Origin of the sequence: Halorubrum sp. Ea1, from assembly GCF_002252965.1 — an archaeon.
Taxonomy (GTDB): Archaea; Halobacteriota; Halobacteria; order Halobacteriales; family Haloferacaceae; genus Halorubrum.
On the sequence record NZ_NHPG01000138.1, the window covers coordinates 1 to 55,913 of the forward strand.

53 protein-coding genes and 1 pseudogene are annotated in these 55,913 nt (G+C 68.8%); 28 read left to right on the forward strand and 26 right to left on the reverse strand.

From position 1 onward, the window contains the following. The first annotated feature begins 220 nt into the window (after positions 1-220). From DJ73_RS17100 to DJ73_RS17110, 3 genes are all read left to right on the forward strand, one after another. Positions 221-409, forward strand: coding sequence for a hypothetical protein (locus tag DJ73_RS17100; protein WP_004050211.1), 189 nt, complete (start codon positions 221-223; stop codon positions 407-409). Positions 410-431: 22 nt separating this feature from the next. Next, complete coding sequence (locus DJ73_RS17105; protein ID WP_094523374.1) at positions 432-872, forward strand: RNA-binding protein; 441 nt, start codon at positions 432-434, stop codon at positions 870-872. A 119-nt stretch (positions 873-991) separates the two neighbouring features. Next, on the forward strand, positions 992-2,422 hold the full coding sequence (locus DJ73_RS17110) for an FAD-dependent oxidoreductase (protein WP_094558563.1): 1,431 nt from the start codon (positions 992-994) through the stop codon (positions 2,420-2,422). A gap of 33 nt (positions 2,423-2,455) precedes the next feature. Here the strand turns inward: DJ73_RS17110 and DJ73_RS17115 are convergent, their stop codons facing one another. The 6 genes from DJ73_RS17115 to nth all read right to left on the reverse strand — a co-directional run bounded on the left by DJ73_RS17115 (position 2,456) and on the right by nth (position 6,987). Then, positions 2,456-2,989: a hypothetical protein gene (locus DJ73_RS17115; protein ID WP_094523378.1), complete on the reverse strand. Its 534-nt coding sequence runs from the start codon at positions 2,987-2,989 to the stop codon at positions 2,456-2,458. After that, on the reverse strand, positions 2,986-3,480 hold the full coding sequence (locus tag DJ73_RS17120) for a phosphopantetheine adenylyltransferase (protein WP_094558564.1): 495 nt from the start codon (positions 3,478-3,480) through the stop codon (positions 2,986-2,988). The genes DJ73_RS17115 and DJ73_RS17120 overlap by 4 nt, the downstream gene beginning before the upstream one ends. A 91-nt stretch (positions 3,481-3,571) precedes the next feature. Further along, positions 3,572-4,210 (reverse strand): winged helix-turn-helix domain-containing protein, encoded by a 639-nt coding sequence (locus tag DJ73_RS17125; protein ID WP_094558565.1) that lies wholly within the window; start codon positions 4,208-4,210, stop codon positions 3,572-3,574. A gap of 103 nt (positions 4,211-4,313) precedes the next feature. Further along, the gene (locus tag DJ73_RS17130) at positions 4,314-5,393 is read right to left on the reverse strand and encodes a glutamate--cysteine ligase (RefSeq protein WP_094558566.1); all 1,080 of its coding nucleotides are present in this window, start codon (positions 5,391-5,393) and stop codon (positions 4,314-4,316) included. A gap of 195 nt (positions 5,394-5,588) precedes the next feature. Next, positions 5,589-6,146: a DoxX family protein gene (locus DJ73_RS17135; protein ID WP_094558567.1), complete on the reverse strand. Its 558-nt coding sequence runs from the start codon at positions 6,144-6,146 to the stop codon at positions 5,589-5,591. A 157-nt stretch (positions 6,147-6,303) separates the two neighbouring features. Continuing rightward, a complete protein-coding gene (nth, locus tag DJ73_RS17140; RefSeq protein ID WP_094523388.1) occupies positions 6,304-6,987 on the reverse strand; it encodes an endonuclease III in 684 nt (227 codons plus the stop codon). A 158-nt stretch (positions 6,988-7,145) separates the two neighbouring features. Between nth and DJ73_RS17145 the strand changes: the two genes are divergently transcribed. The 3 genes from DJ73_RS17145 (at position 7,146) to DJ73_RS17155 (ending at position 8,532) form a co-directional block, all read left to right on the forward strand. Continuing rightward, positions 7,146-7,511, forward strand: coding sequence for a hypothetical protein (locus tag DJ73_RS17145; RefSeq protein WP_094523390.1), 366 nt, complete (start codon positions 7,146-7,148; stop codon positions 7,509-7,511). 131 nt (positions 7,512-7,642) lie between these two features. Continuing rightward, complete coding sequence (locus DJ73_RS17150) at positions 7,643-8,191, forward strand: DUF2249 domain-containing protein (protein WP_094523392.1); 549 nt, start codon at positions 7,643-7,645, stop codon at positions 8,189-8,191. Positions 8,192-8,247: 56 nt separating this feature from the next. Continuing rightward, the gene (locus DJ73_RS17155; protein WP_094528276.1) at positions 8,248-8,532 is read left to right on the forward strand and encodes a transcriptional regulator; all 285 of its coding nucleotides are present in this window, start codon (positions 8,248-8,250) and stop codon (positions 8,530-8,532) included. A 138-nt stretch (positions 8,533-8,670) separates the two neighbouring features. On the opposite strand, the gene DJ73_RS17160 is transcribed toward DJ73_RS17155, so the two are convergent. The 6 genes from DJ73_RS17160 to DJ73_RS17185 form a co-directional block, all read right to left on the reverse strand. Then, a complete protein-coding gene (locus tag DJ73_RS17160; RefSeq protein ID WP_094558568.1) occupies positions 8,671-10,992 on the reverse strand; it encodes an alkaline phosphatase PhoX in 2,322 nt (773 codons plus the stop codon). Between the two features lie 250 nt (positions 10,993-11,242). After that, positions 11,243-11,662, reverse strand: a complete 420-nt coding sequence (locus tag DJ73_RS17165; RefSeq protein ID WP_094528278.1) for a hypothetical protein — start codon at positions 11,660-11,662, stop codon at positions 11,243-11,245. 152 nt (positions 11,663-11,814) lie between these two features. Beyond that, a complete protein-coding gene (locus DJ73_RS17170) occupies positions 11,815-12,492 on the reverse strand; it encodes a DJ-1/PfpI family protein (RefSeq protein ID WP_094558569.1) in 678 nt (225 codons plus the stop codon). Between the two features lie 1,139 nt (positions 12,493-13,631). Further along, positions 13,632-14,201 (reverse strand): hypoxanthine/guanine phosphoribosyltransferase, encoded by a 570-nt coding sequence (gene hpt, locus DJ73_RS17175; protein WP_094523402.1) that lies wholly within the window; start codon positions 14,199-14,201, stop codon positions 13,632-13,634. Positions 14,202-14,328: 127 nt separating this feature from the next. Then, positions 14,329-15,105: an enoyl-CoA hydratase/isomerase family protein gene (locus DJ73_RS17180; protein WP_094528280.1), complete on the reverse strand. Its 777-nt coding sequence runs from the start codon at positions 15,103-15,105 to the stop codon at positions 14,329-14,331. A 73-nt stretch (positions 15,106-15,178) separates the two neighbouring features. After that, positions 15,179-15,400, reverse strand: a complete 222-nt coding sequence (locus tag DJ73_RS17185) for a hypothetical protein (RefSeq protein WP_094523406.1) — start codon at positions 15,398-15,400, stop codon at positions 15,179-15,181. A 147-nt stretch (positions 15,401-15,547) separates the two neighbouring features. Between DJ73_RS17185 and aroC the strand changes: the two genes are divergently transcribed. Continuing rightward, entirely contained in the window at positions 15,548-16,735 is a 1,188-nt protein-coding gene (aroC, locus tag DJ73_RS17190) for a chorismate synthase (RefSeq protein ID WP_094523408.1), read from the forward strand. Positions 16,736-16,762: 27 nt separating this feature from the next. On the opposite strand, the gene DJ73_RS17195 is transcribed toward aroC, so the two are convergent. The 3 genes from DJ73_RS17195 to DJ73_RS17205 form a co-directional block, all read right to left on the reverse strand. Next, positions 16,763-16,972 (reverse strand): hypothetical protein, encoded by a 210-nt coding sequence (locus DJ73_RS17195; protein WP_094523410.1) that lies wholly within the window; start codon positions 16,970-16,972, stop codon positions 16,763-16,765. Between the two features lie 51 nt (positions 16,973-17,023). Then, on the reverse strand, positions 17,024-17,890 hold the full coding sequence (locus tag DJ73_RS17200; RefSeq protein ID WP_094558570.1) for a ZIP family metal transporter: 867 nt from the start codon (positions 17,888-17,890) through the stop codon (positions 17,024-17,026). A gap of 62 nt (positions 17,891-17,952) precedes the next feature. Beyond that, on the reverse strand, positions 17,953-18,513 hold the full coding sequence (locus DJ73_RS17205) for a TIGR04206 family protein (RefSeq protein WP_094523414.1): 561 nt from the start codon (positions 18,511-18,513) through the stop codon (positions 17,953-17,955). Between the two features lie 111 nt (positions 18,514-18,624). On the opposite strand from DJ73_RS17205, the gene aglM reads away from it, so the two are divergent. The 7 genes from aglM (at position 18,625) to DJ73_RS17240 (ending at position 26,083) form a co-directional block, all read left to right on the forward strand. Continuing rightward, positions 18,625-19,947, forward strand: a complete 1,323-nt coding sequence (gene aglM, locus DJ73_RS17210; RefSeq protein ID WP_094523416.1) for a UDP-glucose 6-dehydrogenase AglM — start codon at positions 18,625-18,627, stop codon at positions 19,945-19,947. 168 nt (positions 19,948-20,115) lie between these two features. Further along, positions 20,116-21,519 carry a selenium-binding protein SBP56-related protein gene (locus tag DJ73_RS17215; RefSeq protein ID WP_094558571.1) on the forward strand — a complete coding sequence of 468 codons (1,404 nt, stop codon included), beginning with the start codon at positions 20,116-20,118 and terminating at the stop codon, positions 21,517-21,519. Between the two features lie 6 nt (positions 21,520-21,525). After that, positions 21,526-21,855: a 2Fe-2S iron-sulfur cluster-binding protein gene (locus DJ73_RS17220; protein WP_094528285.1), complete on the forward strand. Its 330-nt coding sequence runs from the start codon at positions 21,526-21,528 to the stop codon at positions 21,853-21,855. Positions 21,856-21,916: 61 nt separating this feature from the next. Continuing rightward, a complete protein-coding gene (locus tag DJ73_RS17225) occupies positions 21,917-22,762 on the forward strand; it encodes a hypothetical protein (RefSeq protein WP_094558572.1) in 846 nt (281 codons plus the stop codon). Positions 22,763-22,829: 67 nt separating this feature from the next. After that, positions 22,830-23,597 carry a hypothetical protein gene (locus DJ73_RS17230; RefSeq protein ID WP_094523424.1) on the forward strand — a complete coding sequence of 256 codons (768 nt, stop codon included), beginning with the start codon at positions 22,830-22,832 and terminating at the stop codon, positions 23,595-23,597. A 33-nt stretch (positions 23,598-23,630) separates the two neighbouring features. Beyond that, positions 23,631-24,707, forward strand: coding sequence for a M48 family metalloprotease (locus tag DJ73_RS17235; RefSeq protein WP_094558573.1), 1,077 nt, complete (start codon positions 23,631-23,633; stop codon positions 24,705-24,707). Continuing rightward, positions 24,704-26,083, forward strand: a complete 1,380-nt coding sequence (locus DJ73_RS17240; protein ID WP_094558574.1) for a hypothetical protein — start codon at positions 24,704-24,706, stop codon at positions 26,081-26,083. Before DJ73_RS17235 ends, DJ73_RS17240 begins: the two co-directional genes overlap by 4 nt. 66 nt (positions 26,084-26,149) lie before the next feature. On the opposite strand, the gene DJ73_RS17245 is transcribed toward DJ73_RS17240, so the two are convergent. Further along, complete coding sequence (locus DJ73_RS17245; RefSeq protein ID WP_094558575.1) at positions 26,150-27,496, reverse strand: alkaline phosphatase family protein; 1,347 nt, start codon at positions 27,494-27,496, stop codon at positions 26,150-26,152. 125 nt (positions 27,497-27,621) lie between these two features. Here DJ73_RS17245 and DJ73_RS17250 point away from each other — a divergent pair, with 125 nt between their 5' ends. Both DJ73_RS17250 and DJ73_RS17255 read left to right on the forward strand, forming a co-directional pair. Then, complete coding sequence (locus DJ73_RS17250) at positions 27,622-28,593, forward strand: phosphoadenosine phosphosulfate reductase family protein (RefSeq protein ID WP_094558576.1); 972 nt, start codon at positions 27,622-27,624, stop codon at positions 28,591-28,593. 345 nt (positions 28,594-28,938) lie between these two features. Next, a complete protein-coding gene (locus tag DJ73_RS17255) occupies positions 28,939-29,238 on the forward strand; it encodes an amphi-Trp domain-containing protein (RefSeq protein WP_094558577.1) in 300 nt (99 codons plus the stop codon). Between the two features lie 138 nt (positions 29,239-29,376). On the opposite strand, the gene DJ73_RS17260 is transcribed toward DJ73_RS17255, so the two are convergent. Further along, positions 29,377-29,637 (reverse strand): hypothetical protein, encoded by a 261-nt coding sequence (locus DJ73_RS17260; protein WP_094558578.1) that lies wholly within the window; start codon positions 29,635-29,637, stop codon positions 29,377-29,379. 127 nt (positions 29,638-29,764) lie between these two features. On the opposite strand from DJ73_RS17260, the gene glmM reads away from it, so the two are divergent. The 9 genes from glmM to DJ73_RS17305 all read left to right on the forward strand — a co-directional run bounded on the left by glmM (position 29,765) and on the right by DJ73_RS17305 (position 42,004). Continuing rightward, on the forward strand, positions 29,765-31,087 hold the full coding sequence (gene glmM / locus DJ73_RS17265; RefSeq protein ID WP_094558579.1) for a phosphoglucosamine mutase: 1,323 nt from the start codon (positions 29,765-29,767) through the stop codon (positions 31,085-31,087). A gap of 70 nt (positions 31,088-31,157) precedes the next feature. Beyond that, entirely contained in the window at positions 31,158-32,552 is a 1,395-nt protein-coding gene (locus tag DJ73_RS17270; RefSeq protein WP_094558580.1) for a M28 family metallopeptidase, read from the forward strand. Further along, positions 32,549-34,603, forward strand: coding sequence for a CocE/NonD family hydrolase (locus DJ73_RS17275; RefSeq protein WP_141212988.1), 2,055 nt, complete (start codon positions 32,549-32,551; stop codon positions 34,601-34,603). The genes DJ73_RS17270 and DJ73_RS17275 overlap by 4 nt, the downstream gene beginning before the upstream one ends. 181 nt (positions 34,604-34,784) lie before the next feature. Continuing rightward, on the forward strand, positions 34,785-35,834 hold the full coding sequence (locus tag DJ73_RS17280; protein ID WP_094558582.1) for a succinylglutamate desuccinylase/aspartoacylase family protein: 1,050 nt from the start codon (positions 34,785-34,787) through the stop codon (positions 35,832-35,834). A 278-nt stretch (positions 35,835-36,112) separates the two neighbouring features. Beyond that, a complete protein-coding gene (locus tag DJ73_RS17285; RefSeq protein WP_094558583.1) occupies positions 36,113-37,834 on the forward strand; it encodes an ABC transporter substrate-binding protein in 1,722 nt (573 codons plus the stop codon). A gap of 73 nt (positions 37,835-37,907) precedes the next feature. Further along, entirely contained in the window at positions 37,908-38,891 is a 984-nt protein-coding gene (locus DJ73_RS17290; protein WP_094523997.1) for an ABC transporter permease, read from the forward strand. A 4-nt stretch (positions 38,892-38,895) separates the two neighbouring features. Further along, positions 38,896-39,876, forward strand: a complete 981-nt coding sequence (locus DJ73_RS17295) for an ABC transporter permease (RefSeq protein WP_094523998.1) — start codon at positions 38,896-38,898, stop codon at positions 39,874-39,876. Beyond that, positions 39,873-40,913 (forward strand): ABC transporter ATP-binding protein, encoded by a 1,041-nt coding sequence (locus DJ73_RS17300; RefSeq protein ID WP_094558584.1) that lies wholly within the window; start codon positions 39,873-39,875, stop codon positions 40,911-40,913. Before DJ73_RS17295 ends, DJ73_RS17300 begins: the two co-directional genes overlap by 4 nt. Then, on the forward strand, positions 40,910-42,004 hold the full coding sequence (locus DJ73_RS17305; RefSeq protein WP_094558585.1) for an ABC transporter ATP-binding protein: 1,095 nt from the start codon (positions 40,910-40,912) through the stop codon (positions 42,002-42,004). Before DJ73_RS17300 ends, DJ73_RS17305 begins: the two co-directional genes overlap by 4 nt. Positions 42,005-42,010: 6 nt before the next feature. Here the strand turns inward: DJ73_RS17305 and DJ73_RS17310 are convergent, their stop codons facing one another. The 4 genes from DJ73_RS17310 to DJ73_RS17325 form a co-directional block, all read right to left on the reverse strand. Continuing rightward, on the reverse strand, positions 42,011-43,471 hold the full coding sequence (locus DJ73_RS17310; RefSeq protein WP_094558586.1) for a metallopeptidase TldD-related protein: 1,461 nt from the start codon (positions 43,469-43,471) through the stop codon (positions 42,011-42,013). Between the two features lie 168 nt (positions 43,472-43,639). Continuing rightward, on the reverse strand, positions 43,640-43,882 hold the full coding sequence (locus DJ73_RS17315; protein ID WP_094558587.1) for a hypothetical protein: 243 nt from the start codon (positions 43,880-43,882) through the stop codon (positions 43,640-43,642). A gap of 118 nt (positions 43,883-44,000) precedes the next feature. Further along, positions 44,001-46,712, reverse strand: a complete 2,712-nt coding sequence (locus DJ73_RS21110; protein WP_094558588.1) for a PGF-CTERM sorting domain-containing protein — start codon at positions 46,710-46,712, stop codon at positions 44,001-44,003. 147 nt (positions 46,713-46,859) lie between these two features. Beyond that, positions 46,860-47,786 (reverse strand): NAD-dependent epimerase/dehydratase family protein, encoded by a 927-nt coding sequence (locus DJ73_RS17325; protein WP_094558589.1) that lies wholly within the window; start codon positions 47,784-47,786, stop codon positions 46,860-46,862. Positions 47,787-47,952: 166 nt separating this feature from the next. Here DJ73_RS17325 and glmU point away from each other — a divergent pair, with 166 nt between their 5' ends. Beyond that, positions 47,953-49,164 (forward strand): bifunctional sugar-1-phosphate nucleotidylyltransferase/acetyltransferase, encoded by a 1,212-nt coding sequence (glmU, locus tag DJ73_RS17330; protein WP_094558590.1) that lies wholly within the window; start codon positions 47,953-47,955, stop codon positions 49,162-49,164. 13 nt (positions 49,165-49,177) lie between these two features. On the opposite strand, the pseudogene DJ73_RS21380 reads toward glmU, so the two are convergent. Beyond that, positions 49,178-49,624 (reverse strand): annotated as a pseudogene (locus DJ73_RS21380) (type II toxin-antitoxin system VapC family toxin). Further along, on the reverse strand, positions 49,621-49,896 hold the full coding sequence (locus DJ73_RS17340) for a hypothetical protein (RefSeq protein WP_094558591.1): 276 nt from the start codon (positions 49,894-49,896) through the stop codon (positions 49,621-49,623). The pseudogene DJ73_RS21380 and the gene DJ73_RS17340 overlap by 4 nt, the downstream one beginning before the upstream one ends. A 117-nt stretch (positions 49,897-50,013) precedes the next feature. Between DJ73_RS17340 and DJ73_RS17345 the strand changes: the two genes are divergently transcribed. Both DJ73_RS17345 and glmS read left to right on the forward strand, forming a co-directional pair. Then, a complete protein-coding gene (locus DJ73_RS17345) occupies positions 50,014-51,189 on the forward strand; it encodes a sugar phosphate nucleotidyltransferase (RefSeq protein WP_094558592.1) in 1,176 nt (391 codons plus the stop codon). A gap of 2 nt (positions 51,190-51,191) precedes the next feature. Continuing rightward, the gene (gene glmS / locus DJ73_RS17350; RefSeq protein WP_094558593.1) at positions 51,192-53,051 is read left to right on the forward strand and encodes a glutamine--fructose-6-phosphate transaminase (isomerizing); all 1,860 of its coding nucleotides are present in this window, start codon (positions 51,192-51,194) and stop codon (positions 53,049-53,051) included. Positions 53,052-53,125: 74 nt separating this feature from the next. On the opposite strand, the gene DJ73_RS17355 is transcribed toward glmS, so the two are convergent. From DJ73_RS17355 to DJ73_RS17365, 3 genes are all read right to left on the reverse strand, one after another. After that, complete coding sequence (locus tag DJ73_RS17355; RefSeq protein ID WP_141212989.1) at positions 53,126-53,866, reverse strand: homing endonuclease associated repeat-containing protein; 741 nt, start codon at positions 53,864-53,866, stop codon at positions 53,126-53,128. A gap of 88 nt (positions 53,867-53,954) precedes the next feature. Next, positions 53,955-54,332: an ArsR family transcriptional regulator gene (locus tag DJ73_RS17360; RefSeq protein WP_176451160.1), complete on the reverse strand. Its 378-nt coding sequence runs from the start codon at positions 54,330-54,332 to the stop codon at positions 53,955-53,957. A gap of 314 nt (positions 54,333-54,646) precedes the next feature. After that, on the reverse strand, positions 54,647-55,525 hold the full coding sequence (locus DJ73_RS17365; protein ID WP_094558613.1) for a DNA-binding protein: 879 nt from the start codon (positions 55,523-55,525) through the stop codon (positions 54,647-54,649). Positions 55,526-55,913 lie beyond the last annotated feature (388 nt).

The following is a 55,913-nucleotide window of genomic DNA, read 5'->3' on the forward strand; positions in this document are numbered from 1 at the left end:
TCGCCGTCGCCGCCGGCGTCGCGATCGCGATCGCGGTCGACAGCGCGATCGTCTCGGTCGCGGTCGGCGTCGTCCTGACGGTGTCCATCGCGGCCGTGCTGCTCGCGGTCGCGTGACCGTCGGCGGTGCGACGCGCGGATCCGGTCCGTCGCCCCGACCCGGGGACGGTCCGCCGCTCCGGATCCGCGCGCTTTTAAGCGTCCCACCGGAACGAACGCGCATGAGCTTCGAGAAGGAAGACGAGGTCGTGCTCCACGACAAACACAGCGAGTACGACGGCGAGACGGGCACGATCACGCAGGTGATGGAGACGATGTTCGGCGACGCGACCTACACGGTCAGCTTCGAGGACGGCCAGGAGACGGGCGTCCCCGAGGACGCGCTCGACGCCGTCGAGAGCGAGGAGTAACCGACCCCTTTTCCGACCCGCAATGCCCAAAGTCCCCTTCCACTACGTCGACCTCCGGGCGTTCTCGTACGCCACCGAAGACGAGAAGCGGGTCGAAGACGCCCTCCGCAGGTTCCTCCCGGAGGACGCCGAGCTCGACCGCGTCGAGAACGTCGGCCACCACGGCGACCGGATCGTCGTGCTCTCGGCCCGGATCGAGAACGCGGACGGGATGCGCCACGTGCTCGACGCGCTCGCCGACCTCGACGACGTCGACCGCGTGATCGACGAGCTCGACCAGCGCGTCGACGACAACTGCGCGCTGTTCCTCCGCGTCGACAAGCAGGCCGCGTTCCGCGGCGAGGTCCGGCTCGGCCCCGGAATCACCGTTCGCGCGAAGGTGGAGGCGTACCCGGCGAAGAAGGAGGCCGCGGTCGAGAACGCCCGCGAGACCCTGTCGCGGCTGGCAGACGACGACGCCTAGGTAACGGCTGTCGCGATTGTCGCGTCTCACCGTCGACGCCCGGGCGGCCGTCCCGTGATCGGGCGCCCGGTCCGCACCCGCGGAGTGCCTTTTTATACGGTCCCGCCGTCGTCGAATTCATGAGCGATCCCTTCGTCGTGGTCGGCGCCGACGCGGCCGGGCTGAGCGCGGCCAGCAAGTTCCGCCGCGAGGCGCCCGACCGCGAAGTCGTCGTCTTCGAGAAAGGCCGATGGATCTCGTACGCCTACTGCGGGACGCCGTACTTCATCGAGGGCCGCATCGAGCGCATGTCGGACCTCCTCTCGCTGTCCCCGAGCGAGGTCGACGAGCGCGGGATCGACCTCCGACGCGGCCACGAGGTCGTCGCGGTGGACCCGGCCGGGAAGACCGTCACCGTCGAACCCGCCGACGGCGACGCCTTCGAGCAGCCGTACGGCGACCTCCTCGTCGCGACCGGCGGGCGCGCGTCGACCGGGCCGTTCGACGTGCGCGGGGTCGACGGCGCCTTTACCCTCCACAACATGGACGCCGCGGCCGCGATCGACGCGTACATCGCTGAGCCCGACGCGTACGACCCAGACCGCGCCGACGTGAGCGCGGTCGACCGCGAGCGCGTCGAGCGCAACGCCGCGATGCCGGCCCCCGAGACGGCGGCGATCGTCGGGGGCGGCTACGTCGGCGTCGAGATGGCCGAGGCGCTCTCCGGTCGCGATCTCGACGTCCACGTCTTCCAGCGCTCCGACCACCTGATCCCGCCGTTCGGGGAGGCGGTCGGCGAGCGCGTCGAGGCGGAGCTGGTCGACGAGGGCGTGACCGTCCACACGGGGAGCCCCGTCAAGGGCCTCGTCGGCGACGACCGGATCGAGGCCGTGGCGTTCGACGGGGAGACGTTCCCCGTCGACATGGCGGTCGTCGGCGTCGGGATCCGGCCGAACACGGAGCTGTTGGACGGGACCGGCGTCGAGCTCGGCGAGGGCGGCGCGATCTCGATCGACGAGCACGGCCGGACGAGCCTCCCCGACGTGTACGCCGCCGGCGACTGCGCGACCGCGAGGCACGCCGTGACGGGCGAGCCGGCGTGGATCCCGCTCGGCCTCACCGCGAACCGCGCCGGGCGGGCGATCGGCGCCACCGTCGCGGGCGACCCCTCGCCGGTGGGCGACGTCGCGGGCACCGCGGTCGTGAAGGCGTTCGACATGGAGGCCGGTCGCGTCGGCCTCGTCGAGGCGGAAGCGGCCCGCGAGGCCGGCTTCGATCCGGTCCGCGAGACAGTCACCGCCGGCTCGCGGTCGGGCTACTACCCGGGCGCGGCGCCGACCGACGTGACCCTCGTCGCCGACCGCGACACCGGGCGGCTGATCGGCGGGAGCATCGTCGGCCCCGACCGCGCCGCGATCCGGATCGACACGCTCGCGACCGCGCTGGAGGCCGACATGACCGTCCCCGAGGTCGAGCGGCTCGACCTGGCGTACGCGCCCCCGTTCAGCCCGGTGTGGGACCCGGTCCTCGTCGCGGCGAAGGTGCTCAACGGGAAGCTCGACGGGGAGTAAGGTCCGACTCGGTCGCCTGCGCCCGCGTTCGCGTCAGTCGCTCGCGCCCGCTTCCCCGTCTCCGTTCGCGGCGGCGGCGGACCCGTCCGTGCCGGCCGACTCGTCCGTTTCCCCGTCGGTGCCGCCGATACCGGCGACGACCCGGCCGATCGCGTAGCCGGCGAGGCCGACTGCAACCGCGGCCGCGAGGGCGACCCCGAGCGGCTCGGCGATGGCGACAGCGAAGGGGAGCGGGTCGGCGAGGGGGATCGCGTACGGCGTCGGTCCGATCGTCCGCAGGAGGGCGGCCGCGAGGGGGCCGTACGCGAGCAGGACCGCGGGGAGCGCGCCGGCGCCGACCGCGGCGTACGCGGTCGTTCCGACGGCGGTCAGCGCCGCGAGGACCGCCGCGACCGGCGCGACGACGCCGGCGGGAGTCAGGCCCCCGACCTCGCCGGCGAGCGCGACCGCGTCGAAGGCGACGTACGAGACCGCGAAGCCGACCGCGCTCCAGACGGCCGCGCGCTCGAATCCGGTCTCTCCGACCGCGACGCGGGCGAGCCGTCCGGGGTCGTCGTCGGCCGTCATTCCGGCCGGGTCGCGCCGCGACCCTCGCGGTCGGGCGTCAGGTTGCCGTGCTCGTCTATCTCGCCCGCGACGATCCGCGTCGACGAGATCCGCTCGCCGTCCTCGGCCGGGACGTGGTCGACGACGACCAGTTCGAGCGGGTCGTGCCCGTGCTCGCGGCGGATCTTGTTGATCCGCTCGCCGCCCGCCCTCGTCTCGGGGGAGACGATGAGGGCGTCGAACTCCGGCTCGACGGCGATACCGGTCGGCTCGGTGAGCTCGCGGACCGCGAACTCGCGGTCGTACTCCTCGGCCCGGGGCGCCAGCTCGGCCTCTAGGTCGCGCTTGCGGCGGTCGTACGGGCGGACGTAGCGCTCGACGTGTCGGGTCTTCGGCGCGAGCTCGTCGGACGTGAGGCCGACGGTGACGTCCCCCAGCTCGAACGCCCGTTCGAACAGCTTCCGGTGGCCGTCGTGAACGGGGTCGAACGTGCCACCAAGCGCGACGTTCATGCCCGTCGGTTGCGCGGGCGGAACTTAAAGTGTCCCGAACTCGGAACCGTCGCGGCGTCCTCTTCGCCGTTCGGTGCCCGCCGCGTCGTCGCTATCGGCTCGCGGCGTCGTCCTCGTCGTTCGCCGCGGTGTCGTCCGCCTCGTGTCCCCCGGCGTCCCCGTCCGCGTCGTGTCCCTCCCCGCTCTCGTCGCCACCGACGGAGATCTGTACGGGCTCCGCGTCGCCGTCCGGCGACTCGCCGCCGAGGCGTCGGTCGAGGTTGAAGACGGCGTTCAGCTCGCGCTGGACGTCGCCGACGACGCCCCGGACCAGCTCGCTGGGCGCGATCGCCTCGTACTCGTAGGGGTTGTTGCCGGCGCCGCTGGCCTCGCGCTTGTCTCGCTCGACCTTCTCCTCGTCGTGGAGCTCCGCGAGCGCCTCGCGGACCGTGCTCGGGTAGAGGCCGGTGCCGTCGGCGACCTCGTCGCTCGTGCTCCGCGGGTTGTCCCGCAGGTAGACGTAGATCCGAGCCCGGGTCTCGGTGTCGAGCAGCCACGCCAGCAGGTCGACGACGTTGTCGTCGAACCCCTTGACCGCCTTGTCGGCCCCCTCGCCGAGCCGCTCTCTCGTCTTGCGGAGCTCCTCGCGGGTCCGCTCTGTCGGCGACTCGTCTCCTCCCTCTCCCGCCCCGAGGGCGGCGCCGCCGTCGGGATCCGCGGCGGGGTCGTCGTCGAACTCGTCACTCGTCATACTTGTGAGTGGTGTCCGCGCGCCCAAAAGGGTTTCTCGTCGCTTTCGTTCCGACGGAAGTCGCGGCGATCGACGATCCGGCACCGTCGCCGCCCGGCCCGCCTCACGTCGACAGGACCAGGTCCTCGCACAGCGCGTCGAGCCCGGACTCCTCGCGGAGCCGCCGCTGGCGCTCGGTGCCGCTCTCGGCGTCGTACACACCGCGGATCCCGTCGATCCCGAGCCGGTCGCACTCACTGTCGACGACCTCGCCGAGGGAGACCGTCTCCTCGCCGCTCCGGGCCACGAACGAGGCGTCGTGCCCGCGGCGGATCGCGCGCCACTTGTTCTCGTCTAACAGCTCGCGGCGGAGCGCCGGCGCGGGCTCGCCGTCGTCGTAGCGCTCCGCGTAGTCGACGACGAGCGCGTGCACGTACTCGACCAGCGCGAGGGTGACATCTGGGTCGCGCTGGGCGTCGGGCGCGCGCACCTCGACGGTGCCGTGGCCGGTGTGCGGGCGCACGTCGAACCAGAGCTCGCCGCGGTCGGCGATCGAGTCCGTCTCGACCATCCGGCGCTCGTAGCGCTGGAAGGCGTCGAAGTCGTCGAACGCGGAGGGGATCCCGGTGTTCGGGAGGTTCTCGAAGATCTTCGCGCGGGCCGACGCGAGCCCCGTGTCGAAGCCGTTCCAGAACGGGGAGTTCGCCGACAACGCGAGCAGCACGGGGCAGTGCCAGCGGAGGCGGTTGGCGATCCACACCGCCTTGTCCGCGTCGTCGACGCCGACGTGGACGTGGAGGCCGGCCGTGGTGTTGCGGTGTTGGGGGTACCGTATCCGGTCGAGCTGCGCCTTGTAGCGCGGCTTCTCGACGTGGTCCAGCTCGCGCCACTTCGCCGCCGGGTGGAGCCCCGCGGCGGCGATCCGGTAGCCGTCGGCCGCGGCGTGGTCGACGAGCGCCTCCCGGACCGCCGACAGGGCGTCCTCGGCGTCCGCGGGGTCCTCGATCAGCTGGGTCTGCGCCTCGATGGTGCATTTAAACAGTTCGTGGTCGAACCCGTCGGGCACCGCGCTCGGCGGGTCGCGGCCGTACACGAGGTCGTCGGTTCCGGACGTCGGGCGACCGTCGGCATCCGCGATGTAGAACTCCTCCTCGATGCCGAGCGTCCCCATCCGAGCGAACGCGTCCCGCGAACCGAGATCCATTACCGCTCCGTTTCGCCCCCGCGCTCTTATATCGAATGGAACCCGAAACGGAGCGCCGGTGCCGGGGCCGAGTCCGTGCGATGACACGGTCACCGGCGTCGACGCTCGGCGACGAAGCGGCCGGAGAACCGAACGGTCTGAAGACGAGTCGGCGGTTCGCGGCTACCCGACCGACGCGCTAGGCGTCGCCCTCGTTCACCCGAGGACGTAGCGGAGCGCCGGGAACTTCTCCGTCAGCGCCTCGCCGCCGACCTCGATCCGCTCGATGTAGGCGTCCAGCCCGAGGACGCGACCCGCGCCGAAGGCGGCGACCGTGAGGAACACGACCGCGTACACCAGCGTCGAGTCGAACAGCGCGAGGACGTCGCCGCTCCACCCGCCGAGGTAGAACAGCGCCATCTGCATCGCGCCGCCGAGCGCGGCCAGCCGGACGAACGCGCCCAGGATGAGCGCCGTCCCGATGAGCAGCTGCGTCGCCGGGACGAACACGTTCGCGAACTCGACGAACCACGGCGTCGAGCCCATCGCGGCGTACAGGCCGCTGACCGGACTCGCCGCGTCGGGCGCGTGAACGAGGTAGCCGCTGGCGTCGAACGGCTCGCCGGTCGCTTTCCCGAGCCCGGCGAACAGGATCATCCCGCCGATCGTCGCTCGGAGCATCACGATGAACAGCGCCGACAGCGAGTGCGCCTTCCCCAGTAGCGTGACGCCGCCGATCTCCCCGCCGAACTCGTTTGTGGTTCTGGTTGACATAGCGTCTCTCCTCACTTGCGAGTACGCCGGTATAGAAGATAAACTACGAAGCGAGTTCCCTCTCGCGTGGAGGCATTCGGGGAGACCCCCCGTTCGAAGGGGTGTTTAAATACGCGTGCGACGCTCGCTCATCGCTCCCGTCGGTCGCGCGGACCCGTTACCACGCCTCTCCGCTCGCGAGGTCGACCTCGGCGTCGCCCTTCTCGGACGGGCAGACGTCCGCAAGCACGCAGTCGGCGCAGTCCGGGTTGATCGCGGTGCAGGTGGCGCGCCCGTGGTCGATCATGAGGTGCGTGAACTGCTGCCAGTCGCTCTCGGGGACGACGTCGAGGAGGTCCCGCTCGATCGCCTCGGGGCGCTCCTCCTCGGTGATACCGAGCCGCCGGGTGAGCCGCTGGACGTGGGTGTCGACCACGATCCCCTCGACGACGTCGTGGCCGTGCTGGAGGACGACGTTGGCGGTCTTCCGTCCCACCCCGGCCAGGTCGGTCAGCTCGGACATCGTGTCGGGCACCTCGCCGTCGTGCTTCTCGGCGATGTCCGCGCACGCCGAGCGGATGTACTTCGCCTTGTTGTTGTAGTAGGTGATCGAGTTGATCGCCTCGGCCATCTCCTCCTGCGGCGCGTTCGCGTACTCCTCGGGCGTCTCGTACGTCTCGAAGAGGTCGGCGCACACAGCGTTCACGCGCTCGTCGGTGCACTGCGCGGAGAGGATCACGGCGATGAGCAGCTCCAGCCGGTTCGAGTAGTTCAGCGAGATGGTCGAGTCCGGGTACTCCTCGTACAGCCGGTCGAGGACCTCCTCGACCTGCTCCGCCCGCGGCTCCAGTGGCGTGCCCATGGGGATCCCTCCGGCCGGCCGACATTGAACGATCCGGAAGCGGCGCGGGCGGTCTCGGCGGCGCGGGCGGGCTCGGCGGCGCGACCGCGGCGGAGCGACCCCACCGGCCAACCGCGGCGAACCGGCAGATTCACCTCGTCGCCTCGACACCTCGAACCGTGTCCCGGTCCCGCGATCGACGGCGACGTCGCCCGGCGTACAGCCGCCGGCCGCAGGAGTTCTACTGGCTGTGGATCGCGGCGACCGCGACGTACGGCGTCGGCGACGTCGTCTCGACGATCGCCTTCCTGGAGTACGTCCCGACGATCGACGAGGCGAACCCGGTCGTCGTCTTCGCGCTCGACTCCTTCGGGCTCTCCGGACTCGTGGCCCTGAAGATCGCCGTCTACCTCGTGATGCTGTGGATCAGCGTCTCGGGCGCCCGCGACGGCGACGCGCTCCTCTACTACTTCCCGCCCGTCCTCCTGACGCTCGTCGGCACGTACCTCACCGCGAGCAACGTCCGGCTCCTGTGGCTGGCCTGAGCCGTCCCGCTGCTTCGACCGACCCGTGCCGTCCCGGTCGCGGACCGGACCCGTCCCGCCCCGACCACCGCCGGTGCGGCCCGAACGTGTTCGCGACACCGCACATAGGGGTCGCGGGGAATCCAACGCGTATGACCGAACTCGACGTGCGAGACCTCCCGCCGAGCGAGCGACACGGCCGGATACACGGCGCCTTCGAGGAGCTGGCGCCGGGCGAGACGCTGACGGTCGTCAACGACCACGATCCGAAACCGCTGTACCACGAGATGGCGGTCGAGAGGCCCGCGTTCGACGCCGACGGCTACGAGTCGGAGCGGGAGGGCCCCTCTCGGTTCGTCGCCGAGTTCCCGAAGGCGGCCGACCGGGACGCTCCCGGGGCCGACCGGGCTCGCATCGCCGACCTCGACGGCGAGCCGCACGCGGACGCGTTCCCCGGGCGGGAGCCGAAGACGATCCGGCTGTCGCTGGAGGCGGGCGAGCGCGTGCCTGGACACGAGCATCCCGACCGGACCGTGCTGTTCCACGTGCTGGAGGGCGCCGTCGACGTCGCCCTCGACGGCGACCTCCACCGAGTCGAGGCCGGGGAGATCCTCCGGTTCGGGGGGGAGTCCACGGTCGAACCGACCGCGCGCGAGGAGAGCGTCGCGCTGGTGGTGTTGGCGCCGCGGCCCGCGGAGTGAGGGTCGGGCGAGCAGTTTCCCGCCGCCGTTTTATTCACCGCCCGCGAACGGCCGGCATGGAGACGACCCGTCAGCGCATCGCCGAGACGCTCCGCGAAGGCCCGGCGACCGCGAGCGACCTCGGCGAGTCGCTGTCGCTGCCGACGCCGGTCGTGTACGAGCACCTCGACCACGTCTCGCGGTCGGTCGACGACGCCGACGCCGACGAGCGGTTCCTCGTCGCGCCGCCCGAGTGCCGCGACTGCGGCTTCGACGGCTTCGACGACCCGGTCAACGAGCCGTCGCGGTGCCCGGAGTGCAAGAGCGAACGGATCGGAGAGCCGGCGTTCGTGATTCGGTAGCCCGACCGGGAACCGGCGGTCCCGCGGTCGACCCCCGTGGGAGGGCCGAAGCGCACGACGACGGAAGGGACCGGTCCCGGCGCGAACCCGGCCGCCAACGAAACGGCGAGCGCTCAACGGGCGACCGCGGTCCCGAACCTATCCGCCGTTTCCGCCGCCGTTCCCGTTGCCGTTCCCGTTTCCGCCGCCGTTCCCGTTTCCGTTGTCGTTCCCGTTTCCGCCGCCGTTCCCACCGCTGTTCCCGTTCCCGTTTCCGCCGCCGTTCCCGTTTCCGTTGTCGTTCCCGTTTCCGCCGCCGTTCCCACCGCTGTTCCCGTTCCCGTTTCCACTGCCGTTCCCGTTGCCGGGCGGATCGCCACCGGGAGGCCCGCGTCGATCGGTTTCCTCGGGCTCGTAGACGTACATCGCGTCGTTCGGATAACTGCGGTTCCCGCCCCGCCAGCCGTCCTCACAGAGGAGGACGCGGCCGTCGCGCATCGCGTAGACGTTGTCGACGTTGCGCAGCGAATCGTCGACGTCTTTCATCGCCTCCTCGCTGGTGAAGTCAGGCCCGACGACGACCGGTTCGAGCGTCGAGACGTCGTATCGCGGCCCGAGCTCGGCGCGGTAGACGACGCCGCCGTCGACGCGGTCGAGCGCGATGTCGCCGCCGTCGTTGGTCGGACCGGCCAGGTCGTCGTTGAACTCGGAGATGCCGAAGTAGACGTAGTCGCCCGGCTCGGCGTCGTCGACGCTGTCGACGCCCTCCGCCTTGTTGAACTCGATGGAGGCGCCCATCTCCTTGGCCGCGGCCCGCGTCTCGATGAACGGCACCCGCCTGAGCTCCTCGTCGACGCCGTCCGGACCCCGTTCCGCGTACTGCTCGGCCCACTCCACGATCTGCTCGTCCGAGACGTAATCTTCGTTGCCGTTCGCGATGACTTCGAGGTCCGCCTGCTTGAGGACCGCCTCGGTGACCTCGTCGCCCTCGCTCCAATCGGCGTGGCTCTCGAGGTAGTCGACTTGGGTGACGCCGTCGTACTCGGCGATCCACGACTCGACCTCCCGGTTCGAGGCGTGTCCCATCGGCAGCCACTCGACGTCGAGGGGGACTTCGGCCGGCGACTTCCCGGACGCGGCCTCGTCGTTGGTGATCTTCGGCGCGTAGAGCGTCCCGGCGACGTCCATCGGATCGCAGTAACTCGAGATCGGTCGGTCGGCGACGAACTTGTAGATGCCCTTGCTGTCGCCGTCGGAGCAGCCGTAGACCGTCCGCTCGTCTGGGAGGAAATCGGGGGCCTCCCACGCGGCCCGACCCATCACGTAGTACTTGACGGGTTCGAGCTCTCCCGGGGCGGCCGTCGGGTTCCGGACGTCGACGTGATAGCCGTAGCGGTACGGGTTGGGGTAGACGTCCCCGATCGGTTCGATCGGGTTCCCGTCGCCGGACTCGACCGGCTCGGCGCCGAGGTGGTAGGCGAGGTGTTCGACGCCGGTCATGTTCCAGTAGCCCTGGACGTACCAGCCGTCGACCTCGTCGTAGTCGTTGACCGCCGGCTGGATCTCCGAGGGGTTCGGCCGGTTCCAGAAGTAGGCCGCCCCGCGCAGTCCTTCGCCGTCGCCGGCCTCGACGATATCGCCGATCGTTCCCGTGAGGTTCGCTCGGGGGTGGGCGTAGTTCTCCTCGGAGGACAGCGGCGTGTTCCACGGGCTGAGGTCGCCGTAGCAGTTGATACGGGTCCCGCCGATCTCTCGGAACGCGTCCGTGTTGACCGCGTTGATCGCGTTCTCGGCGTCGGCCTCCCACTCGCCGTCCTCGGTCTGTGACAGCGGGGTCCGCATGACGTTCCCGGGACTGTTCTCGTCGTTCGTAAAGAGGAATCCCTCCGTCCCGTCGTCGTCCGTCGCGACGAAGTGGTTGGCGTCCGGGTTGTACCCCGAGTCGCCGTAGGTCGTGCCCGCGAAGTTCTCGGTCGTGACGTCCCGTCCGTCGGGGGTCTGGGTGATCCCCCAGCGCTCGGTGCCGCCGTTGATCGCGTCCCCCTCTCGGATCAGGTACTCGAAGTCGCCGGCGGCGGCGAAGACGCCGTCCTGCTGTTCCTCGACCGGGGCCGGGGACTCGCTGAAGTCGTCGTTCTCCCCATCGAACGAGAACTGGAACCCCTCGTAGTAGCCGACTCCGGCCCTGTCGTACGGTGCCGGGTTGTCGCGGCTCGGGTGCTGGACGCTGATCAGCAGCGAGCCGTCCTCGAAGACGAACGGTCCGGTCATCTCCGCGCCGAAGGCTGTCGTCGAGAACCGCTTGAGGTCACCGACGACGCTCGGTGCGCCCGAGGTCTGCGTGTCCTCGTCGTCCGTCGAGTCAGCGGGGCTGTACCCCCGGTAGCTATCCTCCGCTCCGCTCGCGGCGCCCGAGACCCCCGCGCCGACCAGGGCGGCGACGGAGGCTTTCATCAGACGCCGTTTGGATTGGTTAACCATCCACATGGGGGCGCGCATCCCAGCGTAAAACCCGTTTATAATAGGTTAACACCCCTGATTAGAGCGGTTACCGTCGCTATATAGCCGACGGAAGCGGAACGGACCGATCCACCGCGGTCGTGACCCGTCGGGTCCGCTCGCGTCGGCCGCCGTACCGCTACCCGTTCAGCCGAGAGGAAACAACCGCGGCGCTGGCCCCGCCTCCCGACGGTCCGTACGTCCCGCCGAAAACGAACTGCGTTCGTCCCGCTCAGAGATCGGTCTCCGCGTCCTCCATCTCCGAGACGTTCCGCCGGATGTTGTCCGCCCGCTTCCGGACTCGCGATGCGTATCGCTCTATCTTTCCGGGCTGGACGCCCATGAACGAGCCGACCCACTGACGGTCCGCGTACGGCTGGGTGAGGAGGTACGCCGCGAGCGTGTCTCGGCCGGCTTGGATGATGATCGGCGGGACGCCCCGATCGCCGGTACCGGCCTCCTCGAACCCGTTGACGTCGAAGTAGATGTCGGCGTAGAGTTCGGCGGTCTCGGCGTCGCCGAACTCGATCCCGTCGTGACGCGGCGCTTCGAACCGGTAGCGTCCGCCGTCCAGTTCGACGACGCGGACGTCCATGACGTACTCCCGGTACGTCCCGATCGACGTCTCGCCGATCCGCTCTGTCGAGGCCATGCCCGCCACTCGTCGCGGCCGATCATAAACCTCGGTAATAGCGGTCTATAGCCGTCTATAGCCGTAACGAGGCCTGCGGACGGACACGGAGCCGTCCGAAACGCGGGCGATTCGCGCGCGACGGGGTTACAGCTCGTCCAGCAGCGTCGCCGTTACAGCTCGTCCAGCAGCGTCGCCGCCGCGGCCGCCGAGGAGCCCGGGCCGCGGGCGGTGATCAGGTCGCCGTCGACCGTGACGCTGGTGTCGGCGTTGAGCTCGGCGTCCCAGTCGGCGCCGGCGAGGACGACCTCGTCTTCGACCCAGTACGGGAGCTTCCGGCCGTCCGGCATCACGTCGTGGTCGTCCACGATGCCGTCCTCCCAGTCGTTCGGGAAGCCGGTGACGGAGCGGCCCTCCACGAGCGGCGTCCCGTCGGCCTCGCGGGTGAACGCCAGGATCCCGACCGCGTGACAGACGACGAGCGCGACGCCATCGTCGCCGCCGGCCGCGTCCAGCAGCAGCTGGCGCGCGTGCCGGTCCTGGTTCACGTCCCAGACGGTGCCGTGGCCGCCCGGGAAGACGACCGCGTCGTATCCCGCGGCCTCGACCGTCGCGATCGGCTCCGGATCGTTGAGCCCCGGATGCTCCTCGTCGACCTCGCGGAGCTCCGCGACCCGCTCCTCCCCGCCCGCCGCCTCCGGATCGAGCGACCGCTCGTCGACGACCGGCGGCGACCCCGACGGCGTCGCGACCGTCACGTCGACGCCCTCCGCTTCGAGGGTCGTCAGCGGTTCGATGCACTCCTCGGCCCAGTACCCTTCCTCGCTCACGACGAACAGCGCGCTACTCATGTGTACTCCTCATTCACGACCGCGACATAAAAGGCGCCCGCGCCCGGCAGCGACGACGGGCGGACGCGGGGTTTATCAGTTGCCTCGTCAGGACTGTGGCGCACGTCTCCGAGCAGGCCGTCGGATCGGCGCCCGTTCGTCGACGAGACGGCTCTGTCGAAATCCGTCGCTAATGACAGGTGTCAGCGGCTGTGCTGCATACAGAGCGCGTGTCTCGTATGAACAGGGGGCAGATTGCGAACAGCCAATCGGTCGATAAAGGCGAAGAGTGGACCGTTGACTATAGACAAACCCTGTCAATAAAACACTAGGACTATGTATTCAACCAGTAGAACGCTACTGTGACCAATCTCAGATTAGCCTTTGCTGCAGGAATCCTTACAGCCCTTAGTGTGGGAGCCACGTTATTTATACACATCCCGTTTGTGGAATCTGAAGTCGCACGCGTAGTCCTAAACGGTCTTTTCGTAGGAGGTACCGTCTATATCGGTCTCAAAATTCTCGAACGAACTATGGATGCACAGTAATTCACACGTCCAATTCCTATTTGCGGAAGGGATTCACCTATCTGATTATATACACGTTCTGGATGGCGGTTCGGTCAGGTAGAGTATGAACTTCATCAAGTAGTCGTGCTGAACTCACTCTCTGAATCTCGCACGCCGATTCTATCAGTTCTTAAGTATTTCAACAGAGCCAATCTTATCATTATGAGGGTTGACTCTCATCACACCACCTCTTAGCGAATCGTGTTCGTTACCTGGAAATCCTACAATAGATAGCTGTATTCAGCCTGTAGCAGTTCTATTCTCGGCTGAGGAGGGTATTTTGTAGTCGAATAAGGGATTCGCGTGCAGGCCGCTACGCAGGTAGTCCGCAGCTAGGCGAGTGAGTACGCGATAAGTGTGTGATACGGTATCTTTATACTTGCTAAAGCGGGACTCTACGTTGCTGGCATTCCATATTCGTACACACACGAGCGGGGGGAGTGTGCGGAAACTGGAATGAGACACCACGGAATGCCAGCACTTTCAGAAGCGGCTCTGTTGAAATCCTCTGTATGCAGCAGGTCCGTCGTGTCCGTTGATAGAGAGTTCGACGGGGCTCGACTGACGGAGTGATTAAAACCGAACAGCTCCCTAGTCGTCGCCCTGCGCGTCGACGATCACGACCTCGCCGTCCTCGACGGTGACGTTGATCAGCGTCTTCACGTTGTAGTCGGTGTCGTCGAGCTCGTTGTCGCCGGCCTTCTTGATCACGGCGACGACGTCGACGACGTCCGCGCCGACCTCGTTCGTCAGCGCGTCGAGGATCGCCTTCATCGTCCCGCCCGTCGAGAGCACGTCGTCGAGCACGAGCACGCGGTCGCCCTCCTCCACGTCGTTGATATACATCTCCGACTCGGAGTAGCCCGTCTCCTGGAACAGCGGGACCTCGCCGTCGAGCCCGTACTGGCGCTTGCGGATGACGACCAGCGGGATGTCGGTCATCAGCGAGAGCGCGGTGGAGATGTGGATCCCCATCGCCGCGGGGGTGACGATCTTGTCGACGTTCTCCAGCTCCGCCTTCCGGATGATCCGGATGACGATCTCCCGGAGCAGCTCCGGTTCGAGCATTGGGACGCCGTCGCTGATCGGGTGGACGAAGTACTGGTACTCGCCTTTCTCGATGATCGGCGCGTCGAGGAGCGACTGCCGCAACTGGTCCATGTCGCCGGTACTCGGGCGGATTAATAAAGCGTGGCGATCCCCCGGTTCCGTGGACCTCGGTGTCACGGGTCGCAGCGGTGTCGACCGCGTCGACCCCGACCGTCTCCTCGGCGTTCTCGGCCGGCAGTTACTCGAACTCCGGCTCGCGCTTCTCGAGGAACGCGCGCATGCCCTCGCGCTGGTCGTGCGTGCCGAACAGCCCGGCCCACGCCCGACGTTCGAGGGCGAGCCCGCCCTTCTGGGTCCCGTCGTGGACCGCGTTGAGCGCCTCCTTCGCGGCGCGGGTCGCGAACGCGGGCTTCGCGGCCAGCTCACCCGCCAGCTCGTCGATCCGGTCGTCGAACGCGTCGTCCGCGACGACCTCGCCGACGAAGCCGACCTCGGCCGCCTCCGCGGCGTCGATCCGCTCGCCCAGGAAGACGAGCCGCTTGGCCGTCTCGTCGCCGACGAGCCGCGAGAGCCGCTGGGTGCCGCCCCACCCCGGAATGATGCCGAGGTCGATCTCGGTCTGACCGAGCACGGCGCTCTCGGCGGCGACCCGGAGGTCGCAGGCGAGCGCCAGCTCGCAGCCGCCGCCGAACGCGTAGCCGTCGATCGCCGCGACCGTCGGCGCCGGGAACGACTCGATCGCGTCGGCGACGCCGTGGCCGAGTTCGGCGTACGCCTGCGCCTCCGGCGTCGACAGCTCGACCATGTAGGAGATGTCCGCGCCCGCGACGAACGCCTCGTCGCCCGCGCCGGCCAGCACCAGCGCGCGAGCGCCGTCCGCCTCGGCCTCGTCGAGCGCCTCCCCGATCGCTTCGAGCGTGTCGACGGTGAGGGCGTTGAGCTGGTCCGGGCGGTCGACGGTGAGCGTCGCGACGCCGTCCGCGTCGACGTCGAGCGTGATGGTGTCCCACGTCATACCGGTCACTCAGGGGCCGGCGTGAAAGTCGTTCGGCAGACGCGCTCTCGACGGCAGAGGGGACGCCGCCGCGTCAGATCTGCTCGCGGCTGTCGATCTCGCTGTAGATGAACCACGCGGCCGTGTACGCGCCGATGAACAGCAGGTAGCCGACCACGAGACCGACGAGCTGGCGCGAGCCGAGCCCGCCGGGCAGCGTCCGCGAGAGGATCCCCAGCGCCACGGCGAACACGACCAGCGAGAACAGGCCCGAGAGGGCGTACACGCCGAGGTCGGAGGTGAGACGTTCGCGCACGCTCCCATCAACGGCGTCGCCTTATATACTCCCGTCGGTCGCGGCGAGGCGTCGACCGCGCGGCGCCCGTCCCGGCCGCGGCCGACCGGCCGCCCGTCCGGTTGCGCGGATTGCAACCCCTATATGCCCCCGGCCACACGTGCGAGTATGAACGGGAACCGGTTCGGTCGGCTCTTCCAGGTGACGACGTACGGCGAGAGCCACGGCGACGCGATGGGCGTGACGGTCTCGGGCGTCCCCGCGGGGGTCGAGCTCGACGAGGAAGCGATCCAGGCGCAGCTCGACCGGCGCAAGCCGGGCCAGTCGATGATCACGACCTCCCGGGGCGAGCCCGACGAGGTCGTCGTCAACTCCGGCGTCCAGGACGGCTACACCACCGGGACGCCCATCGGCATGGTGATCCAGAACAAGGACGCGCGCTCCGGGAAGTACGAGCCGTACGTCACGGCGCCGCGCCCCTCGCACGGCGACTACACCTACTCCGCGAAGTTCGGCACGCGCAACTGGGGCGGCGGCGGGCGCTCCTCCGCGCGCGAGACGGTGAACTGGGTCGCCGCGGGCGCGGTCGCGGAGCAGGTGCTCGACGCCTCCGAACACGACGTCGAGATCAAAGCGCACGTCAACCAGATCGGCGACGTCGAGGCCGAGCCCGTGAGCTTCGAGCAGTTGCTCGAGCACAGCGAGGAGAACGACGTGCGCTGCGCCGACCCCGAGGCCGCCGCCGAGATGCAGGAGCTGATCGAGGGGTATCAAGAGCGCGGCGACTCCATCGGCGGCTCTATCTACTTCGAGTGCCGCGGCGTCCCCCGCGGACTCGGCGCCCCGCGGTTCGACAGCTTCCCCGCCCGGCTCGGGCAGGCGATGTTCTCCATCCCGGCGACGACCGGCGTCGAGTACGGCCTCGGGACGGACGCGACCCTCGTCTCCGGCAGCGACCGCAACGAGGACTGGACGTTCGACGACGGCGAGTCGTTCGACCACGTCGAGAGCGAGGAGGGCGACCCCGTCCCCGTCGGCAACGACCACGGCGGGCTCCAGGGGGGGATCACGACCGGCGAGCCGATCTACGGCGAGGCGACGTGGCACGCGCCCACCTCGATCCCGAAGAAGCAGCGCTCGGCCGACTGGGAGACGGGCGAGGAGAAAGAGGTGCAGGTCGTGGGGCGTCACGACCCCGTCCTCCCGCCGCGGGCCGTCCCCGTCGTCGAGGCGATGCTGTACTGCACCGTCCTCGACTTCATGCTGCTCGCCGGCCGGATCAACCCCGACCGCGTCGACGGCAACCCGGGGCAGTACGACACCGACTACCACCCGAGCAGTCCGGACAACGAGTAGCGAGCGAGCGTCCGCCGGTCCGCCGCGTCACTCACCCGGCGACCACTCGCAGGCGTTCCCCGCGGTGAGGTCCTCCTCGTCGATGTGCGCCGAGAGGCAGGCGTAGTTGCAGAAATAGGCGGGCGACCCGCAGTCGTCGTCGCAGTCGCGCACGCAGATCGGGTCGTGCTCGAAGATGCGCGAGCCGCAGTAGGCGCACGTCTCGTCGGCTGTCGGCGTCGACACGGTGGCGGACATGGTCGGGTCCTGCCACTCGCGGCTCGAAAAGCTGTCGCGGGTCGGCGCGGCTCACACCACGACGACCGCGTCGACGACGACGAGGAGCACGAACCCGACGAGGAACGCCCCGGTGGCGGCGTCGGCGTGGCCGTGACCGTGCGAGGAGGGGATCAGCTCCCGGAAGACGACCGCGAGCATCGCGCCCGCGGCGAAGCCGGCGGAGACCGGGAAGAGACCGGCCGCGAGCCCGACGAGCGAGAAGCCGAACACCGAGGCGACGACCTGCGGGACCACCCCCGAGAGGGTGGTGTACCAGAGCACCCGCGGGCTCGACATCCCGGTGTCCGCCATCGGCACCGCGAACGCGAACCCGTCGGGGACGTTCTGGAGGCCGATCACGACCGCGAGCAGCAGCGCGACCTCCTCTAACCCGGAGGCGAAGGCGACGCCGATCGCCAACCCCTCGGGGGCGTTGTGGAGGGTGATCGCTCCCCCGATCAGCACGGCTTTCCGGAGCGTCACCTCGCGCGCGGCGGCGACCGCAGACGGAGAGCCGTCGGCGTCGACCTCGACGCCCGGCTCGTCCGCCGTCGGGCCGTCACCCGTCTGGATGGCGGCGTCGTCGCCGGTCGCGCCGCCCTCGGGGAGCCACTCGCGGTACTGCGCGTGGAGGTGCGGGATCGCGTAGTTCCCGCCGAGCAGCACGCCCCCGCCGAGCAGGACCCCCGACATCACCGCCCGGAGCGTCCCCTCCTCCATGCCGGGGACGATCAGTCCGAAGACGCTGGCGGCGACCATCAGCCCGGCGGCGAGGCCGAGCGCGGCGTCGTACACCCGGTGGGTCACCCCCGGCCGGAAGAACACCGGCAGCGCGCCGAGCCCCGTCGCCAGCCCCGCGATCCCGGTGACGGCCACGACGTTCGGCAGCGTCGTCATGGCGCGTGCTTCCGCGGCCGCCTATATAAACGCCGTCGATGTGGGAGCGGCCGTCGACCGCCTCACCGCGTGACGACTCCGCGGAGGTCGCCGCCGTACGCGACGACGGCGACCGCGAGCGTCGCGACCGCGCCGACCGGGAGCACGGTGAAGACGCTCGACGTGGTCCCGACGCCGAACCGCGTCGCGAGCCCGACGGAGACCCACAGGCTCGCGGTCGCCGCTAAGACGAGCAGGCCGCCGGTGACGCGTCGGTCCTCCCGTCCGAGCGCCACGCCGGCCACGGCGCTCGCCGCCGACAGCAGGTGGAACCCGATCGCGAGCGGCCACGCGCGGATCGACGCCGGGAGCGCCGCGAACGGCCGCGACTGGTCGAGGAAGTACGCCCACACGGGGTACCCGCCGACCCCGGAGCCGGACGCCGCCGCGTTGAGGAACCCCCACAGGCTCACCACCGTGAGATCGCCGCCGGCCGAGATGACGGCCATCGGGACCGCGAGCAGCGCGAGGACGAGGGCCCAGCCGATTCGCGCGACGGGACCGCGCTCGCTCGCGACGGCCCCGCCCGACCGCTCGCCGTCGGCTCGCTCGGCGCCGGCCCCGTGCGGCGGTCGCTCTACCATGCCGATCGCTCGGAGGCGGACCCGTAAGAATCGACCGGGATCGGCTCCCCCGGGCCGGACGGGCCCGCGCGACGCGCAACGCTCTTTGTGTCGGGGGTCGCTCGTTTCGGCATGCGAGTCACCGTCGTCGGCAGCGGTTACGTCGGTACCACCCTCGCGGCCTGCCTTGCAGACGCGGGTCACGACGTCACGGCGATCGATATCGACCCGGACGTCGTCGACGCCCTGAACGACGGCCGCGCGGCGATCCACGAACCGGGGCTCGACGACCTCCTGGCCGAGCACGCGGGCGACCGGCTCCGGGCGACGACCGAGTACGACGGCGTCCCCGACGCCGACGTGACGTTCCTCGCGATCGGTACCCCCTCGCGCGAGGACGGTAGCATCGACCTCGGTCCCCTCACCGCGGCCGCGGGGATGACCGGCGAGGCGCTGGCGGACGTAGGAGGAGACTCCGCCGCGGCGGGCGACCCCGAGGACCGCCACCTCGTCGTCGTCAAGAGCACGATCACGCCGCCGGGCGTCCGCGAGGTCCGCGAGGCGCTCCTGGCGGGCGCCGGCGACGCGGCCGACCGCGTCGAGCTCGCGACCAACCCCGAGTTCCTCCGCGAGGGGTCCGCAGTCGACGACTTCCAACACCCGGACAAGCTCGTCTTCGGCGCCGACTCCGACTGGGCGACCGATCGGCTGGAGGCCCTCTACGAGCCCCTGCTCGACGCGACCGACGGCGACGTGCCGGTGATCCGGACCGACCCCGAGACCGCCGTGATGATCAAGTACGCCAACAACGCCTTTTTAGCGTCGAAAATCTCGCTGGCGAACGACCTGGGGAACGTCTGCAAGCGGTTCGGGATCGACGCCTACGAGGTGATGGACGCGGTCGGGCTCGACGACCGCATCGGGGCGCGGTTCCTGCGCTCGGGGGTGGGCTGGGGCGGAAGTTGTTTTCCCAAAGATGTTGATGCAATTAGGGCAGCAGCCCGCGAAGCCGGCTACGAGCCGCCGATGCTCGACGCCGCGGTCGCGGTGAACGACGGCCAGCCGGAGCGCATGCTCGAACTGCTGGACTCGCACGTCGACGTCGCGGGCGAGCGCGTCGCCGTGCTCGGGCTCGCATTTAAACCGGGCACCGACGACACCCGGAACTCCCGGGCGATCCCGATCGTCGAGGGGCTGCGGGCGCGCGGCGCCGAGGTCGTCGGCTACGACCCGGTCGCGACCGACGCCATGCGCGAGCGCTTCCCCGACCTCGCGTACGCCGACTCCGCGGCCGCCGCGCTGGAGGGGGCGAGCGCCGCGCTCGTCGTCACCGACTGGGACGAGTTCGCGGCGCTCGACGACGCCTTCGACGCCATGGCCGAGCCCGTCGTGATCGACGGGCGGCGGATAATCGAGCGGCGCGACGGCCTGACGTACGAGGGGCTCACCTGGTAGCGGCGGCGACTACCGCGTTCGATAACCCGAGGGACGCCGGTCGTCCGGACGTCGTTGCGCTCGGGACCGTCAGTCGGCACTGACATGTAATTCGATAAATAACTGTGTGACTAGAATATAAACGATACTACATTATTAATAGTGCTGAATGCCAACCGGCGATCTGGGATGAGCACCGACGAACCCAGCCACGACGCGGAACAGCACGGTCACGAGCACCACGAGGTCGAGGGGCCGGGGTATCCGACGCCGGCCGCGATGCGGACCGAGAGCGGTCGGGAAAAGACGGCGTACGTGATGGCGCCACGGGTGGGTATGGAGAACGAGGGGCCGGACATGATCGGCGTCGTCGACCTCGACCCCGCGTCGGACACCTACAGCGAGCTGATCGACGCGGTCGAGATGCCAAACAAGGGCGACGAGCTCCACCACTTCGGCTGGAACGCCTGCTCCTCGTCGTGTCACGCCGAGGGGCTCTCTCGGCAGTACCTGGTCGTTCCGGGCCAGCGCTCCTCGCGCATTCACGTCATCGACGCCGAGGACCCGCGCAACCCCGAGATGGTGAGGGTCATCGAACCGGAGGAGGTGTTCGAACACGACCTGTCCGCCCCGCACACGGTCCACTGCGTCCCCGGCGGGAAGGTCGTCATCAGCATGCTCGGCGACGCGAACGGCGAGCTCCCCGGCGGGTTCCTCCAGCTGGACCAGGAGGACTTCAGCATCGACGGCCGCTGGGAGGCCGACCTCGGCGAGATGGAGATGAACTACGACTACTGGTATCAGCCCCGCCACGACGTCATGATCTCCAGCGAGTGGGCCGCGCCGAACACCTACTACCCGGGGTTCGACCTCGAGGACGTCGAGGCGGGCGACTACGGCGACAGCATCCACATCTGGTCGTGGGAGGACCGCGAGCACGTACAGACGCTCGAGTTCGGCGAGCAGGGGCGGATTCCGCTCGAAGTCCGGATGAGCCACAACCCGGAGGAGACGCAGGGGTACGTCGGCGCGGCGCTCTCCTCGAACATCATCCGCTTCTACGAGACGACCGACGGCACGTGGGACTGGGACGTCGTCATCGACGAGGAGCCGCGCGAACACGAGGACTGGGACATGCCGGTGCCGCCGCTCATCACGGACATCCTGCTGTCGCTGGACGACCAGTACCTGTTCTTCTCGAACTGGCTCCACGGCGACGTCCGGATGTACGACGTGAGCGACGCCGGCAACCCGCGACTGGTCGATCGGGTGTGGGCCGGCGGTCTCTTCGGCGACCGGCAGACGGTGCAGGCCGAGGAGATCCGCGGCGCGCCGCAGATGCTCCAGCTCTCCCGGGACGGCGAGCGGCTCTACTGGACGACGTCGCTGTTCTCGTCGTGGGACAACCAGTTCTTCCCGGACATCGCCGAGGAGGGGTCGCTCATGCTCAAGGCGGACGTCTATCCCGACGAGGGACGGCTGGAACTGGACGAGGAGTTCCTCGTCGACTTCGGCGACGCGCCCGGCGGCCCGGCGCGCGCCCACGAGATCCGCTGGCCGGGCGGCGACTGCACGAGCGACGTCTGGCAGTGATCGGTCGTGACTGACGCGACGACCCACGCCGTCGAACTCGTCCGCCCGGACGGGGGGACGGAGACGATCCGCGTCGCGGAGGGCGAGACGATCGTCGACGCGGCGGAGCGGGTCGACGTGGGCCTCCCGTACGGCTGCCTGTACGGCGCGTGCGGCACCTGCACGGCGGAGCTGCTCGACGGCGAGGTGCGTCACGGACGGTCGCCGCGAGCGCTGAAGCCGTCCGCCCTCGACGCCGGCTACGTCCTCCCCTGCGTCGCCGCGCCCGAGTCCGACTGTCGACTCCGCGTCGGCCACGAGATCCAGGCCGAGGTCGTCGGGACGCCCTGGAAGTGAGGCCCGCTCCGGCGACGGACGCGGACGGTCAATTTATATACGCCGACCGAAACGTGAGGCCATGGCGGCCCTCCACGCCCTCCGTCCGGCAGTCGGTGGTATCGTTCGCAACCCGGTCCTCCTGCTCGTCACGGCGCTGTACGGGCTCGCGCAGGCCCCGAACCTCCTCGTTCCGCCGACGCGACCGATCCTGTCGGCGGGCGTCTCGCTCGCGACCTTCGCCGCGTTCGTTCTCGTGCTCCCGTTCGTCCAGGGCGGGCTGCTCGGCATGGCGAGCGAGGCCGTCGCGGGACGGACCGGCCTCGGGACGCTGGTCGCCGAGGGGAAGGCGAACTACGTGTCGCTGCTGCTCGGCTACTTCGTCCTGCTCGCGATCAACCTCGTCTTCGGGTTCGTCGCGTTCGTGGGCGGACTGATCGCCGTGATCGGCGGCCACGCGTCGATGCCCGCGGACGCGCCGGGCGTCGGCGTCGACCCGACGCTGCTCGCGCTCCTCGCGGTCGTCGGAGGCGGGTTCCTCCTCGCGTACCTCCTCGTCACCTTCGCCGTCCAGTTCTACGCCCACGCGGTCGTCCTCGACGACGCGGAGCTCGTCGACGGGTTCCGGCGCAGCGTGGGGCTCGTCCGGTCGAACCTCCTGAGCGTCGCCGGCTACACGCTGATTCTCCTCGTCGGGAGCGTCGTCCTCGGGACGCTGGCCGCGGCGGCCTCGGTCGTCCTCGGTCCCCAGTCCGCGGGGATGCCCGGCACGCCGTTCGCCGACTTGGCGGGGGTCGAGCCGACCCTGCCCGTGATCGCCGCGGCCGGCGTCGGCTACCTCCTGCTGACGAGCGCGTTCGCCGCGTTCTACGCGACCTACTCGGTCGCGTTCTACGAGGCGGTCAGCCCCGGCGCCGCGCCGGCGTGAGTCCGACCCCGCCGCGCGGCGGCTCGACGACCGCCAGCGATAATCCCGTGGCGCACGTGGGATCGGTATGAACACGCAGGACGGCGGCCACCACGACGCGGCGGTGGACGCGCTCGCGGTCCGCGAGTACGAGCGCGCCGGCGACCGATACACGCGCGGCGGGCGGCGCGTGCTCGCCGACCCGCGCGAGGACCTCGACCCGTTCGCGCCGGACGAGAAGGGGTGGATCGGCCAGGGGCTCCAACAGCTGCTCGCCGCGACCGTCGCGTACCGGGTCGCGGGCGTCGACGGCCGCGCCACCCAGCGAGCGGTCGAGGGGATCGCCGCGACGCGCGACTTCCAGCGCGTCCTCGACGCGCCCGGGCAGACGGCCTGCCTCGGGGAGTTCGTCGCCGACTTCCGCGTCGCCGGCGGACTCGACGGCGCCGCGGAGGCCTACGACGACGCCGCGGAGCGGTACGCGACCGCCGGCGACGCGATCGACTCGCCGCAGGCGCTCGCGACGACCCCGCTGTTCGGCGCCGCGGCGGCGACGGTCAAGCAGGTCGCCCGCGGGCAGGCGAACGGCGAGATCGCGATTCAGTGGGAGGACCTCCACGGGTCGGACCCCGCCAGGGCGGGCGACTTCCTCGCGCACCGCGCCCGGATCAAAAAGCAGCGCTTCGCCGGCCTCGTCGAGAAGGCGGTCGCGGACGGCCACCTCGCGGCGCCGCGGGGCACGACCGAGTACGGCAACGAGACGCACCGGTGTCCGAGCTGCGGATCGAACGACGTCAACTGGGCCGGCACCGACGTGCTCTGTATGCGGTGTTCGACGCCGACCGAGCAGATTTAAGCCGGCGGCAGTCCTACGCGGCCGTCGCATACGATGTCGCCCTCCATCGCCGACCTCTTCCGTCCCCTCCGCGCGCTCGCCCCGCCGAACCGGCTCGACCGAGACCAGCGGCTCCGCCTCCGGATGGCGATCGCGACCGGACTGGTGATCGCGCTCCCGTTCGCGTTCGTCTACGCGTTCGTCTTCCTGATCAACGCGGTCGGGCTCCCCCTGTTGGAGTGGGCGAACGAGCGCCCGTACACGGGCGAGTTCTACGTCGATCCCGTCCTCCTGACGGTCGTCATCCTCGTCGGACTCGCGGTCCAGTACCGGTACGGCCCGCGGACCGTCCTCCGCTCCGTCGGCGGGCGGCGGGTGTCGCCCGACGAGTACCCGGAGCTCCACGCCGCCGTCACGCGGCTGGCCGCGCAGGCGGACGTCCCGAAGCCGGACGTGGCGGTCGCGCGGACCGAGCTGCCGAACGCCTTCGCGGTCGGGACGCCCGGGAACGGCACCGTCGTCGTCACGACCGCGCTGTTGGAGGCGCTCGACGACGACGAGCGCGACGCCGTGGTGGCCCACGAGCTCGCGCACCTCGCGAACCGCGACGCCAGTCTGATGACCGTCGCGTGGGTGCTCCCGACCGTCACCTACTACCTCGCCGTGCTCGCCTTCTACGTCCTCTACGGCCTGTTCCGGTTCCTCAGCGTCGGCGGCGGGTCGGGCGGGAACCGCGACGGCCGGGCGCTCGCGGTCGGGATCGTCGTGATCACGGTGAGCGCGGTCCTCACGCTCACCGTCTCGGCGATGTTCTGGTTCGGGAGCGTCCTCATTCACCGGGTGCTCTCGCGGTACCGCGAGTACGCGGCCGACGGCGCGGCCGCCGAGATCACGGGGTCGCCGGCGGCGCTCGCGAGCGCGCTGGAGACGCTCGACGAATCGATGCCGGCGGTGCCCGAACGCGACCTCCGCGAGTTCGACGGCGGCGCCGAGGCGCTGTACGTCGCGCCGCTGGAGAGCCGCGCGTTCGGCGACGAGGAGCTGGTGAGCACCGACGTGTTCCCGGAGACCCATCCCCCGACCCGCGAGCGGGTCCGGCGGCTCCGCGAGCGCGCGGGTGAGGCGGCGTGACGGGGCGTGGCTCCCCCGGACACTCCTCACGGCGCCGGTTCCTCGCGACCGCCGGCGTCGGTCTCGCGGGCGCGCTCGCCGGCTGCGGCTACCGCCCCGGCGGCGGCGACCTCGCGTGGGAGTCGTCGCTCGGGGGCGGCGGGATGTTCGGCGCCGGCGACCGGTGGTTCCGCCCCGCGGGCGACCGGCTGTTCGTCGTCCGGAACCAGTCGGGACGGACGTTCGACTTCGAGGAGGACGCGTGGCGCGACTACGAGAACGCCGAGGTGACCGGCCTCGACCCGGCCGGCGACGCCCGGCTCGAGGCGGAGACCGACCGACAGGCGACGGGCGTCCCGGCCGTCACCGAGACGTCGGTGTTCGTCCCCGTCGAGGGCGGCCGCGTCACCGCGATCGACCGCGAGCGCGCCGCGCTCGACCTCGACGACCCGACGGTCGACACCGCCGACAGCGGCGGCGACGAGGCCGACGAGCCAGACCCCGTCCGCTGGCGGACCGACGCGATCGCCGAGAGCGCCGACGGCGGGACCGGCGACGACGACGGTGTGACCGGCGACGCGCCCGCGGTGACCGTCGACGCCGTCCGCGCGGGCGGGCGTCTCGCGGTCGCCGTCACGCGTGACGACGCGGTGGTCCTCGACGCCGGCTCCGGCGATCGCGCCTTCGCGGTGGCAGAGGCGTGGCCCGACGCGGGCGACGGGTCGCCGCGCTCGCTCTCCCCCGACCGCGTCGCGGTCGACGGGGACGCCGTTTGGGTCGCCCTCGACGAGGGCGACTCGGGGGGCGCCCGGATCGCCCGGTTCGACGCGGCCGGCGAGTGGTTGGCGACCCGGTCGCTCGAGGCCGGCGTCGACTGGCTCACCGTCGTCGACGACGCCGTCGTGGTCGCCGCCGACGGCGGGCCGTCTGTGCGCGGGTTCGACCGCGACCTCGGCCCGCGGTTCGCGTTGGACGTGCCGGCGCCGAACGAGCGCCCGCCCGTCGGCGGGGCGAGCGGGGACGACGGCGAAACGAGCGGGGACGACGGCGCCGGGCGACGCGTGTACCTCCACCGCGGCGAGGTCGTCCGTGCGCTCGACGTCGCTGCCGGCGAGGTCGCGTGGGAGCACGCGGGTCTCCCGGCCTCCCGCCCGACGGCCGTCGACGATCGCGGAATCTACGGCGTCGGCGAGGAATCGGGCGGAGACGGAGTCGAGCCGGGACCCGCGCTCGTCGCGGTCGGCGCCGACGGGGACGGTCGCTGGTCCGCCCCCCTCCCGGAGGGCGTCCGCGTCGAGGAGCTGTACGCCGTCGGAGGACGGCTGATAGCCGTCGACGGAGAGGACCTGTACGGGTTTCGGGCCGAACCGGGCGAGCGCTGGTCGCTCCTCGGCTGAGGTCGCCCGCGGAATCGGCGCCGAGCCCGGCGGCGGAACCGGCGGTGCGCCCGCGACGGTGACGGTCTACTCCGCGATGAGGCTCTCGCCGTCGAAGTCGGCGTCGGCGTCGACGTCCATCAGGTCCAGAATCGTCGGCGCGACGTCGAAGAGGTTCGAGCCCGCGACGTCGACGTCGGGGTCAGTCGTGTACAGCAGCGAGTTCTCGAACTTGTGCATCCCGTTTCGCGGCCCCTCGGTGAAGACGGCCTCCTTGCCCCCGAAGCCGGACTTCAGGTCGAAGCCGTCCGCGGGGATGACGACGAGGTCCGGCGCGATCTCGTCGTGGGCGCCGTCGAAGGCGTCCTCGCCGTTCACGATCCGCTTGCACACCTGCCGGCCGTCGGGGCCGGTGAGCCCCTCCAGGTCGGCGCGGAGCTCATCGCGGACCGCCTCGTACTCCGACTCGGGGACGACGCCCTCGGGTTCGCGGCCCTCGAGATTGAGGTAGAAGCGCCCGGGGATGAGCGAGTACGCGCGCGCCTCGTCGTCGATGTCTTCGAGCGAGTCGTGGTCGTCATCGTCGTACGAGAGCCACCCCTCGCCGGCGAGGAACTCGTTGCAGTTCACCTCCCACTCCAGCTCGGTGAAGCCGTGGTCGGAGGCGACGATCAGCGTCGTGTCGTCGTCGAGCGAGTCGCGGATCTCGCCGATGTAGCCGTCGAGCGTGCGGTAGAAGTCGAGGAAGTCGTCGCCGTACGTCCCGTCGTTCGCGTAGTCGCCGAACAGGAAGTGATTGACCCGGTCGGTGCTCATGAACACGCCGAAAAACAGGTCCCAGTCGTCCTGATCGAGGTAGTGGGTGAACACGTCCTGTCGGGCGTCGAGGGTGGCGTGAGCGTTCTCGATGAACTCGCTCTTGTCCTCGTCGTGGCCGAGCTTCGCGTTCACGTCGATGCGGTAGTCCCGGTCTCCGAGCACCCGCTCGACCGCGTCGTCGCTCGCCGCCGCGTCGAGCCCGGGCGAGAGGAAGCCGGAGACCTGTCGCTGGATCCGCGTCGACGGCGGGAAGGTGACCGGGACGTTGAGCACGGTCGCGTCCCGGCCCGCGTCGGTGACGCGGTCCCACAGCCGCGTCGCCTTCACGTGTCGCCCCATCGGGACGTACGTCTCGTAGGAGTCGACCTCGCGGTCTTGGAAGCCGTACACGCCCGTCTCGCCGGGGTTCACGCCGGTCGTGAGGCTCGGCCAGCACGCGCTCGACTCGGGCGGTACGATGCTCTCCAAGCGCCCGGCTGATCCCGTCTCGGCGATGTCGGTCAGGTTCTCGAACACGTCGGGGTGCTCCTGAACGAGGTCGTACGGTACGCCGTCGATGCCGAGGAAGACGACGCGCTCGTCGTCGTCGCCGCGCAGCCGGTCGAACAGTCCCATGACCCGGTAGTCCGGTTCCGCCGACATATCCCTTGTGCTACGCCGAGCGGGACCCGATCGCCGGGAGCGACGGCGCGGTTCGGATTCAGAAGGCCTATTTCGCTTCGCACTGACACTCAGCCCGTATGAGCGATGACTTCCCGGCGAGCGTCGACGTCGATTACGCCGACGGCGAGGGCGAGGATCCGGCGGACTACCCGTCGTTGCAACACAAGTTGGAGAAGGCGATCGAGGTCACGCGGCGGGGGCTCGAGCAGTACGAGAACCCGGCGGTGATGTGGACCGGCGGGAAGGACTCGACGCTGACGCTGTACTTCATCAATCAGGTGGCCGAGGAGTACGGCTACGAGAAGCCGACCGCCGTCTTCATCGACCACTTCCAGCATTTCGACTCGATCACCGACTTCGTCGAGCGCTGGGCCGACGAGTGGGAGATCGATTTGGTGTACGCCCGCAACGAGGACGTCGGCGCCTACGTTGACGACCACGGGCTCGAACCCGGCGACGACATCCCCGTCGACGCCCTCTCCGAGCACAACCAGCACCACATCCGCGAGATCCTCGAGTACGAGGAGGAGTCGTTCCCGTTCCTGTTGGACACGTACGTGGGGAATCACCTGCTGAAGACGGTCGCGCTCAACGACGCGCTCGAGGAGTACGACATCGACGGGGTCATCTCGGGCGTGCGGTGGGACGAGCAGGAGGCGCGCGCGGATGAGACGTTCTTCTCGCCGCGCCACGACCCGGAGCTGTTCCCGCCGCACGACCGCATCCAACCCATCCTCCAGTTCGCCGAGGCCGACGTCTGGGAGGCGTTCTGGAACTACGTCGTCCCCGACACGGTCGAGGCGTTCCCCGACGAGGGGTACGTCCCCGACTCGGCCGAGGACCTCCCCGACGGAGTCACCCAGGAAGACGTCCCCATCTCGCCGAAGTACTTCGCGGGCTTCCGCTCGCTCGGCAGCGAAGTCAGCACTGACAAGACGACCGAGGAACCGGCGTGGCTCCAAGACCTCGAGGGGACGACCGAGCGCGCCGGCCGCGCTCAGGACAAAGAGGACCTGATGGAGCGGCTCCGCGACCTCGGCTACATGTAACGCTCGGCGGGACCTCTCGTTCCGACGCCGACGGTCGAATCGTTCGACGAACCCGCCCGTTTCCGGCCGGCGACCCACGCGGCCGCCGTCGGCGACGCGAACCACACCGCTTTTGCTTTAGGCCTGCCTAAATACGCCGACGGTCACTGATACCCACTCCTGTTCCGAGCCGGCGTCGGGTTCCGACACGCACGGGGTCCCCGACATCGGATCAAGAGGCACACGAGTCCCCGACGTCTCGCCGCGCGCAAACCTCGAAACGTCGATACTCGCGGAGATCCGGAACCGCGGTCGGAGGGAATGCGAGCGACGTGACCGTCGACGTCTTTCGAGAGGACCACCCACATGTCACACACCGAATCCGACACCGACGAGACCGAGCGCACGACCATTCGAACGGGCCGCGACTTCGAACAGGAGTACCGGCTCGACGCGAGCGAGGCGGGCGAGTTCCTGATCGAGCTGGGCGAACAGCTCCGCGACGGGGACGAACTGACGATCAGCACCGACGAGTGGGAGCTCCCGTTCTCGTTCGGCGAGCCGGTCGAACTCGAGATCGACTTCGAGGGCGTCGGCGAGCCCGAACTCGAGATCGAGCTGGAACTCCCGGGCCGAACGGACGAGAAAGCACCGAACGTCGAGTGAGACGGCCCGCCGTCGTTTTTGCGGCGTTTCGGCGGCGCTCTCGCTCGTTCAGGTCGCGCTGGGCTAGCCCCTCACCGGCGCACGTCCGTGGCACACCCGGCGGTCCGCGTTCAGCGGTCCGCGTTCAATTGCTCGCGCTCAGCGGTCCGCGAGCTGAATCCCCCGCGCGACGACGTACATCAGCGTGATCCCGGTGCCGACGGCGATCACGAACTGCGAGACGACGGTGAGGAATCCGACGAGCAGGGAGCTCCCGCCGACCAGCAGGGAGATCAGGAACAACACCAGGGCCGCACCGCCGAAGAAGGCGATGAGGCCCGCGAGGGGGAACGCCTCCGCTCGGATCTCCCGGACGTCCAACTCTCCCGATTCGGGGTCGATAAACGGAGGTGACGACATAGCGGGGAATGGACGCCGACGCCCATAACGTGGGCGGGCGCTCTGAGGGTCCCTCTCCCGGCGTGCGAGGCCCCGGTTCCCCGGATCGGACCAGAAACGTCTTTTCGCCCGGCGGTGAAACCGCGGTATGTTCGGGACGAGCGGCGTCCGTGGACGCGTCGGCGACGAGATCACCGCGAGCCTCGCGCTCGACGTCGGCCGCGCGCTCGCGACGGACGGCGCGGAAACCGTCGTTCTCGGTCGGGACGCGCGCGCGAGCGGGCGAACGCTGAGCCGCGCCCTCTCCGCCGGAATCACCGAGTGCGGCGGCGACGTCGTCGACGTCGGCGTCCAGTCGACGCCGACCGTCGCCCGCGCGGTCGTCGCCGAGGGCGCGGACGCCGGCGTCGTCGTCACCGCCTCGCACAACCCGGCGCCCGACAACGGGATCAAGCTCTGGAGCGCGGACGGCAGCGCGTTCGACGAGGACGCGAACGCCCGGATCGCGGAGATCGTCGAGGCGGAGGCGTTCGAGTTCGCGGCGTGGGACAACCTCGGGTCCCACCGCCGGCTGGAGGGCGCCCGGGACCGCCACGAGCGCGCCCTCCGGGAGTCGGTCGCGCTCCCGGACGACCTCGCCGTCGTCGTCGACCTCGGGAACGGCGTCGGGCGCGTCACCGCCGACGCGCTCCACGCGGCCGGCTGCGACGTGGAGACGCTCAACGCCCAGCGAGACGGTCGGTTCCCGGGGCGGCCGAGCGAGCCGACCGCCGAGAACTGCGCGACGGCCTGCGCGGTCGTCGAGGCGACCGACGCGGACCTCGGGGTCGTCCACGACGGCGACGCCGACCGGCTGATGGCGATCGACGAGCGCGGACGATTCGTCTCGGGGGACGCGCTGCTCGCGCTGTTCGCCCGGCGGGAGGCCGAGGCGGGCGACCGCGTGGCGGTGCCGGTCGACACGAGCCTCCTCGTCGCCGACGCGCTCGCCGAGGTCGGCGCCGAGGTGACGTACACGCCCGTCGGCGACGCGTACGTGGCCGCCGAGACGCGGCAGCCGGACGTCGCGTTCGGCGGCGAACCCAGCGGCGCGTGGATCTGGCCCGACCGGACGCGCTGTCCCGACGGCCCGCTCGCCGCCTGCACGCTGGCCGCGCTGGTCGGCGCGGCGGGGTCGCTGGCCGGACTCGTCGACGACCTCCCGTCGTACCCGATCCGGCGGGACTCGATCCGACTCGACGAGAAGCGAGCCGTGGTCGACCGCGTCGCCGACCTCGCCCGCGAGGAGTTCGACGACGTGTCCGCGCTCGACGGGATACGAGTGGAGACGGAGGCGGGCTGGTTCCTCGTGCGAGCGAGCGGGACCGAGCCGCTGGTTCGGATCACCGCCGAGGCGCGGGACGAGAGCGACGCCGACGAGCTGTTCGCGACCGCCCGCGGGCTCGTGGACCGAGCGAGCGACGCGGACTGACCGCGATCTCCCGGCAATCCTCCCGCCGTCCCCGCGGAATCATATACGAGACGCACGTGTGTGGGAGCGTATGACAACCCTGCCGTCCGAGACCGTCGGTGACGCGTACACGGAATCGACCGCGTGGGAGCTGCTCGCCGACCTCGCGGACCTCGGCGATCGGATGCCCGGCCACGAGGGCGAGGCCGCGGGGGCGTCGCTCGTGGCCGACGCGTTCGAGGACGCGGGGCTCGACGAGGTCTCGACGACGCCGTTCCCGATCCCCGGCTGGTGGCGCGGGGAGGCCTCCCTCACCGTCGATCGCGGCGGCCGATCGGCGACGTTCGGCGGGAGTCACGAGCTCGTCGAACTGCCGGGAACGCCGTCGGGAACGGTGACCGGGAGCGTCGTCGACATGGGCCACGGCCTCCCGGAGGACTTCGAGGGCGTCGACCTCTCGGGGTGCATCGCGATGGCGTCGAGCCTCACTCCCGACGACTACGGCCGGTGGGTCCACCGGAGCGAGAAGTACGACTACGCGGCCGAGTCGGGCGCGGAGGGCTTCCTGTTCTACAACCACATCGAGGGGGCGCTCCCGCCGACCGGCGACGTCGGCCACACGAACGGGCCGGGGCCGATCCCGGCCGTCGGGCTGAGCAAGGAGCTCGGCGACCGGCTCGTGCGCCACTGCGACGACGCCGAGGCGGACCGCGGCGTCGAGGCGACGCTCTCGGTCGAGGCGCGGAACGAGCCGGCCACCTCCGCGAACGTCGAGGCCGTCGTCGGCCCCGACACCGACGAGGAGGTGTTGTACACCGCGCACGTCGACGCCCACGACGTGGGTGTCGGCGCGAACGACAACGGGTTCGGGTCGGCGCTCGTCGTCGGCGTGGGCCGGGCGCTCGCGTCGATCGAAGACGAGCTCGAGACGCGCGTCCGGCTCCTCGTCTTCGGGGCCGAGGAGACCGGGCTCTACGGCTCGTACTACTGGTCGCACACCCACGACCTCGACCGCGTGAAATGCGTCGTTAACATGGACGGCGCGGGCTACTCGCGGGACCTCGAGATCTACCCCCACGGCGCGCCGGAGATCGGCGAGGCGTTCGCGGAGGTGAGCGACGAGTTCGGCGTGCCGATCGCGGTCGAGGACGGGCTCCGCCCGCACAGCGACCACTGGCCGTTCGCCCAGCGCGGCGTCGCCGCGGCGCAGGGCCGCTCGACCGCCGAGGACAGCGGCCGGGGGTGGGGCCACACGCACGGCGACACCCTCGACAAGCTCGACATCCGGGACTTACGCGAGCTGACGGTGCTGTCCGCGGCGGGGGTCGCGACGCTGGCCGAGGCGGACCGCGAGGTCGCGGGCCGCGACCCCGAGTCGGTGAAAGAGGAGACGATAGCGGAGGGCCACGACGTCGGGATGAAGGCGACGGACTCCTGGCCGTGGGGCGACGACCGACCGTGGCCGTGGGCCGACGAGCTGCAGTGACCGGGCGGATCGCCCGCCACGAGGGACTCCGGATCCCCGTCGGCGACGAGACCGTCGCGGCGACCCGCTACGAGCCCGTCGACGAGCCCGGTCCGTCGCCGGCGCTCCTCAACTACGTGCCGTACCCGCAACAGGACAGCATCACGTACGGCGGGTACGACCCGCTCAACCGGTACCTCGCCGCCCGGGGCTACGAGGTTATCGCGGCCGACATGGTCGGCACGGGCGGGTCGACGGGGTTCATCGACGAACCGTTCACGCGCCGGGAGGGCGAAGAGCCGGCCGCGATCGTCGACTGGCTGGCCGACCGCCCGTGGACGACCGGGAAGGTCGGGATGTTCGGGAAGTCCTACGGCGGGATCACCGCGCTCGACGCCGCCGCGCAGCGCCCGGACGCGCTCGAGGCGATCGTCCCGATCCACACCCCGTTCGAGGGGGTCAGGAACGCGTACACCTACGGCGGCCTCTTCGAGCTGCTCACCATCGGGATGGACTGGCTCACGCTGATGCAGGCGCTCGACGCGAAACCGCCCTCGGATCCGTCCGGCGACCCGGCGTCGCTCGACGCGTGGCTGGAACGGCTCGGTCAACTCGACGACCGCGACCCGTGGCTGTTCCAGTTCCTCGACGCCGGCCCCGACGGGGAGTACTGGGCGGACAAAGCGATACCGGTCGAGCGGATCGACGTGCCCGTCCTCGCCGTCGACGGCTGGCGCGACCCCTACACCGAAGACACGCTCCGGTACGTCGACCGGATCGACGCGCCGACCCGCGTCCTGCTCGGCCCGTGGCGCCACCGGATGCCCCACCGCGGCCGCGAGTCGGCCGTCGACTTCCGCCGGCAGGTGGCCGACTGGTTCGACCGGTTCCTGCGCGACGAGGACACCGGCGTCCTCGATCACCCGCCCTACCGGGTCTGGACCGAGCGGGAGGGCGGCGGGACTCGCGCGGGGGTCTGGCGCGGGCTCGACGCGTGGCCGACCCTCGGCGACGGGGGCGCGGACCGGATGGCGTTCGCGCTCACGCCGGACGGGCTCGCGGTCGACGGCGCCGACGTTCCCGACGGCGCCGACGTCCTCGACGGGGACGACGAATTCGACGGGTCGACCGCGACGGCTCGCGAGTTCTCGGAAGCGGCCGCGTTCGCCTGTGAGCCGGACCCGACCGTCGGGCTCGCCTCCGTCGACCCGTACGGCGCGGCGACCGCGCCGCCGCTCACGAACGACGACGACGCGCGGACGCTCGCCTTCGACACCGACCCGCTCGACCGGCCCGTGGAGCTCACCGGGACGGGCGAGGTCGAACTCCGGATCGAATCTCCCGTCCCGGACCCGACGGTCGTCGTGCGACTGGTCGACGTCGACCCCGCCGGTCGGGGTCGGACGGTCGCGCACGGGGCGGTCCGCGGCGCCTTCCGCGACGGGCTGGACTCTCGAGACCCGCTGCCGACGGACGAGGAGACGGACCTCGCTGTCGCGCTGGAGCCGACGTCGCACCTGTTCGAGGCGGGTCACCGGATCCGACTCGCGGTCGGGACGGCGCTCTTCCCCGAGGTGGCGGCGATTCCCGGACCGGACGGGCCGTCGCTCGGCGAGCCGATCACGGTTCGGTCGAGCCCGGCCGCGCCGTCTCGCCTGCGGTTCCCCGGCCGCCGGCACGCGGCGGCCGACCCCGCGTTCGCCGACGCGATCCGGATGGCGGGACCGGACGAGGAACGGATCTCCGCGCGCGCCGAGCGGGCGACCGGATCGACCGAGTGGGAGACGTCGCGGACGCACGTCTCGGACGGGGTCCGCGCCGTCAAGTCGAGCGAGCAGCGCGTCGACCTCCCGCACGGAGCGTTCGCCGCCGAGTCGACTCACGAGGCGACGGTCGACGGGGGCGATCCGGCGTCGATCGACGCCCGGAACGCCCACCGGATGACCGTCGAGAACGACCTCGGAACGTTCCTCGTGGACGCGACGAGCCGGATCTCCCCGTCGGAGTGTCGCGTCCGGACGACGGTCGCTCACGAGGGAACCACGCTGTACGAGGGCGAGTGGACCCGGTGAGTGACCGGCGGTCTCGTCCGCGCCGCGGTCGCCTCCGCCCGCCGGCGTGCGCCGCGGTCGCGTCTGTCCGCTCGCCCGACGGAGCACAAGTCAGCACATAAACTGATAGTGCCGGGCCCACTCGAAGCGACGTGATGACCGCTCGAAACGACGACCACCGAGGGCACGACGGGGGAGACCGATGAAGGTCGGCACGGCCGAGGCCGGCCCCGGCGAGACGGCGACCGGGCACCGGACGGTGGCGGAGCTCCCGGTCGGGGGGTCCGAGGACCTCCCGGTGACGGTGCTCAACGGCGGCGAGACCGGTCCGACGGTGTGGGTAACGGGCACGATCCACGGCGACGAGCCCACCGGAACGGCGGTGATACACGACCTCTCGGAGCGAGTCGACGTCGCCGAGCTCGCGGGGGCGGTCGTCTGTCTCCCGGTGATGAACCCCACGGGGTTCCGAACCGCCTCCCGGACGTCCTCCTATCACGGCGACGACCCCAACCGCTACTTCGGTCGTGACGACGGCTCGAAGACGCCGCCGCGCGTCCAACAGGTGATCTGCGACCGGATATACGACGACATCCGCGCGACGGCCGACGCGCTCGTCTCGCTTCACACCTCGTGGGTCGCGACCCACCCATACACCATTCAGCCGCGGGTCTCGTACGGCGAGGACCGGAGCGTCTCGGACGCGGCGGTGCTCCGCGACCGGCTCATCGAACTGACGGAGGCCTTCGGGCTGCCGGTCGTCAACCAGTTCCCGCCGGACGAGACCGAGACCCGCGATCTCCAGCACTCGCTCAGCGGCGCGGCCGTCGCCGACGGGATCCTCGCGTTCACGCCGGAGCTCGGCGGCCGGCTCGTCGTCGAGCGCGACGTCGTCGCGGCGGCCGTCGACGGCGTCTGGAACGTCCTCCACGCGCTCGAAATGGTCGACCGGCCCGCCGACCGGCACCCCGAGTTCGCGTTCGACCGCGACGGCGACCTCAGGCGGTTCGACGGTCCCCACACCGACGTCGCGGGGATCGTCCGCTATCGGGCGACGGAGGGCGACTTCGTCGAGGCGGGCGACGTCGTCGCCGAAATCGTCGACCAGCACGGCGAGCTGAAGTCCGAAGTCGCCGCCGACCGCGACGGATACGTCCTCAGCCGCCGCGAGCGCGCCGCGGTGTACGAGAACGACGTGCTACTCGACATGGCGGTCCCCGACGACGACCCGCTGTTGGTCGAGTCGGAGTGAGGCCGTTCGCCCCGGTCCCTCGGACGGGCCGGCCCTTTCGCCGCCTTCCGCGGGCGAACACCGCGCGGTCGGGAGACGAGGCCGAATCGAACGCGGGCTCGGTGTTTCGATTGTTTATAATTAACGACCATGAGGATATGTGGGTTCAGAAATAGGGGCCAAAACAGTACATTCACAGGGGGAAACGGCGATTGTCTCCCACGTTATATGGATAAAAGACTGCTGAAGCGGATGGGCCGTAAATTTATATACTATCTCCTGAAATGGTAGGCCGTTCCATGGTCCTGTCAGACGAGGACGTTAATCGACGCAAGTTCCTGAAAGCGACGACTGCGGGCGGTACGGCCGGTCTCACGGCCCTCGCCGGCTGTAGCGGCGGCGACGGCGGCGACGGCGGCGACGGCGGCGACGGCGGCGACGGCAACGACAGCAGCGAGGACGGCAGCGACGGCGGCGACGAAGCCGGCAACGAGGGAAGTAACCTCCCGACGTACACCTACGTCAACAACGCGCAGAGCTACAACCCACCGCGACACGACGCGATCAACCTCATCGCGAGCCAGTTCGGTGACGAGCTCGGCCTCGACATGGAGGTCGACGTGCTCGAGTGGGGGACGCTGTTCAGTCGCGTCTCCCAGGAGTACAACTACAGCTTCGCGACGTGGCACACGTTCTTCGTCTCGGAGCCGGTGACCGAGCTGAACAACCTGTTCAACTCGGGGAACACCGACCCCGGCGAGGGCAACTACTCGGGGTACGAGAACCCCGACCTCGACGAGCTGATGGGCAACTACCTGGGCGAGCCGGACGCCGAGACCCGGATCGACCAGTGTCACGAGATCCAGCAGATCCTGATGGACGACGTGCCGACGATGCCCATTACCCAGATGCCCCAGGCGGCCATCTTCAACAGCAACCAGGTGAGCAACTGGCAGGCGGACCTCGCGAACGGGTTCAACTCGTACTGGACGATGATCAACCTGGAGATGGAGGGCGACACGAGCACCCTGAAGGGGTACTGGCCGGAGACGCTCTCGACGATGAACGTGCTCGGGCACAACGACGAGAGCAAGCACGTCTACCAGTTCAACATGATGTACGACTTCCTGGTCCAGCTCAACAACAACGCCGAGCCGGACCCGGAAGTCAGCCTCGCGACCGACTGGAACCGCGTCGACGAGACCACGATGGAGTACACGATCCGGACCGACCACTCGTGGCACGACGGCGAGGACCTCACGGCCGAGGACGTCGCGTTCACGTACAACTACATCAATGACAACGAGGTGCCGCTGTACTCCACGCAGTCGCAGTACATCGACAGCGCGGAGGTCGTCGACGAGGAGACCGTTCGGATCAACATGGCCGAGCCGCTCGGGCCGTTCAACCTCGCGGTCGCGAACCTCATCCCGATCATCCCCGAGCACATGTGGGCCGACCGGGACAACCCCAGTCAGGCGAACATCGAGGAGCCCGTCGGGAGCGGTCCGATGATGTTCGACTACTGGGAGCAGGGCAGCGAGTTCGGGATGGTCAAGTTCGACGACCACTTCGCGCCCGTCAGCTTCGAAGAGCGCTTCTGGCGCGTCATCCCCGAGGCGTCGACGGTGTGGGAGAACCTCATCAACGGCGAGCTCAACTACGAGCCGTTCGGCCGGATCGACCGCCAGCTCGACCAGAACCAGGACAACGAGAACATCGGGACCCAGTTCCAAACCGCTCCGACGTTCTGGATGTTCACCCCCAACGAGCGCCAGGAGGGACTCGGCGACGTCCAGATGCGGAAGGCGCTGGTCGAGGCCATCCCGCGGACGGCCATCGTCGACCAGATCCTGTTCGGCTTCCCGGAGCGCGGGTTCAACATCGTCTCGCCGGCGTTCGGGCCGCTCCACACCGAGGACGTCACCGAGTACGAGGAGAGCATCGACGCCGCCCGGAGCCGGCTCGAGGAGGCCGGCTACACGTGGAACGACGACGGCGCCATTCAGGCGCCTGAGTAGAGCGAACGGCCGTTCCACGGGTTTATCGACACAAAGTTTAAACGAATAACTGTGATACCAGTGAGCAAGTAACATGGGAAAAGCTAGTTTCGTCGTCAGGCGCACGCTCCAGCTCGTGGTGACGCTGTGGGCCGTCGGGACGGTCCTGTTCGGGCTGTTCAGGCTCATGCCCGGCGATCCGACGTCGTACGTGATCTCCTCGCAGATGACGCAGGAGGCCCGCAGACAGCTCATCGAGAGCTACGGACTCAACGACCCGTTGTACATCCAGTACTTCCGGTTCCTCGAGAACCTCGTCGTGTTGAACTTCGGCCAGTCGTTCCACTCGAACCAACCGGTCACCGACGTCATCGCGACGTACCTGCCGAACACGCTCGTGCTGATGCTGACGGCGTTCGTCATCGCGTACGCCATCGGCATCACGCTCGGGGTGTTGTCGGGGTGGTACCGCGGCTCCCGCTTCGAGCGGAGCACGGTCATCACCGCCCTGACCGCCCGCAGCGTGCCGACGTTCTACGTCGGCCTCATCGTGCTGTGGATCTTCGGCGCGACCTTCGGCGTCATCCCGATGAGCGGGATGACCAGTCTCGGCACCGGCGGGCAGAGCACTGGGTTCCTCGATATGGTGTTCACGATGGACTTCGTCCGTCACCTCATCGCCCCGGCGGCGGTGCTCGCCTTCTACTACATGGGGTACCCGCTGTTGATCATGCGCTCGAGCATGCTCGAGGTGCTCTCCGAGGACTTCATCGACGTCTGTCGCGCGAAGGGACTCAAAGAGCGGACGATCATGTTCAAACACGCCGCCCGCAACGCCCTCCTGCCGATCATCACCGCGGCGGCGATCGCCCTCGGCTACGCCGTCGGGGGGAGCGTCCTCATCGAGACGGTGTTCGCGTGGCCCGGTATCGGCCGGGAGATGGTCCGCGCGGTGCTCCGACGCGACTTCCCCGTCGCGCAGGGGACGTTCATCGTGCTCGCGTCGACCATCATCTTCCTGAACTTCCTCGCGGACCTCGCGTACGGCTACCTCGACCCGCGGGTGACTTACGACTAACACAATGGCCCAAAAAGAACAATCGAGCCAGTCGATATTCACCGACCTCGACGACGCCAGTACCGACGCGGAGGTCAACAAGTGGCAGCGGACGTTCCGCCTCTGGCGGGAGACCCTCCGGGAACACTGGGGGATGCTGACCGACGAGCTGTCGGTCAAGCTCTCGATGCTCACGGTGGCGGGGTTCGTCGTCATCGCCATCTTCGCGCCGTACATCGCGACCCACCAGCCCCTCGTCCGGCAGTACCAGGGCGACGCCGGGGTCCTCATCGACAAGTGGGTGGAGCCGTCGCTGCTCGGCGCGGACTCCGAGTACCTCCTCGGAACGACGGCCGCGGGCTACGACATCTTCAGCCAGCTCGTGTACGGCACGCGCGCGGCGCTGATGGTCGGCATCATCGCAGCGGTGTTCACCGCGGGGATCGGTACCCTCGTCGGGCTCGTCGCGGGCTACTACGGCGGGAAGGTCGACGACGCGCTGATGCGGCTCGTCGACTTCCTCTACGGGATGCCGCTGCTCCCGACGGTCATCGTCCTCGTCGCGGTGTTGGGGCCGAACCTCTGGAACATCATCCTCGCGCTGATCGTCCTCCAGTGGCGCTCGACCGCCCGCGTCATCCGCTCGCAGTCGCTGTCGCTCCGGGAACGCCCGTTCGTGAAGGCCGCGGAGGTCGCCGGGGCCAGCGACTGGCACATCATCAGCCGGCACCTCGCGCCCAACGTGCTCCCGATGACGTTCCTCTACGGGTCGTTCGGGATCGCGTGGGCCATCCTCGCTGAGGCCGGCGTCTCCTTCATCGGCCTCGGCGATCCCAACACGGTCTCGTGGGGAACGATGCTGCAGGCCTCCCGCGCCTACTCCGCGCTCTCGTTCGGGGCGTGGTGGTGGTTCGTCCCGCCGGGAATCTGCATCGGCCTGCTCGTCATCAGCGGTTTCCTCATCGGCCGCGGCTACGAAGAGATCACGAACCCCAAACTACAATGAGCCAACTGGAAGTCGAAGACCTCGAAGTCTACTACGAGACCGAAGACGGGCCGGCACAGGCGGTCGACGGCGTCTCCTTCGAACTCGAACAGGGGGAGAACCTCGGCATCGTCGGCGAGTCGGGCTGCGGGAAGACCACGCTCGCGAAGGCGATCATCGGGATCCTCCCCGACGCCGGCTACATCAACAACGGGAGCATCAACTTCAAGGGCGACGACCTGACGGAGCTGCCCGAGCCCCAGCGCCGCCGCCTGAAGTGGGAGGAGATCTCCATGATCGCCCAGTCGGCGATGAACTCGCTGGACCCGGTGTACACCATCCGCGAGCAGATCGTCGAGGCGATCGAGACCCACCGCCCCGGCACCGGCCGGGTGGAGTCCGAGGAGATCGTCACGGAGATGTTCGAGCTCGTCGGGCTGGACCCGGAGCGCGCCGACGACTACCCCCACCAGTTCTCCGGGGGGATGCGCCAGCGCGCCATGATCGCGATGGCGCTCGCGCTCGAACCGTCGCTGATGCTGGCGGACGAGCCCACCACGGCGCTCGACGTCATCATGCAAGACCAGATCCTCAAGCGGATCGGCTCGATCCAAGAGGAGATCAACTCCTCGATGCTGGTCATCACGCACGACGTGAGCGTCGTCGCCGAGACCTGCGACCGCGTCATCGTGATGTACGCGGGGAAGATCGCCGAGGAGGGCCCGGTCGAGGAGATATTCGACCAACCGTATCACCCGTACACGATCGGGCTGAAGCGCGCGTTCCCGAACATCCGACAGAGCAACCAGGACCTGCTCTCAATCTCGGGGTACCCGCCGGAACTCGTCGATCCGCCGCAGGGGTGCCGGTTCGCCGAGCGCTGTCCGATGGCGACCGACCGGTGCCGGGAGGAGGAGCCCGAGGCCCACTACAAGAACGGCCTCCGGTCGTACTGCCACTACGCGGACGAGATCGACGCCGAGCTCCGGCCGTACGCCGACGATCCCGGGACGTGGAACCAGACGGCCGCCGCCCCCGACGGTGGTGTCGAGGAATGAGCGGCGACGACGTCCTCCTCGAAGTCGAGGACCTGAAGAAACACTTCAAGGTCAATCAAGGCTGGATCGCGAGCCTGATGGAGTCGTTCGGCGGCGGCGGGCCCGATTACGTCCACGCGGTCGACGGCGTGAGCTTCGAGCTCCGCGAGGGGGAGACGCTCGGGCTGGCGGGCGAGTCGGGCTGCGGCAAGACCACGACCGGCATGTCGATGGTGAAGCTCCACGAGCCGACCGCCGGCGACATCGTCTACGACGACACGCGGCTCTCCGAGGCGAGCGACGCGGAGATCAAGCGATTCCGGCAGAACGCGCAGATGATCTTCCAGGACCCCTTCGAGAGCCTGAACCCGCGGATGACGGTGTACGACACCGTCGCCGAGCCGCTGCGAATCCACGACATCCGCAATGAGACGGCGCGGGTCCAGCGCGCCCTGGAGTTCGCGGAGCTGCTCCCGCCCGAACAGTACTTCAACCAGTACCCGCACGAGCTGTCGGGCGGCCAGCGCCAGCGGGTCGCCATCGCGCGGGCGCTCGTGCTCGACCCGGACTTCATCGTCGCCGACGAGCCGGTGTCGATGCTCGACGTGAGCCTCCGCGCGGGCGTCCTCTCGCTTCTCGACCGGATGACCGACGAGTTCGGTCTCTCGGTCGTCTACATCAGCCACGACCTCTCGCTGCTCCGGCACATGTGCGACCGGCTGGCGATCATGTACATGGGGAAGATCGTCGAGAAGGGGCCCACCGACCAGGTCATCGAGAACCCCCAGCACCCGTACACCCAGGCGCTCATCAACGCGGTCCCCGTCCCCGACCCCTCGGTGGGCCGGGAGCGCGTCGAACTCCAGGGGGAGGTCGGCGACGTCGTCGACGTCCCGACCGGCTGCCGGTTCAAAGACCGGTGTCCCGACTACATCGGCGACGTCTGTGACCAGGTGATGCCGCCGCTCGAGGCGAAGACGGCGTTCGAACAGGAGGTCGCCTGTCACCTCTACGAGAGCGCGGAGGGGTACGACCCCTACGAGGAGCTCGAGGGGAGCCCGACCGCGGCGGAGACCGGCGACGGCGCCGAGTCGACGCCGGCCGACGACTGACGCCGCTCACTTCTTCTCGCGCACCGGCGCGTCTAGCCGGACGCCCGGCGCGGTCACCGCGAACGGGAGCCGCGACTTGTGTTTCTCGCAGACGCCGGTCACGGTCTCGCGGACGGCCCCGATCCGCGAGATCGTCTCCAACACCGCGGGCGTGTAGTCCACGGCGAGCCCGTCGACGCGGCCGGCCCGCGCTCCGCCCTCGAGCCGGTACGCCTCGGCGACGGGGAACTCCGCGGAACCGCAGTCGGGCCGGTCCTCGCTCTTCCGGTCGATGTCCCTCGCGTAGAGGGCGCTCGGCGGGAACAACCCCTCCCGCTGGACCCGCTCGAACTCGTCGCGGAACCACGGCTCGCCGAACCGCTCGACGTACACGTCGGCGCCCTCGCGGAGCGCTTCGGCGTCGGCCTCGCCGGCGGCGACCTCGAGGTGGCGGGCGTGGATCCGCGGCGGCTCGGCGAACCCGAGGCTCGGCACGCTGTTGCCCGCCGGATAGGCGTCCTCCTCGGCGGCGGTGGTGGTGTTGTGGAGCCGTCGCTCGATCCGCCCGTTCGAGACCAGCCGCGTCGGCGTGGTTGGCTTCACCTCGGTGTCGTAGGCGCGGGCCGCCCAAGAGCCGGCGCGGACCCCGTCCTCGATATCGAGGTCCTCGGGACCGATCCGGTCGCCGACGGCGTAGGGGCTCATCCCCATGTAGCAGGTGTCGGTCTCGAGGTAGTGCGACACGAAGTGGAACAACTGACCGGCCGCCTCCGGGCTCAGCGCGATCGTCGTCTCCCCGCTCGGCGCGTCGACCGGGTCGGCGCCCGAGAGTGAGCGGGCGTCGGCAGCGGCGGCCGCGAACGCGTCCCGCATCTCGTCGAGGAAGGCCGCCCCCGCCGTCGACCCGGCGTGCCGGCTCACCTTCGGCCCGTCGTCGAGCGAGAGGCTGAAATTGACCTTCGCCCGGTCGAGCGTCGTGCGCACGACGCTCCCGGTCGTGGTGCCGACCGCCGCCTCGACGTGCGCGTCCGCGTAGTTCGCCCACCGGCGGTCGAGGGCGAGGTCGTCCGCCGCCGCGAGCCCGTCCTCCACCGCGGCGACCTTCTCGTCGAGCGGGCGGGCGTGTATCCCCTCGTCCGCCCAGCCGCCGTGGGTCCCCCGGTGGACCGTGTAGGCGTCGAACCGCCCGGGCTCCTCCTGCGCGAGCACCTCGCCGCTCCGGATCGCCCGGTCGGCGACGTCGCGCAGACTCTCCTCGTCGAGCGCGTTCGTGTAGCGGTAGTCGGCCGCGCCGTCGGCGAAGACTCGGAGCCACACGCCCGTCTCGGTGAACTCCGTCGCGTTCCGGGGGCCGTCGCCGGTGACGACGACGTCGGTCTTCTCCTGGTACACGCCGCCGACCTCCGCGTACGACACCGCGTCGTCCGCCTCGAACTCGTCGAGTAGCCAGTCCATCGCGTCCGACACGCTCTCGCGTCCGTCGCTCATGCACGTGGTATCTCCGCTCACTCACATGAAACCCCGGACTCTCCGGCGGCGATTTCCGGGGACGGAGGTCGGATCGTTCCGGAGTGCACTCCTTGGAGCGCCTCCGAGAGCATCCCGTGGAGCGCCTCCGAGAGCGTCCCGCGGCTCGCTTCCGAGGGGCCCCGCGAATCAGTTCCCGCCGTCCCGGCGCTGCTCCTCGGCTTTTGCCTCGTACTCCCTCGCCACCCGCTTCTCCTGGAGCTTCTTCCTGTACTCCCAGTAGCCGGCGCCGAAGACGAGGAGGCCGAGGGCGACGCCCTGAATCGGCGCCCCGGCGATCGCGAAGTAGGCGACAGCGCCGACCGCGAACAGCAGCGAGAGCCCGAGGGTCGCCCTCGCCCACCGCTGTTTCGGCACGCGAGGGAGGTTCATGCCCGTGAATCCGACGCGGGACGTATCAACGTTGGGCTTCCGGGGGCGCGTCAGGGACCCATCCGATGCCCTCGCGGTCGGCGTTCGAGACCACGAGGTCGGCGGACCCACGGGCGGGCTAGGGCCGTCGCCTCCGGGCCCCGAGCCCCGTCATCAAGAGCGCGAGCACCGCGGCGACCACGCCGAATCCCGGGGCGGTCTCGCTCGTCTCGGCGCCCGTCGACGTCGACTCGGCGTCGCCGTCGCCGTCGCCGCGGAGTTCGATCGACCCCGCTTCGTTCCCCTCGAGCGACACCGTCCCGCTCTCGGGCGGCTCGAACGCCACTTCGAGGGTCGCGCTCTCGCCCGGGCCGAGCGACACCCGCCGCTCGGCGACGGGGTCGCCGTGCATCGCGACGGTGAGATTCCGGGTCGCCGGGCGGTCACCGGGGTTTTCCACCGTCGTCCGGAGGGTCGTCTCGTAGCCGGCCCGGACCCAGTCCGCCGGCACCTCGCTCTCGGCGATCCGGACGCGACCGGGTTCGAGCGCGACGACCGCCACGGGCGTCGCGTGCGACAGCGTGACCGTGTGCGTATCGCCCTCCCGGTCGTGCGAGACGTTCTCCGTCGTCCACTCGCCGTCGGCGTATCGTAACGCCGCGACGTGCTCGGGGCTCGCATCGCTCGGGAGCGACTCGGAGTCGACGGCGAAGCGAAGCGTCGCCGCGTTCGTGTCGGCCGGATCGAGCGTGGAGTCGAACGCCACGTACCCGAGCTCCGTCCCGCGCGAAACGGGCTCACGGCCGTCCGGCTCGGCCGCCGGTCGTCCGATCGTCGCCTCGTACGCCTCGACGTCACCGGCCGGGTCGATCCCGACCGCGGACACCGACACGACCGGTCGCGAGTCCGATGGGCCGGCAAGATCAACGGCGACGTCCTGGCGCTCGCCGTCCGCTCCCTCGACGTCGACGGTGACGCTCACCTCCGAGTCGGAGCGGATCACGGTCGGCTCGGGGTCGTCCGGCTCGTCCGGCTCATCGTCGTCGTCCGACTCCCCGAAATTCTGCGGGGATTCCGACTCATCAGGCTGGCTCGACTCGTCGGGGTCGCTCGACTCGCCGGACTCGTCCGATTCCGCTGAGTCCTCGGGCGCCTCTGACACCTCGGTATTCTCTGAACCGTTCGGATCTGCCGATCGAACCGAGTCGTTTGAACCGTCTGAATCGGAGGACTCCGCGGGACCGTCCGACCCCTCGGGTTCGTCCGATTCCGCAGACCCCACCGGCCCGTCGGGGTCGTCTGAGTCGTCGACCTCCTCAGCCTCGTCCGGGTCGTCGGTGTTCTCGGACTCCTCAGAGCCGCCTTCGTCGTCGGTGTCGTCGCTCTCCCCAGCGTCGCCCGGGTCGGCAGACCCCGCAGATCCGTTCGAATCGTCAGACTCTCCGGAGTCGTCTGGCTCGTCGGTATCGCCCGCCTCTCGGGACCCTTCGGTCTCTTCAGGATCGCCCCATTCGTCGCTCTCGTCCGACGCGTTCGATCCCTCGGAGTCGTCCGATCCCTCAGCGTCGCCCGGATTCTCGGGACCGTCCGACTCCGCAGAGTTCTCCGGGTCGTCGGGACCGTCCGTCCCGTTCGACCCCCCGTGTCCACCGGTGTCGTCCGACTCGTTCGACTCCTCAGCACCGCCCGGATCGCCGGGATTGTCAGATCCGTCCGAACCGTCTGAATTTCCCGACTCATCGGCATCTCGCGAATCTTCCGACTCGTCGGAGTCGTCGGGATCGTTCGACTCCCCAGAGTCGCTCGACTCCTCCGGGTCGGTGGGACCGTCCGTTTCCCCGGGGGCGCCCGGTTCGTCGCGACCATCCGACGCGTTCGACTCCTCAGAACCGTCGGGGGCACCGGTCTCGTTCGACTCCCCAGTGTCGCCCGGATCGCCGGAATCGTCAGCTCCTTGTGGGCCGTCGGAACCGTCTGACTCACTCGGATCGTCCGATTCGTCCGATTCTTCCGACTGGTCTGACTCCTCGGCTTCGTCCCGTTCGCCGGGATCGTCCGACTCCTCAGGACCGTTGGACTCTGCAGGCGCCTCGGATTCGTCCGTCTCGCCCGGGTCGTCTGTTCCCTCAGAGTCCGTCGAATCGTTTGTCTCCTCAGATTCCCTCGGTTCGTCGGGCTCGTCAGACGCGTTCGACTCCTCCGACTCCCCGGGAGCGTCCGGCTCGTCTGAATCGTTCGACTCCTCAGTATCCTCCGGATCAGTCTTCCCCTCGTCGGTATCGTCCGAATCGTCCGGTTCCTCGGAGTCTTCTGGCTCGTCGGTATCGTCCGACTCGTCCGGTTCCTCGGAGTTTTCTGGCTCGTCGGCGTCGTCGGACTCGTCCGCCTCCTCGGTCTCGTCTGCCTCCTCAGAGTCCTCTGGTTCGTTCGAATCTCCGGGCGCCTCCGACTCGCCAAGGTCGTCCGAATCGTCGCTCTCGTCTGGGATATCCGGTTCTCCAGGCTCGTTCGAATCGTCGGATTCCGCAGGCTCGTTCGAATCGTCAGGTCCCGCAGGCTCGTCCGGTCCTCCGTGGCCTTCTGACTCCTCGGATTCGCCCGTGTCGTCCGTCTCCTCAGGGACGCTTGGCCCGTCCGACGCGTTCGACCCCACGGGCCCATCGATTTCGCTGGTCGCGATGACTCCCGCGCGGTCGGCTCCACCGGTCGTGTCCGCCGCCGGACCGGCGTCGACGACGCGGAACTCGGCGTCGACATCGGCGGCCGAGACGCCGACGCCCCCGGAGAATGAGACCACGGCGAAGACCACCAGGAGGCAGACAGCGCCGACGGCGACCTCGCGGCCGAACATACGCGCTCAACCCGACCGAGAGTGATTGTAATAAACGACGAATTTGAATTAAGTCAGAGTTAGGGCTACTGTGTCGGCTCCGTGACTGTCAGTCCGAGCGATCGCTGCCGCCTCGTCTCGGCCGGGCGTCCTCGACCGAGCGACGGCTCAGCGCTCCGCGTCGCTCAGGTAGGGCTCACACACCAGCTCGACGCCCTTCTCGAAGCCGATCTCGGGTTCCCAGCCGGTGGCCTCGTGGAACTGCGAGTAGTCGGCCATCGTGTCGTGGACGTAGCCGTCGAAGGGGCACTCGATGTACTCCGGATCGATGTCCGTGCCGAGCGCGTCGTTGATCATCGCGACCATCTCGTTGAACGAGTACGCTTCTTGGGTGCCGACGTTGTAGACGCCGGTGATCCCGTGGTCGGCGGCGAGCTCGCAGGCGCGGGCGACGTCCGAGACGTGCGTGAAGTCCCGAGTTTGGCTGCCGTCGCCGAACAGCTCGGGCGCCTCGCCGCTCGCGATGGCGTCGGCGAACTGCGCGACCGTGTTCGCGTACTCGCCCTTGTGCTCCTCGTTGCCGGCGAAGCCCTGGTAGACGGAGAAGAAGCGAAGCCCGGCCATCGCCATGTCGTGGTGGTTGGCGTAGTACTCGGCGTAGCGCTCGCGGGCGAGCTTGGAGGCCTCGTAGGCGGTGTGCGCCTCCACGTCCATGTCGACGGGCGAGGGTTCGGTGCGGCTGCCGTAGATGGAGGAGGTGGAGGCGTAGACGACGGTGTCACAGCCCTCACGGCGGGCGCGCTCGACCGCGTTGACGAACCCCTCGACGTTGACGCGGCAGCCGCGCTGGGGGTTCTCCTCGTGCATGTTCCGCGAGGAGAGCGCGGCGAGGTGGAAGAGCACGTCGACGTCGGCGGGGTAGTCGTCGTCGAGGACGGAGGCCTCGACGAACTCGACCTCCGGATCGAGGTTCTCGGGCGTGCCGAGGTAGGTGTCGTCGACGGCGATCACGTCGTTGTCGCTCGCGAGGCGGTTCGCGAGGTTCGAGCCGATGAAGCCTGCGCCGCCCGTGACGAGGACACGCTTGTTCTGCATGGGCGTGTGTCGCTGGAGAATCGGCATTATCGCTTCGGTTCGGCGGAGATGTGATTGGGACGTTTCGCAACAGCCGGAATGACGCTACTCTGGCGTCTCCGACGTCAGCCGTGTGGACCGTCGTCGACCGTAGCCGATAAACCCCGGTCCGCCGTCGACCCCGCATATGTACGGAGTCGTGCTCGCGGCCGGTCGCGGGACCCGCATGCGGCCGTTGACTGATCGTCGTCCGAAACCGCTCCTACCGGTCGGTGACCGCTCGCTGCTCGAACGCGTCTTCGACACCGCGATCGATGTCGTCGACGAGTTCGTCGTCGTGACTGGCTACCGCGGCGAGCTGATCCGCGAGGCGATCGGCGAGACGTATCGGGACCACCCGGTCAGCTACGTCCGACAGGCGGACGCGAAGGGGACGGCCCACGCCGTCGCACAGGCCGCGCCCGTCGTGGACGATGAGTTCCTCGTGCTCAACGGAGACGTGGTCGTGGACGCATCGCTCCCGCGGGCCCTTGCCGACGCCGACGGGACCGCTGTCGCAGCCACCGAAGTCGAGGACCCGCGGGCGTACGGCGTCATCTCGACCGCTGCCGACGGCTCGCTCGCGGCCATCGTTGAGAAGCCGGCTGACCCGCCGACCACCCTCGCGAACGTCGGCTGTTACGCGTTCGAGCCCGCAGTCTTCGAGTATATTGAGCGGACGCCCGAAAGCGAGCGCGGCGAGTACGAGATCACGACGACGATCGAACTTCTCCTCGACGATGGCCACCGGATCGACGTGGCCCCCTACACGGGTACGTGGCTCGACGTTGGACGTCCGTGGGAGCTGCTGGAGGCGAACGAGCTGGCGCTCGACGAACTCGCAGAGGCGGACGAGTCAACCGCCGGCACCGTCGAGGAGGACGTCCATCTGCACGGCCCGGTTGTCGTCGAGGAGGGCGCCACACTGCAGTCCGGGGCGTACGTCGAAGGACCGGCGCTGATCCGATCGGGTGCCGAGGTCGGGCCGAACGCGTACATCCGCGGTGCCACGGTCGTCGGGCCGAACGCGCACGTCGGCCACAGTGTCGAGGTCAAAAACAGCGTGCTCATGGCTGATACCTCCGTGGGCCACCTCTCGTACGTCGGCGACTCCGTGCTCGGGCGCGGGGTGAATTTCGGTGCGGGGACGAACGTCGCCAACCTCCGGCACGACGACGCGAACGTCCGGGTGAGCGTCAAGGGCGACCGCGTGGATACCGGCCGCCGGAAGCTCGGCGCGATCGTCGGTGACGGCGCAAAGACGGGAATCAACACGTCGCTGAACGCCGGCGTCAAACTGGGCGCGGGCGAGACAACCGGACCCGGGGAGGCGATGACCCGGGATCGGATGTCAGATTGACATCCTCCCCGCGCTAAAGCGCAAGGCTTTCTCCTCGATTTTCCGTAAGCCGCGTGACCACACCATCAAAATCGTTGTCGAAGCTCAACACCGCATCGATATCGTGGTGTTCGACGTGAGCGACAGTCATCGCGTCGGTGAAGCTCAGTTGATGTTCGGCGTACGTTTCTTGTATCGTCACAGCACGATCAAAATATGACTCGGACGAGTGGAGGAGCTCGATGGCCGATGGATATCCCTCACCTCGGATTCACCGGCCGATCTCGATTCGAGCGTCGATATCACCCGTTCGCCGGTGTGTGAGTGTCACTGATTCGTCGTAGATGTAGTCGCTCGTCATGACGTGACCGTACTCAGATGATCTGAGAACGGTGTTCAGTGCTGCCGTTCCGTGGTCGTGTCGGCTGGCATCCGTATCATGATGCGCGTAGAATACTCCCGTATCGACAAAGACGCTCATCCGTAGAGAATATCGTCGATGTCCACTTCGTTCGTCTCCACACCTGATGCGATCTTCCCCTCGTTGAACTGTTGAATCTCGGCCTCGCTCAAACTCGTCTTCCCATCGCGGAATGAGTCGACGAATTCCGTTCGTGAATCCACAGCTGATTCAATCAGCTGCGTGAGGATTTCCTGTTGTGTGACTTTTTTTCCAGTCTTCAGTTTGATCTCTGCCTGGAGTTCCTCGAGTTTGGATTTCGCCTCTTCGTCCATTTTCACCGCTGTCGACATGTAGGTTAGTTGTGTCTACAACGTAGTTAATCTGTACACTAGCCGTATTCGCAGTCACGACAGGTTCCATTATTCGACCACGAGTCATTTAAACCGCAGGCGGGCGACGGACGGTGTATGAGCGACGACCCCGTGACTGCGGTCATCCTCGCAGCCGGTGAGGGGCGCCGGCTGCAGCCGTTGACGAACCGGCGGCCGAAGCCGATGCTCCCCGTGGCGAACCGGCCGCTGCTCGAGCACGTCGTCGAGGCGGTCGCCGGGGCCGGCATCGATCGGATTGTCCTCGTCGTTGGCTACCGGCAAGAACGGATCCGGAACCACTTCGGCGACGGCGACGACTGGGGCGTGACCCTCGAGTACGTCGAACAGGCGACCCAGCTCGGTACCGGCCACGCCGTGTTGCAAGCTGAATCGGCGGTCGATGACGAGTTCCTCGTGCTCAACGGTGATCGGCTCGTCGACCCAGCGCTCGTCTCGCGGGTCTGTGACCGCGTCCGCGACGGTGACGCGCCGGCGATGGCGGTCACAACTGTCGAACGCCCCCGCGAGTACGGCGTCGTCAGCAGCGACGGCGACGGCCGGGTGACACGGATCGAAGAAAAGCCCGAGGGTCCGGTCGACACCAATCGGATCAACGCCGGCGTCTACGGCTTCTCGCCGACTATCTTCGATGCCATTCGCGAGACCAACGTGACCGGCGAGTTGGCACTGACGGCGACGCTGAACGAGATTGCTCGGGAGCGCGGCGTGACAGCAGTGCCGTACGACGGTCGGTGGCTCGATGTCTCAAATCTCTGGGATCTCCTGACGGTCAACGCAGGGCTTATCGAGGAGGAGAGGCCGGGAAGCGGTGATCCGTCACTCGGGGAGTCGGTGAGTGTCGCCGCTGACGTAGCGCTTGCGGGCAACGTCCGCGTCGGGGCGAACGTCACGATCGGCGGTAGCACCGCGATCGGAAGCAACGCGACGATCGAGGCGAACACGGTCGTCGAGAACGCCGTGATCTTCCCGGACGCCGTCATCGGCGCAGGGGCCGTTGTGCGTGATGCCATCGTCGCCGGCAACGCCCGCATCGGGCCGAACGCGACGATCGCCGGTGGAGCGTCGACGATGGTCGTCGGCGACGTCGTCCACCGCGACGTCGATCTCAGCGGCGTAGTGGGTGATAACGCCTCGATCGGTGGTGGGGCGACGCTCACCGAGGGTGCGGTCGTCGGCGACGGCGTCCGGACCGACGCGGGGGTCGTGATCGACGGCCGAGTTGAATCTGATGCGGTCGTCAGGAGGGGATAACCATGTGTGGCATTATCGGCTACATCGGTGCCGGCGTCGCCACAGACGACGCAGCGACGGCCAGCGACGGCGGAGTCGCGAAGCGTGTCGGTGACATCGTCCACCACGGGCTCCAGAATCTCGAATACCGCGGCTACGACTCTGCAGGCGTCGCGCTCGTCGGCGCTTCGAGCGGGCTCACGGTCGCAAAGCGCTCCGGCGAGGTCAACGAGCTGACGGTGCCCGAGGTATCGGATGCGACCCACGGCGTCGGCCACACCCGCTGGAGTACGCACGGCCCGCCGACCGACGCGAACGCGCATCCGCATACGGACTGTGTCGGTGACGTCGCCGTCGTCCACAACGGCATCGTTGAAAACCACGAGGCGCTTAAACAGGAGCTGGCCGACCACGAGTTCACCAGCGACACCGACACCGAGGTCATCCCGCATCTGATCGAGGAGGAGCTCGCTGCTGACGCCGACGCCGACCTCGTGGCCGCGGTCCGGCGCGTCGAGGATCGGCTGGAGGGGAGCTACGCCATCTGTGTGGTGCGCGAGGATGCCGACCGAATCATCGTCGCGCGGCGCGGGAGCCCGCTGGTGTTAGGGCGTGGTGAGGACGGGACGTTCGTCGCCAGCGACGTGACGGCGTTCCTCGAGCACACCCGCCACGTCACCTACCTCGAAGACGGTGACGTGGCGGCGCTCTCCGCAGACGGCGTCGAGGTGTTCGCAGACGGGGAGCCGGTCGACCGGGCGACCGAGACGGTCACGTGGGAGGCTGACGCCGCGGAGAAGGGTGGCTATGATCACTACATGCGCAAAGAGATCCACGAACAGCCCTCCGCGCTCCGACAGACGCTCACTGGGCGGTTGGACGTCGACGCCGGTGACGTAGATTTGGATGTCTCGTTCCCGCCTGGCTTCCTCGCCGACCTAGAGGAGATACAGATCGTCGCCTGCGGGACATCGTATTACGCGGGGCGATATGCCGCCCAGCTGTTCGAGGAGCTTGCGGGGGTGCGCGCGAGCGTCGAGATCGCCAGCGAGTACGAGTTCGGCGCGGGCCGCACGCCCGATCGGACCCTTGTCGTTGCAGTCACGCAAAGCGGCGAAACGGCCGACACGCTCGGGGCGGTGCGGCGCGCGAACGCAGCGGGCGCGCGGACGTTCGCCGTGACGAACACCCTCGGGAGCACGGTGACCCGAGAGGTCGACGGCACCGCGTTCATCCGGGCCGGCCCGGAGATAGGGGTGGCCGCGAGCAAAACGTTTGCCTCGCAGGTGGCGACGCTCGCGATGCTCGCCGTTGGCGTGGGGCGGGATCGTGGCGCGCTCGGTGCCGCCGACGCCCGCTCCGTCCTCGAGGATCTGCAGGGGTTGCCCGGCGCAGTCCAACAGGTGCTCGACGAAGAACAACAGGTTCGGGAAGCCGCCCAACAGTTCCAAGACAGTGAGGCGTTCTTCTTCGTCGGGCGGGAGTTGGGGGTGCCCGTGGCACTTGAAGGTGCCCTGAAGCTTAAGGAGATCTCGTATGACCACGCGGAGGGATTCGCCGCAGGCGAGCTCAAGCACGGCCCGCTCGCGTTGGTGACGCCTCAGACGCCCGTACTGGGCGTGTTGACCGAAGGGGCGCGGGCCGACGAGACGATGAACAACGTCACCGAAGCGCAGACGCGTGGGGCGCCGGCGTTGGGGTGTGTCTCGGCTGGTGAGGAGTACGATACGCTCGACGTGACGTTCGACGTGCCCGACGTAGGCGTCGTCGAGCCGCTGGTGGCCAACGTGTACTTGCAGTTATTCGCGTATCATGTGGCGAATGAGAAGGGACGGCCGATCGACAAACCGCGAAATCTGGCGAAGAGCGTGACTGTAGAGTAGGAGGCACAATTGTCTGCAGGATGACACCGATCGCATTGACCGAGTCAGGGGGTACACGGAGGATCCCCACTGCTTCAGCTGTGGGAGGACTCCGACTCATCGAACGCCGCATCTTTGGCGCCCGACCAGGATCCGAACCGGCGTTGGTACGTCGCCAGGCTGTACGCGCCCTCTTCACGCACATCATCAGCGACCGGTTTGGTGCCGATCTCAGCACGTAAGCGACGGAGCTCAGCGAGCAGGTCGTCGTCGCTCACTCTGCCGGACCCACGGGGTTCGAGGTTGGCCGCCTCGAGTGCCGCAGTCCACGATCCGAAGCGGTTGACGTACGTGCGCGGGCTGTACGGGCCGTCACGCTCCATCTCTTGAAACGTGGGTGTCGCGCCGCGGGTGGTGGCCATCTCGTCGAGTGCTGTGAGGAGCTTCTCGTCGGAGATCTGGACGGCTGTGCGACCGTCTGCCGGATCGAAGCCGGCTTCGGCGAGCGCGTTCGCCCACGATCCAAACTGCCGTCGGTACGTCGACACCCAGTACTCTCCCTCGTCGTTCATCAGGTCGGCTGTTGGGCGGGTGTCGTGCTCCTCAGCAAGCCGCCGGAGTTCAGCGAGCAGCTCGTCTGTTGGGATTTCGCTCTCTGCGGCGTGTGGCTCGAAGCCGGCGCGTGCCACCGCATTCTGCCACGAGTCGAAACGCCGCGTGATTGTGGTCGCAGCGTACTCGCCGTGATCACGATAATCTTGGAGAGACGGCGCCCGCTCGACGACCGCCGCCACCGCCTGAATATCGCCGAGCAACTCCGCATCGCTGTAGGCCATCGTCTCGTGATTCACAGTCTCACAGGGCTTCAGCCTTCGGATTGTGTTGGAACGCGGCGTCGTGGCTCTCTGTTGAAACGCGAGTGAGTTATCGGTTCAAATCGTCCGGCCCCTCCGATGTATCTGTTTCAGGCGACACCGAGGCCTGGTGCACAGCTGGCTCAATGATTGTAATCAACGACGCTTGTTCGGAGAGAGCCGCCTCAAACTGTTCACGATCGTCTTCATACAGCGACTGATTGTGGATAGCCGCAATACCACGTGGTGTGATCTGATATAAGCCAGAGGCCTCTGCCGGCCCGATTCGGCGAACGAGTCCTTTATCAGCAAGAACTGGGAGTCGTGTGTTGAGATAATTGCGATCCTTGTTGCATTTCACGGCGAGGTTGGCAGCCGTATCCCGCCGACCATCCGACAGCGCATCAAGAAGTTGGAAGTCGGTAGGTTGGACAAGCCGTGTCTGCATTGTAACTGATGATATATGCTGGCAGTATGTAGGTGCTGTGGCTGACCGTCTCTCATCCTGGAATCTACTTCAAGACACCCGCGCTGGGAATCCACAGCCGTCTGACACAAGAATCGTACCGTGTACTGTTGCTTCCCCACAGGCTGATGCCCGGTTGTGGCTGCGCGCGCAGCGACCACAGGGAGCGAGCACGGAGCGGTGGGTGGGGCGGTGGGGCGTGGCTGGACGGTCCGGCCACACCGATCACCAGGAAGCTACCGCACTTACTAACTGTCAGTGGCGGCGCCCTCACGGCAAAAAATGGTAACCCTGGCCTACGCGTCCCACCACCGGTCGCGCTCGGGGAACGTAACCCGCGAGCGACGCGTCAGTGCCACCGACACGCGTCCGTCGTACCAGCTTGTCTTGACGTTGGACAGTCGGACGCGTTCGCCCTCGTTGATGCGTGGCTGATCCGATTTTGTCCAGATGGTCACCTTGAGTTGTCCGGTGTTATCCGCGAGCAGCCCGACTTGGTTAATGGCCGGGCTGGCTGGATCCCAATCGTCGACCCACTCGCCGGCGATACTCACTGTGCCGCGATCGACATCACCCACTGCCGCAATTGGAATGACCGTACTGGGCGCCGTCCGCACCTGTTCGGCCACCTGAATCACTGCCGTTGTCAGCTCGAGCCCGTCAGCCACCCGCTTGGCTATCTGTCTGCTCACTGCCGCCGCCGTCCACCCCGTCCGGTTCGTCGCGATCCGTCTGGCCGCCGTATTCACCCGCGCAAGTTCCTCTTTGGTGAGTGACTCCCTCGGATCCGGTTGGTCCGGATCTGCCCACGGGTCCACGGCAGCGCGCCGCTCGGCAAATTCCTCGTGTCGTTGTCGACTCCCACCTGAAGCAACCTGTCGCGTCCGGGTTTCTCGGTCAGAGTCCTGCCGGCGGTCCCACCGTGTTCGGGTCCACGCTTTTTCAGCTTCACGCGCCATCGCCTGCTCTTCAGCAGCCAACGTCAATCCGTGTAGGCCTGTATCAGGATGGTTGGCGTCTACCTTCGCCTGCGTCTCCTGTGCGACCGCGGCCTCGAACGCCAGCGTCTCGTCAACGACCGGGAAGCCGTCCTCATCGACCACCTGCTCGTCCGTCTTCTTGAATGCCTGTTCATCCACCGTAACGACCTTGCGACTCGAGTTGGTACTTGACATTAGGTACTCACCGTACCTGTGAAGGCGCTCACGCGCCGCCACCGCGATGCTTCACCATCGCGGTTTTCCGACGACACCGACCGACAGCACTAGCTGTGCGCTCTCGCTCGCGCCTTCGCGAGCGCCCTCCCGGGCGCGAGCGAGAGCGCGCCTGCATGCGGTGGCCCCAACCAGCACCGCGCGCCGACCCGCCCGGAGCGAGCGACCAGCGGAGAAAGTGTGGGGGGTGAGCAGCCATGCCGCGCAACCCCCCGCGCTTTCCCGCTGGCGTCGAGGGCACATGCATTTTAGCCCGGCAGTCCGCCCGCTACTGCAGGCAGACCGCCCGGAATGGTCGGTCGCGAGCGAAGCGAGGCGCGACCGTAGGGAGCGCCTCGGTGCGAACGGT

Bases quoted from the DNA above. Each gene is read 5' to 3' on its own strand.
- DJ73_RS17100 (WP_004050211.1), top strand. From the start codon at position 221: ATGAGCTTCGAGAAGGAAGACGAGGTCGTGCTCCACGACAAACACAGC.
- DJ73_RS17105 (WP_094523374.1), top strand. From the start codon at position 432: ATGCCCAAAGTCCCCTTCCACTACGTCGACCTCCGGGCGTTCTCGTAC.
- DJ73_RS17110 (WP_094558563.1), top strand. From the start codon at position 992: ATGAGCGATCCCTTCGTCGTGGTCGGCGCCGACGCGGCCGGGCTGAGC.
- DJ73_RS17115 (WP_094523378.1), bottom strand. From the start codon at position 2,989: ATGACGGCCGACGACGACCCCGGACGGCTCGCCCGCGTCGCGGTCGGA.
- DJ73_RS17120 (WP_094558564.1), bottom strand. From the start codon at position 3,480: ATGAACGTCGCGCTTGGTGGCACGTTCGACCCCGTTCACGACGGCCAC.
- DJ73_RS17125 (WP_094558565.1), bottom strand. From the start codon at position 4,210: ATGACGAGTGACGAGTTCGACGACGACCCCGCCGCGGATCCCGACGGC.
- DJ73_RS17130 (WP_094558566.1), bottom strand. From the start codon at position 5,393: ATGGATCTCGGTTCGCGGGACGCGTTCGCTCGGATGGGGACGCTCGGC.
- DJ73_RS17135 (WP_094558567.1), bottom strand. From the start codon at position 6,146: ATGTCAACCAGAACCACAAACGAGTTCGGCGGGGAGATCGGCGGCGTC.
- nth (WP_094523388.1), bottom strand. From the start codon at position 6,987: ATGGGCACGCCACTGGAGCCGCGGGCGGAGCAGGTCGAGGAGGTCCTC.
- DJ73_RS17150 (WP_094523392.1), top strand. From the start codon at position 7,643: ATGACCGAACTCGACGTGCGAGACCTCCCGCCGAGCGAGCGACACGGC.
- DJ73_RS17155 (WP_094528276.1), top strand. From the start codon at position 8,248: ATGGAGACGACCCGTCAGCGCATCGCCGAGACGCTCCGCGAAGGCCCG.
- DJ73_RS17160 (WP_094558568.1), bottom strand. From the start codon at position 10,992: ATGGTTAACCAATCCAAACGGCGTCTGATGAAAGCCTCCGTCGCCGCC.
- DJ73_RS17165 (WP_094528278.1), bottom strand. From the start codon at position 11,662: ATGGCCTCGACAGAGCGGATCGGCGAGACGTCGATCGGGACGTACCGG.
- DJ73_RS17170 (WP_094558569.1), bottom strand. From the start codon at position 12,492: ATGAGTAGCGCGCTGTTCGTCGTGAGCGAGGAAGGGTACTGGGCCGAG.
- hpt (WP_094523402.1), bottom strand. From the start codon at position 14,201: ATGGACCAGTTGCGGCAGTCGCTCCTCGACGCGCCGATCATCGAGAAA.
- DJ73_RS17180 (WP_094528280.1), bottom strand. From the start codon at position 15,105: ATGACGTGGGACACCATCACGCTCGACGTCGACGCGGACGGCGTCGCG.
- aroC (WP_094523408.1), top strand. From the start codon at position 15,548: ATGAACGGGAACCGGTTCGGTCGGCTCTTCCAGGTGACGACGTACGGC.
- DJ73_RS17195 (WP_094523410.1), bottom strand. From the start codon at position 16,972: ATGTCCGCCACCGTGTCGACGCCGACAGCCGACGAGACGTGCGCCTAC.
- DJ73_RS17200 (WP_094558570.1), bottom strand. From the start codon at position 17,890: ATGACGACGCTGCCGAACGTCGTGGCCGTCACCGGGATCGCGGGGCTG.
- DJ73_RS17205 (WP_094523414.1), bottom strand. From the start codon at position 18,513: ATGGTAGAGCGACCGCCGCACGGGGCCGGCGCCGAGCGAGCCGACGGC.
- aglM (WP_094523416.1), top strand. From the start codon at position 18,625: ATGCGAGTCACCGTCGTCGGCAGCGGTTACGTCGGTACCACCCTCGCG.
- DJ73_RS17215 (WP_094558571.1), top strand. From the start codon at position 20,116: ATGAGCACCGACGAACCCAGCCACGACGCGGAACAGCACGGTCACGAG.
- DJ73_RS17225 (WP_094558572.1), top strand. From the start codon at position 21,917: ATGGCGGCCCTCCACGCCCTCCGTCCGGCAGTCGGTGGTATCGTTCGC.
- DJ73_RS17230 (WP_094523424.1), top strand. From the start codon at position 22,830: ATGAACACGCAGGACGGCGGCCACCACGACGCGGCGGTGGACGCGCTC.
- DJ73_RS17235 (WP_094558573.1), top strand. From the start codon at position 23,631: ATGTCGCCCTCCATCGCCGACCTCTTCCGTCCCCTCCGCGCGCTCGCC.
- DJ73_RS17245 (WP_094558575.1), bottom strand. From the start codon at position 27,496: ATGGGACTGTTCGACCGGCTGCGCGGCGACGACGACGAGCGCGTCGTC.
- DJ73_RS17250 (WP_094558576.1), top strand. From the start codon at position 27,622: ATGAGCGATGACTTCCCGGCGAGCGTCGACGTCGATTACGCCGACGGC.
- DJ73_RS17255 (WP_094558577.1), top strand. From the start codon at position 28,939: ATGTCACACACCGAATCCGACACCGACGAGACCGAGCGCACGACCATT.
- DJ73_RS17260 (WP_094558578.1), bottom strand. From the start codon at position 29,637: ATGTCGTCACCTCCGTTTATCGACCCCGAATCGGGAGAGTTGGACGTC.
- glmM (WP_094558579.1), top strand. From the start codon at position 29,765: ATGTTCGGGACGAGCGGCGTCCGTGGACGCGTCGGCGACGAGATCACC.
- DJ73_RS17270 (WP_094558580.1), top strand. From the start codon at position 31,158: ATGACAACCCTGCCGTCCGAGACCGTCGGTGACGCGTACACGGAATCG.
- DJ73_RS17280 (WP_094558582.1), top strand. From the start codon at position 34,785: ATGAAGGTCGGCACGGCCGAGGCCGGCCCCGGCGAGACGGCGACCGGG.
- DJ73_RS17285 (WP_094558583.1), top strand. From the start codon at position 36,113: ATGGTCCTGTCAGACGAGGACGTTAATCGACGCAAGTTCCTGAAAGCG.
- DJ73_RS17290 (WP_094523997.1), top strand. From the start codon at position 37,908: ATGGGAAAAGCTAGTTTCGTCGTCAGGCGCACGCTCCAGCTCGTGGTG.
- DJ73_RS17295 (WP_094523998.1), top strand. From the start codon at position 38,896: ATGGCCCAAAAAGAACAATCGAGCCAGTCGATATTCACCGACCTCGAC.
- DJ73_RS17300 (WP_094558584.1), top strand. From the start codon at position 39,873: ATGAGCCAACTGGAAGTCGAAGACCTCGAAGTCTACTACGAGACCGAA.
- DJ73_RS17305 (WP_094558585.1), top strand. From the start codon at position 40,910: ATGAGCGGCGACGACGTCCTCCTCGAAGTCGAGGACCTGAAGAAACAC.
- DJ73_RS17310 (WP_094558586.1), bottom strand. From the start codon at position 43,471: ATGAGCGACGGACGCGAGAGCGTGTCGGACGCGATGGACTGGCTACTC.
- DJ73_RS17315 (WP_094558587.1), bottom strand. From the start codon at position 43,882: ATGAACCTCCCTCGCGTGCCGAAACAGCGGTGGGCGAGGGCGACCCTC.
- DJ73_RS21110 (WP_094558588.1), bottom strand. From the start codon at position 46,712: ATGTTCGGCCGCGAGGTCGCCGTCGGCGCTGTCTGCCTCCTGGTGGTC.
- DJ73_RS17325 (WP_094558589.1), bottom strand. From the start codon at position 47,786: ATGCAGAACAAGCGTGTCCTCGTCACGGGCGGCGCAGGCTTCATCGGC.
- glmU (WP_094558590.1), top strand. From the start codon at position 47,953: ATGTACGGAGTCGTGCTCGCGGCCGGTCGCGGGACCCGCATGCGGCCG.
- DJ73_RS17340 (WP_094558591.1), bottom strand. From the start codon at position 49,896: ATGTCGACAGCGGTGAAAATGGACGAAGAGGCGAAATCCAAACTCGAG.
- DJ73_RS17345 (WP_094558592.1), top strand. From the start codon at position 50,014: ATGAGCGACGACCCCGTGACTGCGGTCATCCTCGCAGCCGGTGAGGGG.
- glmS (WP_094558593.1), top strand. From the start codon at position 51,192: ATGTGTGGCATTATCGGCTACATCGGTGCCGGCGTCGCCACAGACGAC.
- DJ73_RS17355 (WP_141212989.1), bottom strand. From the start codon at position 53,866: ATGGCCTACAGCGATGCGGAGTTGCTCGGCGATATTCAGGCGGTGGCG.
- DJ73_RS17360 (WP_176451160.1), bottom strand. From the start codon at position 54,332: ATGCAGACACGGCTTGTCCAACCTACCGACTTCCAACTTCTTGATGCG.
- DJ73_RS17365 (WP_094558613.1), bottom strand. From the start codon at position 55,525: ATGTCAAGTACCAACTCGAGTCGCAAGGTCGTTACGGTGGATGAACAG.